This is a genomic window from Mycobacterium sp. E1214 (assembly GCF_001666755.1).
Classification (GTDB): Bacteria; Actinomycetota; Actinomycetes; order Mycobacteriales; family Mycobacteriaceae; genus Mycobacterium.
Window position 1 is genome coordinate 1 of sequence record NZ_LZJC01000088.1, and the last position, 56,655, is coordinate 56,655.

Below are 56,655 nucleotides of genomic sequence, written 5' to 3' on the forward strand. Positions count from 1 at the left end.
GCTGGCGTCTAGAACCAGGGCCCGGGGTAGTGACCGTCCTGGTCTTGCACCATGACGATCTCCTTGCAGTCCCCGTTGGCCGCCGGCGCCGTCTCGCCGCGGCACACCAACGTCCAGCCCGACAGCCGGGCGAAGGGGCGCACCGCCCAGTTGGGCGCGACGGGGTCGGGACCGGGCAGCGCGATCACCGAGAAGGTGCCGCCGGTGTTGGTGATGTACAGGTGGTCGTCGAAGAAGGCCACTTTCGCAATCGGCTGCTTCTTGACGTCGTCGCGGCTCTTCAGCAGGTCCCACTGCTGGGTGCGCAGGTTCCACACTCCGAACCCGAACTGGGAGTTGTCGGAATTGTGCGCGTCGACGAACAACTTTCCGCCGGACAGCGTTGCTGCCAGCCCGCTTCCCGAGATGCGGTCCGAATCACCCACGCGGATGACGGATTTGGCGTTCAAGTCGTAGAACATCGTCGAGAACGCCGGTGGGTTGACGGAATCCCATCGCGTCATTTTCACCAGTTTGTTGGGGCCGTCGGTCAATTCGGCGTCGACGGTTTGAATGTCGTTGTCCTGGAAGATCGTTTCGCCGTTGGGTCGGCGCAGCTCGGCGCCCGAGGTCTTGCCCGGGTCGGTGGTGCGCGCAAACGCGAGCACGTCCTGCCACGCCCGCGCCGGCTGCGCGTCGTTCCACGTCATCGCCAAGTCGGAACCGGACAGGACGACGGTGCGTGGCGGCGCCGTCGGAACGTGCCCGTCGGTGAAGGCGTTCACCCAGGCCACCCCGGACGCGGTCGACGCCAGCCCCCATCCGGCGGGCGCGGTCAGCTTGAGGTCCGGGCCGGGCGGTTGCAATTCCTTGGTCACCAGCGGCTGGCTCGATTTGAGGTCGAACGCATAGGCGGTCGTCTTGGTGGTCTCGGGTTGCGGCGGCTGCGCGGGCTTGACGGTGGTCACCAGGTAGACCGCCCGCATGTCGTCGTCGGTGCCCGTCAGCGCGCAGATGGCGCCGGTCAGGTTCTCGCCGGGCGCCACCGTCGGCAGGCCCGGCGTGACGTACTGCCCGGTCTTCGGGTCGAAAACCTTCGGGCGGATGTCGTCCAGCGCGGACTTGCCGGTGGAGTACTCCTCGGGGCAGCCGAAGTACGCCGTCCCGCCGTAGCTCTTCCAATCCTTCTCCAGCGGCCCCGTCACGGCGGCGGGCGGCGGGGCCGCGGCCGCGCTGCTCTTCGGGTGGGCCGTGGAGTTGGTGGGCGTCAGCGGCGGCGGGGAGGCGGTGTGCGAACACGCCGCGGCGGCAAGGCAGCTCAGCGAGACGGCGAGGGCGCGCCGCGGCGCGACCACGACGCGGCCGACCGCCGGCCAGCGAAGAGCGCGCATGCAAAGACCCCCGTTACGTTCGTGTAACCAAGGAGCGTAGAGCCGGGCGAATGCGCCCGCGACTCGGGCGCGGGGCCGCGGCGGCGCTCACCGCGGCGCGCGCAGCCGCACCATCCGCGTCGTCGAGGTCTCGTCGAGTTCGACGACGTCCGACCGCGACCGCAGGAAATCGCTGAAAGACCGGAAACCCAGGGACCTTTCGCTGAACGACGGGTCCATGCGTTTCATCTGCGCCTTGACCGCGGAGTTGTGCAGCCAGTCGACGTCGTCGCGCTCCAAGCCGATCTGCAGCGCGCGCGTCAGTAGCGCTGTGGCGTCCGCCTGGGGGTCCGCCGCGTCGTCGGGCTCGGCCTCCTTCGAACGCGCGCCGCGCGGCTTCGCGGCGCCGGGCTCGGCCGCGGGCTCGCCCTCCAGCGCGGGAACGCCGGGCAGCGCGTCGTAGACGACGAACTCGTCGCAGGCGGCCGCCAGCGCCCGGCTCGACGCGCCGGCCACCCCGATGCCCACCACGTAGCGGCCCAGCCGCTTGCAGCGCTGGGCGAGCGGGATGTAATCCGAGTCGCCGGCCACCACGACCACGTGCGTCAAATCGGGCAACCGGAACATGTCCTCCACCGCGTCGACGGCCAGCCGGATGTCGGCGCCGTTCTTGCCGTAGGCCGCCGCGGGAAACAGCTGCACCAGGTCGACGGCCCGCGCCACCAGCTGGTGCCGATAACCCGCGTTGACCTCGGCCGACCAGTCCGCGTACGCGCGGGTCAGCACCAGGGTCCCGAACGACGACGCGAAGTCCAGGATCGCCGCGACGTCGACCGTGGCGCGCCCTAGCCGTTCGGGGAACTGCTCGAGGCCCTTGGCCTTGTCCCGCTGGAACGAATTGCGGCCGTTGACCTGGTCGTATCGCGAAATGACGATGTTGTCGAAGTCGAGGTACACCGCCACGCGGGCGGCAACGGGCTCGGCCACGTTCTCATCATGGCCGAGGGTGTGCCCGCGGTCACCACGCCCCGCTGGACGAACGAAAGCCACAGGCCTGAGCCCGCCAATCCGGGGTATCCAAGACCCATGAGCGAGCTGAAGTTCCTCGAACTGCATGGTGACCGCGTCGCCTACCGCGACGAAGGGGCCGGTGACGCGGTGCTGCTGATCCACGGCATGGCCGGCAGCTCCGAGACGTGGCGATCCGTCATCCCGCGGCTGTCGAAGAAGTTCCGGGTGATCGCCCCGGACCTCCTCGGCCACGGCGAGTCCGCGAAGCCGCGTGGCGACTACTCGCTGGGCGCGTTCGCCGTCTGGTTGCGCGATTTCCTCGACGAACTCGGGGTCGGGCAGGCCACCCTGGTCGGCCAGTCGCTGGGTGGCGGCGTCGCGATGCAGTTCGTCTACCAGCATCCCGACTACGCCAAGCGGCTGGTGCTGATCAGCAGCGGCGGCCTGGGCCCCGACGTCGGCCTGGTGTTGCGGCTGTTGTCGGCGCCCGGCGCGGAGCTGGTGCTGCCGATCATCGCGCCCAAGCCGGTGCTCAGTGTCGGCAACACGTTGCGGTCGTGGCTGCGCAGCGCCGGCATCCACTCGCCGCGCGGGGCGGAGCTGTGGAGCGCCTACTCGTCGCTGTCGGACCGCGAGACCCGCCAGTCCTTCCTCAAGACCCTGCGGTCGGTGGTCGACTACCGCGGCCAGGCGGTCAGCGCGCTGAGCAGGCTGCGGCTGCGCGAAGAACTGCCGGTCATGGCGATCTGGGGCGACCGGGACGGCATCATCCCCGTCGAGCACGCCTACGCCGCCCGCGAGGTGCGCGAGGACAGCAGGCTCGAGGTGCTGCCGGGCGTCGGCCACTTCCCGCAGGTCGAAGCGCCCAACGAGGTCGTCGACCTGATCGAGGACTTCATCGAGACCTGCGAACGCCGCGACGCCGGCAGCCCGCAACCCGCTCCGTGACCGCCTGACTCAGCCCGCCGAGCGGCTGGGCTGACGAAGGCTCTCCCGCCCCCCGAGATGCGCGGACGCGGTGACGACGGCCCGTTCGATCTGCCGCAACGAATGCACGGCGGTGAGAAAGCGCCGGGTGTCGAGTTCGTCGCCGTCGAGCGCCTCGCGGTGCCGCGCCACGGCCTCCGCCGCATCCAGCGCGTCGGTCGCGGTGTCGACGGTCTGGCCGTGCGCGCCGTCGATGATGGCGATCAGGACCTCGATGTTGCGGCGGGTGTGCGCCGCGGCCGCCGCGAAGGAGTCGGCCAATTCCCGGGAACCGCCCGAATCGCCGAGTTGCTCGCTGCTCAATGCCAGCGTCCTGCCGTACCGGTCACAGGCGGTGAACAGACGCAGCCCGCGGCGGATGTTGCGTCGGCCCGCGAAGCCGGCGACCCCGGCGAGCAGCGGCTTGGCCGTGACCCGGAACTGCTGCAGGGCGCGGTCCAGCTCCCGCGCCTGCTCGGTGGGGTTGGTGCCGGCGCCGTGGCCGCAGATCCGCTCGGCCGCGACGTCGATCAGCGTGGACAACGCGGTCAGGTAGTCGCGGGTGTCGTGGCGGATGGCCGTCCTGGTGTTGGTCGGCAGCACCAGAATGGCGGCGGCCACCCCGATGACCGCCCCGAGCGCGGTCTCCTCGATGCGCAGCAGCAGCACGCCGAAGCTGAACTCCCCGAGCAGGCCGTAGAGCAGCGCCAGCATCGTGGTGATCCAGAACGTCATCAGGCTGTAGGTGACCGTCATGAAGTAGAAGGCGCAGAACAGGCAGACGAACACCATGGCGAGCGAGCCCAGCGTGTTCCCGGCGAACAGGGTGGCCACCAAGATGCCGCACGGCACCCCCAGCAGGGTGCCCAGCAGCCGCTGCCAGCCCTTGGTCAGGGTCTCGCCCCACGAGTTCGTCCCGGCGAAGATGACGAACGCCGCGATCACCGCCCAGTACCAGCGCGCGGGGGACACCAGCTCACCCGCGACGATGGCGAACGACGCGGCGACGGCGACCTGAATCGCCTGCCGCGTGGTCGGCAGAAGCCCCTGCCGGCCGGGCTCGGGGTCCTCGACGGGCGCGTCGGCGGGCGACGCCGCCGGCACCTCGTCGGCCGCCGCGGGAACGGGCAGCTCGCCGGTGGCGGCGCGTTCGACGATGGCCCGCACGTCGGCCGTCGCCCGGGCCGCGTTGATGATCGCCAGCGCGACCCGCCGCACGGCCGCCGCGGCGCGGTCGTCCGAGCCGGCGGGCAGCCGGTCGAGAATGCCCTGCGCCTGGTTGGCGGCCTGGCGCAGCCCCGGCGGCTGCGGGAGCCGAATCGCGCGGGCCAGCTGCGTCAGCGCCGCGACGATCGCCGCCCGGGTTTCCGCCGGGATCTCCCAGGCGACGGCGGCCACCTGTCGGCCCGACGTCGCAACCCACCCGACGGACAGCTCGGCGTCGAACAGCCAGGGCGTCAGCTGCTCGACGGTCACCCCCGGCCAGAGATCACCCGGGTCGGCCTTGTCCTCGATCTGACCGAGCACCATCAGCGCCGTCTCGTTGAGCTGGTTGGTGCGCCGCCCCAGCCGGCGACGGCGCCTGTCGTCGAGGCGGCCGGTGCGCACCGCCTCGGCGGCGGTGTCGACCACGATCGCCATCCGCGCCCGCAACGCGCGGATGGTCGCGCCCAGCACCCGCTCGGGCCGGTCGGGCAGCACGTAACTGCTCATCAGGAAGGTGCACACGGTGCCCACCGCGACCGCCCCGATCATCCACGGCAGCTCGGACAGGCGGGCCCGCAGGTACAGGGTGAAGAAGTACGCCATGAAGGCGACCATCCCCAGCGCCCGGCCGCGAGGGCCGTACCGGCGGATGTACACCGCCGCGAACACGACGACCACAAACGTGACATCGGCGGCCAGCGGATGCGCCGCGAGCAGCGCGGCGGCGGTGATCGACGCGGCGGCGGGCAGCGGCAGGAGTGCCATCGTGATCCGCTGCTGGCGGGGGTCCGGCTCGTTGACCGAGCGCGACGCGACCATGGTGATGACCACCCCCAGCAGCGCCACCGTGAGCGGCTGCCCCGTCGCCCGGGTCAGCACGAACAGCGCGGCCAGCGAACACCCCAGCGCGGCCGTCGTCCGGGTCGCCATCCGCAGGCGCAGCAACCCCGGGTCGGAACCCACCCACCGGTTGCGGGCTTTTTCGATGAACTCGGCTATCGGACGACCCCCCTCGTGATCGGACACCCCATGGTTACCCGAAGTGCTGTGCGGCGACCAAGCTAGTCTTCGACATCGTGACCCCGCCGACCCGGGCGAAGCTGGCCGATGGCCGTGACCTGCTCTTCTTCGCCCTGCCCGGCCGCCACCCGCAGCCGGTCGCGGACCGCAGGCCGCTGCCGCCGCGGCAGGCGCAGCGGTCCGAGTTGCGGTTCGACGCCAGCACCGGTCAATGGGTGATCATCGCGGCGCTGCGCCAGGACCGCACCTACAAGCCGCCGCGCGAGCAGTGCCCGCTGTGCCCCGACCCGACCGGCCTGATCGGCGAGGTGCCCGCGCCCGACTACGACGTCGCGGTCTTCGAGAACCGGTTCCCCAGCCTGTCCGGGACCGGGGTCGCGGCGCCGCCGCCGGGAGTCTTCGCCTGCGTCCCCGGCGCCGGCCGCACCGAAGTGATCTGCTTCTCCAGCCGACACACGGGTTCCTTCGCCGAGCTGGAGCCGCGGCACGCGCGGCTGGTGGTCGAGGCGTGGCGGCACCGCACCCGCGAGCTGATGGCCACCCCGGGCATCGAGCAGGTGTTCTGTTTCGAGAACCGCGGCGAGGACATCGGGGTGACGCTGACCCACCCGCACGGCCAGATCTACGGCTATCCGTTCCTGACGCCGCGCACCGCGGTCATGCTCGAGCAGGCGCGGCTGCACCGGGAGCGCCACGGCACCAACCTGTTCGCCGACCTGCTGGCGCGCGAGGTCGCCGACGGCGCCCGCATCGTCGCGCGCGACGCGACGGTGACCGCGTTCGTGCCGTTCGCGGCGCGCTGGCCGGTCGAGGTGCACATCTACCCCAACCGGTTCGTGCGCAATCTGTGCGACCTCGGCGAGGACGAGGTCGACGACTTCGTCGCCACCTACCTCGACGTGCTGCGACGGTTCGACCGGATGTACGCCGCGCCGCTGCCCTACATCGCGGCGCTACACCAATACGCGGACACCGAGGCGCAGGCCGACGGCTACTTCCACGTCGAGCTGATGTCGATCCGGCGCAGCGCCACCAAGCTCAAGTACCTGGCGGCGTCCGAGTCGGCGATGGACGCCTTCATCACCGACGTCACGCCCGAGGCGGTGGCCCAGCGGCTGCGCGAGCTGGCATGACGGTCCGGCACTCCGCACCCGGGCGCATCAATCTGATCGGGGAGCACACCGACTACAACCTGGGCTTCGCCCTGCCCATCGCGCTGCCCCAGCGCACCACGGCCGCCTTCACCCCCGACGCGAGCGGCGCGTTGACCGCTACCAGTGATCGCGCCGACGGCGCGGTGCGCATTCCCCTCGACACCGCCCCCGGCGCGGTGACCGGCTGGGCCGCCTACGTGGCCGGCGTGGTGTGGGCGCTGCGCGAGGCGGGCCACTCCGTCCCGGGCGGCGCCTTGGCGATCACCAGCGACGTGCCCATGGGTTCGGGGCTGTCCTCCTCGGCGGCGCTGGAATGCGCGGTGCTCGGCGCGCTGCTGTCCGCCGCCGGGCTGCGCCTCGACGCCACCGAACAGGCGCGGCTGGCCCAGCGCGCCGAGAACGAGTATGTGGGTGCGCCGACGGGCCTGCTCGACCAGCTCGCCGCGGTCTTCGGCGAGCCCGCGACCGCGCTGCTGATCGACTTCCGAGACCTCAGCGTCGCGCCGGTGCGCTTCGACCCGGACACCGCGGGCGTCGCGCTGCTGCTGATCGACTCCCGGGCGCCGCACGCGCATGCCGGCGGCGAGTACGCGGCGCGGCGCGCCTCGTGCGAGCGGGCGGCCGCCGACGTGGGAGTGTCGTCGCTGCGCGAGGCCCAGGACCGCGGGCCCGCCGCCCTCGCCGCGGTGCGCGACGCGCTCGACGCCCGTCGCGCCCGGCACGTGCTGAGCGAGAACGCCAGGGTGCTGGATTGCGTTGCCGCGCTGGAACGGTCCGACTTCGCCGAAGTGGGCCGGATCTTCTCCGCCTCACATGCATCGATGCGCGACGACTTCGGCATCACCACCGGGCAGATCGACCTGATCGCCGAGAGCGCGGTGCGTGCCGGTGCGCTGGGCGCCCGGATGACCGGCGGCGGCTTCGGCGGCTGCGTGATCGCCCTGGCGCCCGCCGACCGGGCGGACGCCGTCGCCGCGGGAGTGCGTCGGGCCGCCGAGGACGCCGGATTTGCGGGGCCGGTCATCGGGCGGACCCGCGCGTCCGCGGGCGCGGGGCCGTAGCCCGCCGTTTATCCAACGAAAGCTGTGATTTCGCCGGCCTTCAGTTGTAACGTTACGCATATGAGGGGGATTCTCTGCGCGGTGTGCGGCACCGGTTTCGCCGGGCGGTCCGACGCCGTGTACTGCTCATCGGCGTGCCGGCAGAAGGCGCACCGCGCCAGGACGGCGCGACGCGTCGACGCGCTGCGCGAGCGCGTCGGGCAAACACCCGGTGCCGCCCGGGAAAGGGCGGAGGCCACTCGCGAGTTGCAGCGCTCCGCCGCCCGCTCCATCGAGCGGGCGCGTCAGCAACTCGACCGGTCCCGCCAGCTGTTCCAGGTCTCCGAGCGGCGGCTGCAGGAAAGCGACGCGTTGCGGCGACGCACGCCGCCGCCCGAGCCGACGGTCGAACCTCCCAACGCCTCCGCGGAGCGTGCGCCATGGCGTGGCAACTAGACGGCCAGGCGGCCGCGATCGAAAAGGCGCTCGCCGGCGGCACGCCGCAGCGCGCCGGCTGGTTCCGGTTCTACTTCGCCGACCAGCGCTGGGAGTGGTCCGAGCAGGTGCAGCGCATGCACGGGTACGAACCCGGGACGGTGACGCCCACGACCGAGCTGGTGCTGGCCCACAAGCACCCCGCGGACCGGGCCCAGGTGGCGGCGAGCATCGACACCATGATCCGGCGCCGCCAACCGTTCAGCACGCGCCACCGCATCGTCGACACCCGCGGTAACACCCACCACGTCGTCGTGGTGGGTGACCAGTTCTGCGACGCGGACGACCAGGTGATCGGCACGCACGGCTTCTACATCGACGTCACGTCCACCAGCAGCCGCAAGCGTGAAGACGCGATCAGCACCAAGGTCGCCGAGATCGCCGAGCGGCGCGGCGCGATCGACCGGACCAAGGGGATGCTGATGCTGGTGTACGGCATCGACGAGGACGCCGCCTTCAATCTCCTCAAGTCGCTGTCGCAGGTGCGCAACCTGAAGCTGGGCGTGCTGGCCGAGCAGATCGGCCGGGATTTCGCCGAGCTGGGCAAGGACGCCGTCGGCGCCCGGTCCCTGTTCGATCAGCGGCTGCTCACCGCCCACTTGCGCGTCGCCGAGCAGCAGCCCGATCCCACCAGCGTCTGAGCTAGCCGATCGGGGTCAGCCGGACCGCGCCCAGGTGCAGCCGGTCGACCGCCTCGGCGAACTCCTCGCGGGACGGGATGCGCGGGTCGCGGAACGTCAGCCCGATCATCCGTTGGGCGCGCCGCAGGCCGTACGACTCGACGCAGCGCAGGTACAGGTCGGTGACCGCGGCGCGGTCGCCGACCAGCACGCCACGCATCGCGCGCGTGGCGCCGTCGTAGACCACCCGGGCCTCGGCGCCGTCGCGGAAATTCTGCTTCCACTGCGCGCCGGTCAGCGCGTAGAGGTGGCCGCCGATCAGGTGGGCGCTCACCGGAATCGAGAACGACCGGCCCGTCTTGCGCCCGGTGAAGCTCAGCACCATCAGCTGCCGGCGCGCCGGACCCGCCAGCGGGGTGCGCAGCAGGGCGCTCAACACCGGGTTGACCAGGCGCATCAGGGCCGACGGCGGGTGCCCGGGTTCGATCGCGTGGGACTGCTTCGCCATGCGCTCACCGTAGGACCATTCGCGCGGCGGGGCGCGCGATCAGACCATCTCGTTCTGGGTCAGCCAGCGCATCACCGGCCAGCCGACGAAGACGGGCAGCCAGCAGGTCAGCACCCGGTACAGCAGGACGGACGGCACCGCCGTCGCCGCGGGCACCCCGAAGGCGGCGAGCCCACCGATCAGCGCCGCCTCGACCGCCCCGACCCCACCCGGCGTCGGGGCGGCCGAGGCCAGTGTCCCGCCGACCATCGTGACCACGGTGACCGCGACGAACGTGGTGCCGCCGCCGAAGGCCTCGACACTGGCCCACAGGGCCAGCGCGGCCCCCAGCGTCGTTCCGGCGCAACCCAACAGGATCAGCGCCAGCCGCCGGGGTTCGCGGGCGAGCTTGAACAGGTCGCTCGTCACCTCGGTCAGCTTGGGGCGCACCTCGGTCGCCAGCCAGCGCCGCGACTTGGGCACGAACAGCAGCGTCCCGATGATGCCCAGCGCCACGCCGCCGATCAGGTAGAGCAGGGTGGCGCTGGGCACGAAGTGTTTGAGGTTCATCGAGGCGCCCGCGACGGCGCTGAACAAGATCAGCAGCCCGAGGTGCACGATCACCTGCACGGCCTGTTGCAGCGCCACCGCGGCGGTTGCCCGCATCGCGGTCAGGCCGCTCTTCTGCAGGTAGCGGGTGGACAGCGCGAGGCCGCCCACGCCGGCCGGCGTGGTGGTCGCGGCGAAGGTGTTGGCGACCTGGACGATCGAGAGCCGCCAGAACTTGACCGTCCCGTCGGTGCAGGCCCACAGCGCGGCGGCGGCCCCCACGTAGGTCAGCGCCGACACCGCCAGGCCCAGCAGCGCCCACCACCAGTTCGCCGTCTTGAGCTGGTTGAAGAACGTCGGCGCCGTGCTGATGAACGGGTACGCGACGTAGCCGAGCGCGCCGAAGAGCACCAGCTGGATGATCTGGCTGCGGGTGAACCGGGTGATGGTCTGGGTCTTGATCTGGTCGGCGCCGGTCTGCCGTTTCACCTCGGCCCGCGTCTCGGAGATGACGCTGCCCGCGTCGGCGATCGACTTCCGGATAGGCCGCGGCACAGCGACTTTGGTGAGACGGCGCGAGGCGGTCAGGACGGTGTCCTTGCCGAACACGTCGATCGCCGCGGCGACCGCCGACTTCGGGTCGTAGACGTCGGTCGTCGTCACCAGCAGGTGGGCGATGTCCGATTGCAGCTGGGCCTCGGTGGCGCCGTACTCGGCGCTGTGGAACCCGCCGAACAGCACGGTGTCGTCGTCGACGGTGATCTCGTTGCTGCGCAGGTCGCCGTGGGCCATCTGCTCGCAGTTCAGCGCGTGCAACGCCTCCCAGGTCCGTCGCACCGGTGGCGGTGTCGCGCAACGGTCCAACGGCACCCCCCGGGGCGGCTCGTGCGCGTAGAGGACCCAGCCGCGGGGCAGGGTCGCGACGGCGATGGTCGACGTGTTGGCCAGCCCGATGCCGCCGATGGCGATCGTCATCAGCGCGCGGTGCTCGACCGCGCGCTGCATGGACGCCAGCAGCGGCGCGGTCTCGGTGTCGCGCAGCCGCAGCTTGCCCCACAGCTGGCGCAGGGTGCCGCCGCTGCGCTGGTGCGGACCGTACAGCTCGACCACGGCGGCCCGCTCGGACCGCTCGCAGCCGGCGTCGAGCACCAGCGGGCCGCGGCCGGCCGGCCGGACCACCGTGAGCCCAGTGACGGCGAACCCGCGCCGACCCATCGCCCGCACCGCGGCGTCCAGCGGCACCTCGAGGGCCGGGGTGCCGACCACGAGGACCACGGACGCGCCGACCACCCACCCGACCGCCAGGCCCACCAACGAGCGGGCCGGCACGATGGCGCTGACCACCAGGTGGATCGGCACGAACGCCAGCAGCAGCGCCCACCACCAGCGCCGCCAGCGCGCCGGCTGCCAGGGCCCCGACACCGTCAGCACCGCCGCCAGCATGCCGATCCAGCGCGGGTCGTCGAGGAACTGCGCCGGCAGCGTGCTGAGCCGGTCCGGGACGTCGAAATGCCAGCGCGGCGCCGCGATGCGCGGGACGCTGATCGAGAGCAGCAGGATGGCGAGCAGCCCCGCGGTCGCGTACGCGCCGAGCAGCTTCCACTGCCGGGCGACGACGAGGCCGATCAAGATCATGAACGGCAGGGCGACGATGGCGAACCCGTAGACCAGGTAGACCAGGTCGCTTTGGGTGGGCGACAGCACCCCCACGATCTGGGACAGCGACCGCTCCAGCGCGATCCACTGCGGCCGGGTGATGACCGAACACGTGATGACCAGCGCCAAAAACAGCAGAGCCGAGAACAGCCGCAGGATGTCGTTGGTGCGCCGGGTGAGGGGTTGCAGCAGGTTGCCGGAAACGCTGACGTGGCGCCCGTCGACTCGCATCGTGTAACGATCCTTCGGATCCGCCGGCGCGGCCGGCCGACCCCGCTCACTGGCTCGCCAACAAGTTAACCGGATGCCCGATCGCGCGACAGCCCGCCCACACCCGCCGCGCGTAGGGTCGTATCGGTAGCCGAGCTAGCGAACAGGGAGGGTGGTCGGGTGGCCAGAACCGACAACGACAGCTGGGAAATCACCGAGAGCGTGGGCGCGACGGCGCTCGGCGTGGCCTCGGCCCGGGCCGCGGAGACCCGCAGCGACAACCCGTTGATCAGCGACCCGTTCGCCCAGGTCTTCCTCGACGCCGCCGGTGACGGCGTGTGGAATTGGCATTCGGCGCCCCAGCTGCCCCCGGAGCTGGTCGAGGCAGAGCCCGAGTTGCCGCTGCAAATGCAGTCGATGGTCGACTACATGGCGTCCCGCACGGCGTTTTTCGACCGGTTCTTCACCGACGCCACCGCGGCCGGCATCCAGCAGGCGGTCATCCTGGCGGCCGGCCTGGACGCCCGGTCCTGGCGGCTGCCCTGGCCCGCCGGGACGACCGTGTACGAACTCGACCAGACCCGGGTGCTGGATTTCAAGGCGTCGACGTTGGCGGCCCACGGGGCCGAGCCGGCGTGCCACCGGATCCCCGTGGCGGTGGACCTGCGCCAGGACTGGCCGGCGGCGTTGCGGAAGGCGGGCTTTGACCCGGCGGCGCCCAGCGTGTGGTCGGCCGAGGGTCTGATGCCCTACCTGCCGGCGGCCGCGCAGGACCTGCTGTTCGAGCGCATCAACGAGCTCGCCGCGCCGGGCAGCCGGGTCGCCGTCGAGGCGCTGGGACCGAGCTTTCTGGATCCGGAGAACCGCGCGAAGCGCCGGGCCCGGATGGACCGGGTGCGCGCCCTGCTGGCGAAGGTGGATCCCGACCGTGAGGTTCCGCGGACCGACGACCTGTGGTACTTCGAGGAGCGCGAGGACGTCGGCTCGTGGTTCGCCCGCCACGGCTGGACGGTGACGGTGACGCCGTCCGACGAGCTGATGGCCGGCTACGGGCGCCCCGCTCCCGAGGCCGTGCGCGACGCCGTGCCGGGCAACCTCTTCGTCGCGGCGCAGCGCTAGCGGCCTTCGATCTTAGGCTCCGGGGTTTCGCTGCGCTGCCGGCGGCGGCCCCGCCAATTGCGGTACCCGCGGTGCGCGGCGAACGCGCCGACGATGGCGGTCGCGCACCACACCGCGATGGCCGAATACGCCAGCGGCGAGGACAGGTGGCCGATCGATGCGCCCAGCGCGGTGTAGGCGAAGCCGCGGGGCACCGAGCCGATGAATGAGCCGATGACCATTTGCCACAACGGAACCCCGAAGGCGCCGAATGCGTAGGAGGCCAGCGCGTCGGAGATTCCGGGGATGAAGCGCTGCCCGACGACCGCCCACAGCCCGCGCCGCTCGATCAGCGCGTCGATCCGGTCGGCGCGCGCGGCGCCCAGCAGCGCCCGCGCGCTGTCCCGGCCGGCGCGGCGGCCGAGGAAGCTGGCGACGACCGCGGTGCCCATCGCCGCGCCCAGCGTCACGAAGACCCCCAGCACCGGCCCGAACAGCACCCCGCTGCCCGCGGCCAGCAGCGATCCGGGCACGAAGACCGCGGCGAGACCGGCTGACACCACGACGTAGACCACCGGCGCCAGCGGCCCGGCCGACCTGATCGTGCGCTGCACCTCCCCGAGGTCGATCACCCGCGCGATGGCCACCAGGTAGAACATCACCAGCAGAAACCCGGCGAACAGGCAGAGCCGCACGATGTGGCGGCGCCGCGACGCCGGGGGCGCGATGTCCGCGATGTCGTTGTCGTCCATGGTGCGGCCGATTCTTCCGCACCGCGGCTCAGGCGGTGGGTGCGGCGGCCCGCAGCCGCTGACGCAGCCCGGTGGCCCGCACCGCCCGGCGTTCGATCGCCGCGCGCACCGCCGGCTCGGGGCCCGCCACCCGAACCTTGGTCGTGGCCCGCGTCACCGCCGTGTAGAACAGCTCGCGGGTCAGCAGCCGCGACTCCTCCGACGGCAGCAGCACGGTCACCTCGTCGACCTGGCTGCCCTGGCTCTTGTGAATCGTCATGGCGTGCATGGTTTCCACGTCGCCCAGGCGGCTGGTCGCGAAGTCGAGCGGCCCGGCCGCCCCGGCGATCACGGCGCGCAGCCCCTGCGGCCCCGTCACCGTCACCCCGGTGTCGCCGTTGTAGACCCGCAATCCGTAGTCGTTCGCCGTCACCAGCAGCGGCCGGCCGGCGTACCACTGCGACCAGGCCGCCTGCCCGGTCTCCTCGGCGATCCACTTGTGCACCTGCGTGTTCCACTGGTTTGCGCCGTAGGGTCCCGTGCGGTGCGCGCAGAGCAGCCGGTGTTCGTCGAGCGTGGTCAGGGCCCGTTCTGAGGCACCCAGCAGCGCGGCCGCCCGCAGCCGCAGCGCGTGCGGCACCAGGACGTCGCGCAGCCGGGCGGCCGGGCGGTCGGAGTCGATCCATTCGACGTGCGCGCCGCCGGCGGCCAGCAACTCCAGCGCCCGGTCGGCGTCGCCGACGCGGATCGCGTCGGCCAGCGCGCCGATCGACGTGCCGAACCGGTGCGGCGTGCGCAGCGCGGCGACCCGCACGTCCGGACGCGCGTCCAGGCCGTCCACCAGGTCGGCCAGCACGGCGCCGGCCTCCACGGACGCCAGCTGGTCCGGATCGCCGACCAGGATCAGCCGGGCGTCAGACCGCACCGCCTCCAGCAGCCGGGCCATCATCGTCAGCGACACCATGGAGGTCTCGTCGACCACGATGACGTCGTGCGGCAACCGGTTGGTTCGGTTATGGCGGAAGCGCGCCGAGGTGTCGGGGCGCGGCCCCAGCAGCCGGTGCAATGTGGTCGCGCGCAGCCCGGTCAGCCGGGCGCGGTCCGCGGCGTCGAGCCGCCCGACACCGGCGGTCACGGCCTCGGCCAACCGCGCCGCCGCCTTGCCCGTCGGTGCGGCCAGCGCGATGCGTGGCCGCGGCCGCCCGGCCCGCTCCGCCCGCTCGGCCAGCAGGGCGATCAGCCGCGCGACGGTGGTGGTCTTGCCGGTCCCGGGCCCGCCCGTCAGCACCGTCACCGCCTGCGCCACCGCGATTTCGGCGGCCGCCCGCTGCTCCTCGTAACCCGGTGGGAAAAGCCGCTCATACGAGCCTGTGTCGCCGGCGGCCCCCGTCACGGACAGGGCGAGCAGGTCGGTGCAGACCTGGTCCTCCTCGAGCCAGTACCGGTCGAGGTAGCAGAAGTCGCCCAGCAGGCGCAGCACCGGGGGAGTGCCGAGCAGGGGGCTGGCGCGCACGGCGCCCAGCCAGCCATCGGGGTCGGGCCAGGGCAGGTCGGCCACGCCGAGCTGTTCTTCGGCCGCGCGCAGATCCACGCACACCGAACCGCCCCGCAGCGCCCGCACCACCAGCGCGACCGCCAGCGCCACCCGCTCGTCGTCCTCGCGCGCGAGGGCCGTAAGACGTTGCGCCACATGCAAATCCGCCGCCTCAAAGACCCCGGCGTCGTCGAAGGCCTGCAGCAGGCCCGCCGTCACCGGCCCGCCTCGCCGTCGAGCAGGTCCGACACCGCGGCCGTCAGCGCCGGCGGCGGCTGCCAGCTGAACACGCCGCACGGGTGGCCGTCGCGCACCGGCGTGCCGGCGCCGCACATGCCCCGCAGGAACAGGTAGAGCACGCCGCCCAGGTGGCGGGCCGGGTCGTAGTGCGGCACCCGCCAGCGCAGGAATCGGTGCAGCACGGCGCCGTAGAGGAGCGCCTGCAGCGGGTAGTCGGAGTGCAGCATCGCCTCGACTAGCCGGGGTCGGTCGTAATCGGCTGCGGTCAGCGGTGTTTCGGGGTCACCGAGCCAGTTGGTCTTATAGTCGACCACCACGTAGCGGTGGTCGGTGCCGTCGGGCACCCGCAATACGGCGTCGATCGACCCCGTCAGGTAGCCGCGCAGCGGTTGGGCGCCCAGCTCATCACCGGCCAGCCGGTCGGCGTACGACGCGAGCGGGTCGTCGCCGGGCAGCCGCTCGCGCAGCAGTGGCGCCAGGTCCGCAAGCCGGATCTCGGGCGCGTCCGCCCGCCGGTCGCCGCCGGCCAGCGGCAGCTCGAAGTCCAACTCACGCAACCGGTCCGGCAGTGCGATGTCGCGCAGCGTCAGCCCGGCGGCCAGCGGACCCAGCGGCGTGTCGTGCAGGGGCACCAGGGCCGCCGCCAGGTCGGCCGGCGCCACGGCCACCGGCCACCACACCGAGTGCAGGCGGATCTGCGCCTCCAGCTCGGCGGCCAGGTCCGGGGCGGTCGGGTCGGCCGTCTCCAGCACGGCGTGCACCAGCGAGCCGAACTTCGCCCCCGCCGGCAGCCCGGCCATCGGCGAGGGCACGTCCGGGACGGACGCGGCGGTGGCCACCGGGATGTCGCCGGCCTCGTCGTCGAGGTCGCCCACCTCCGGTTCGCTGCTGACCCCGCCGGGCTCGGCCTCCCTGATCAGCCCCGAATACGACGTGCGCCGCCAGGCGGTGTCGATGCCGCGATGAAAGTGCCTGCTGCGCAACCCCGTCGGCACCACGCGCGCCGGCAACGGCGGGGCGGCGGCGATCACCGACTCCTCGATCACCGGCCCACCCGCCGCTTCCCACGCGCGCAGCCGGGCCAGCGCGTCGTCGTCAGAAATCTTCGCGGGCTCGCAGCGGTCAGGCACCAGCGCCTCGCCGGGCCGGCGGCCACGCAGCAGCCGCGACAGCCCGCCGTTGGGCTCGGAGTACGCCGGCGACCACCACGCCACCACCTGGGACTGCGCGCGGGTCAACGCGACGTAGGTCAGCCGGCTGTCATCGCTGGCATCCTCCTTGCGGCCCAGGCGCTCGACGGTTCTGAAGTCCGGGCTGTCCGTGCCGCCGACGTGCAGGCAGCGGACGCCGTCGTCGTGAAACAGCACCACGTCGCGGTCCTGGGCGTTGCGATTAAACGCGAACGGCAGGTACACGACGGGGTATTGCAGGCCCTTGCTAACGAACACGGTCATGATCTGCACGGCCGCGGCGTCGCTGTCCAGGCGGCGGTTGCGTTCGGGCGCGCCGCTGCGCTCGTCGCGCTGCGCGCGCAGCCAGTCCCGCAGCGCGGGCAGGCTGTAGTGCTCGCGGTGCGCGACGTCTTGCAGCAGCTCGGTGAGATGGGCCAGGTCGGTCATGTGCCGTTCGCCACCGCGCCAGGACAGCACCCGGTTGCCCATGCCCCGCAGCTGCGCGGCCTCGAAGATGGCCGCCACCCCGCGGTCGCGGGCGTGACCGGCCCACTCGCGCAACGTTTCTGCGACCCGGTCCGTCAGGGCGTCCCCGCCCGCCGCCAGGGTTTCGGCGGTCTCACCGAAGAACATGGTGGCGGCGGCGGCGCGCACCATGCCGGGCCGGTGCGGCTGGTCGAACGCCTCAAGAAGGCACAGCCAGTCCTCCGCGGCCTCCGAGGCGAACACGTCGGTGTTGCCCGTATAGACGGCGGGCACCCCCGCGTCACACAACGCCTGGAAGCACGCGGCGGCGTCCCGGTGCTTCTCCACGATGACGGCGATGTCGCGCGCCTGCAGCGGTGCGCCGCCGAACCTCGCGCCGCTGGCCAGCAGCGCGCGGATGTCCGCGGCCAGGTCGGCGCCGATGTGTGCCCGCAACTCGTCGATCGGTAGGTTAGCGATACCCCTGCGGCCCAGCGTCTTTCGTGCCACCACACGTAACCGGAACGGGTCGTTGCTCGGGGCGCCGGCGAGCCGGTGCCCGCGGTGGTGCGCGGCGACGTCGTTGACGACGATCGCGGGGTCGCCGAGCTGGGCGCCGCGCAGCACCACCTGCAGCCGCTCGACGAGCGCGGAGTCGCTGCGCCAGTTGGTGTTCAGGGTTCGTTTCTCGCCCGCCGTCGCGGCCGCCCGCAGGTAGGTGACGATGTCCCCGCCGCGAAACGCATAGATCGCCTGCTTCGGGTCACCGATCAGCACGACGGTGGAGCGCCCGCTGAAGGCGCGGTCGATCACCTGCCATTGCACGGGGTCGGTGTCCTGGAACTCGTCGACCATGACGATCGGCCAACGCCGGTGCATGCGCACCCGCGCCGGTGCATCCTCGGTGGCCAGCGCGTCCGCCAACCGGATCAACAGGTCGTCGTAGCTCAGCACGCCGCGCTGGCGCTTACGCGAATCCAATTCGGCCAGAACGTCATTGGCGAACCCGACGCAGACCGCGGCGCGCGACCCCGGGGGTGGGTCGAGGGGACGCAGCTGCGTCGACGGGTTGCGGACGACCTCGCGCGCCAGCCGCAGCGCGTCGCGGTACAGCAGCACCGGATCGTTGCGCTCCTGCCCAAAGTGGGCCAGGTACAGATCGTCGACGATTTCGGACACCATCTCGTCAAGGCTCTCCAACAGGGTCATGTTCGCCGCGGTGTCCCCGGCCACCCCCAGCGATTTCAACACCAGCTGGCAGAACTGGTGCGTGGTGGCGATCGTGGCCGCGTCGAAGCCGGCCAGCGCGTCGCGCAGCCGTTGCTCGCGCAGGGCACGCTCGGCGGCGCTGCCCTCGATCAGCTGCGCCACCAACGCGTTGTCCCCGACGGCCGCCGGATCGCCGAACGCCCGTACCGCGTCCACCATTTGACACCGCACGCGTTCGCGCAGCTCCTGACTGGCGGCGCGGCCGAACGTGATCAGCAGCATCTGGTCCAGCGTCGCGGCGCCCTCGGCGACATAGCGGGTCACCAGCCCGGCGAGCGCGAACGTCTTGCCGGTGCCCGCGCTGGCCTCCAGCACGGTGGTCGACCGTTCGGCAGGCAACGCGCCGAGCAGGTTGAACGGTTCCATCTACGCCGGCTTCCGCTCGGCGCGCAGCATCGGCAGCCACACCCGGGCGGCGTATGCGCCCAACCGGGTGTCCTCGCCGTCACATTCCTCGCCCGGCCGCACCGGCTGCAGCAGGTCGTCCAGCGGGGCACGGTGCCCCCAGGCGCGCACGTGCGCCGGCGCCTCGTCCTCACCGGGGAACCGGTCGCTCGACTTCCAGCGATACCGCGCGTGCGCCGCCGGGTCCTCGCCCCCGTGCCGGGCGGCCGCCCAGGCGTACGACGTCTTGATGGGCAGCGGGATCGGCTCGCGACGCCCGGCGTCGTAGATCGCGACCAGTTCGCGCAGCACCGCGGCGGCGGCGGCGTCGAGTGGTGGCCCCAACCCCTCCACCCGCACGGCGCTGCCCCGTTTCATCCGGCCGATGCACACCGCCGACCAGTCCCGGCCGGGGTGGTGAGCGAGTAACGCCAGCAACGGGATCCACGATTCCAGCAGGTGCTTGCCGTCCAGCCGGCTATAGGTCACCGAGACCAACCGCTCGCCGTAGACCGCCGACACTGTGCCGGTCAGTCGCCGACCCGCGCCGAGCTCGACGTCGACGTCGTAGGCTCGCGCGTCCGCCCGGCGGTGCCGGCGCGCCTCCTGCGCCAGCAGGGCGGCCTGGTCGCGCAGCTCGGTCACCTTGCGCCAGCCCAGCTGGCCGGGCGGCAACGTCCCCCGGCGCCATTCGGCCTGCCGGGCGTCGTCGGGGGTCATCCCGCGCAGCATGTCGCCGAGCATCCGGTCGCCGACGGTCCACTCCTCGAGGCTGTTGATGTCGACGGGCATGGCGTCCTGCACGCCGTCGACGTCGCGGGGCAAGGTGTATTCCAGCGCGCGAAAGAAGCCCTTCACCGGGTCCCGGAAGAACGCGACGAGGTCGGCGAGGTTGACGTCCTCGTCGCGCGGGGTCGGCAGCGGCCCGGTGATGAAGGCGGGCCGCTCGGCCTGCTCGCCGGTGGTGGCGCGCGCCGCCCGCAGCACCGTGGGATCGAAACTGAACGGCACCCGCGGCACCAGCTCGCCGGGCATCACGTTGCGAATGTCGAAGGGCTGCAATGGGTGCACGACGACGATGCGGTCGCGCACCGCCCGCTGCGTGGTCGCGTCCAGGGCGTCGAGGAGCTCGGCCAGCGGCACCGCGGGCGGGCGTGCCTGGCCCGAGTACTCGTTGGCGCCGGTGTAGGTGATGACCAGCTTGTCGGTCGCCGCGCCGATCGCGTCGAGCAGCAGTTGCCGGTCCTCCGAACGGATGTCGCGTTCCCCGGTCACCGGATGGCGGACCAGCACGTCGTCGCCGTCGACGACACCCAGGCGGGGGAACAGGCCGTCGTCGAGGCCTACCAGGCACACGATGCGGTGTGGCACCGAGCGCATCGGCACCATGGTGCACACCGTCAGGGTGCCGGTGCGGAAGTTGGCTCGGGTGGGACGCCCCGCGAGGTGCCGGTTGAGCAGCGCGCGGACGTCGGGCAATCGCAGCGTGGTGCCCGCCCGCGTCCCGGCGTCGTCGAGCACCTTGGCGAACTCGCGCTGCATCTGGCTGGTCTGCCACTCGTCGGCGTCCGGCACCCGTGTCAGCGCGGTGACGCCGTCGGCGAGGGCGGTCAGCCAGTCGGTGAGCGGCTGTGCGCCGGACAGCGCGTCGGCCGTGCGGTGCAGCCGGGCGACGAAGTCGGCGAGTTGGCCGGCTAATTGGACGCGATTACTGCTGACGTCGTCGAGCGGCAGCGTCGCGTCCAGCCAGGCGTTCGAGTCGTCGGACATGGCGACCCCCGCCAGTATCCGGTCGAGCCCGAACCGCCACGTGTTGTGCACGAAGTCAACGTGGTAGGGGCGGCGGTGTTCGGTGTCGAAGCCCCAGCGGATGTTGGCCTGACGCACCCAGCGGGTGATCGCCTCCAAATCGTCGTCGGTGAACCCGAATTGGGCCCGCACCGCCGGCACCTGCGCGAGGTCGAGCACCTCGCTGGCGGTGGCCCGGCCGGCCGCCAGGGTCAGCAACTGCGCGGCCACCCCCAGCAGTGGGTTGGTTTGGATCAGCGAGCGGTCCGCGAGCCGGACCCGCAGCCGGTGGGCGGGGTGCGCGCCGTGGACCACGTCACCGAGACCGAAGTCGGCGACGATCAGCGGCGCGTAGGTCTCGATGTCGGGGCACATCACCAGGATGTCGCGCGGCTCCAGCGTGGGGTCGTCCTGCAGCAGGCCAAGCAGCACCTCGCGCAGCACGTCGACCTGGCGGGCGGGCCCGTGGCAGTTGTGGATCTGCACCGAGCGGTCGTCGTCGGGCAGCGTGCGGCCTTGGGGGCGAACGGCGTTCGCGGCGATGTCGGACTGCAGCCAGCCCAGCAGGGTGGCGGGGTGGGCGGCGCCGGCAAGGTGTTCGTCGGTCTGCGGATCGGCCGGCAGGGCGCGCTGCAGCTCGCGCAGGTCGCGGCCCAGCGTCGCCAGCAGCGGGTGACGCACCGCGCGGTGGCTGGTGTCGTCGCGCCGGGAAACCGCCCCGTGCGTCCCGGCCAGTGCCCGCCACAGGCGGTCGCTGGGGTGCGGTAACCACAGGTGTAGCTCGTGGTGGGCGGCCAACGCGTCGAGGAGCTCGACATCGGTGCACGCCAGCCGGGTGTGACCAAACAACGACAAGCGTTGCGGCAGTTGGCTTTTGGATGCCCTGAGTCGTTCGACGGTGTGCTGGTGCCGGACGTGGGGCGGGTCGGCGCGCACCCGCGCGGCCAGCGCCCGCCACAGCTCGGGCTGCCACCGCAGGTCGTCGTCGACGCCGCCGGTGCGCCCGTGCAACCAGTCGACCAGCAGCTGCGGGCGTTGCCGCGCGTAGGAGGCGAACAACCCGGCCAGCCGGCGCGCCACCTCGTAGCGCCGGCCCCGGCGCAGCTCGGCCTCCGCGCCGGCGTGGAAGTGCCCGACGTGCGCGGCCAGCGTGCGGCACCAGGGCTCGTCCAGCGAGCAGTCGATCGCCTCCAGCAGCGGCCACGCCAGCGCGTCCGGCGCCCACGGATCGTCCTCGGCGGTGCCGGTGATCTCGGCGATCAGCGAACCGGGACTGCGGAACAGCACCCCCGCGCACACCCCGTCGTCGCCGCGCGCCCGGCCCAGCCGGTGGGAGAGTCGCTGACTGAGCCAACGCTCGACGCCGCGGGCGGGCACCACCACCAGGTCCTCGGCGAACGGGTCGGCCGGTGGATTGGCCAGCAGGGCGGCCAGGCCGTCGGCAAGCAGATCGGTGCGCTCGGCACGGTGCAGGTGAAGCGCCATCGCGGTGTCACGATAAACCTTGACACCGACGTGTGCTGCCACAGTCTCGGAGATGCCGCCACCGGTGAAGGGGGGAGGGACGACCATGGCCGGCCGAACGCCGACGCCGCGCCTCACGGCGCGGTTCAGCGCCGCCCTGGACTATGCGGCGCGCAAGCACGCCATGCAGACCCGCAAGGGCGGCCAGACCCCCTACCTCGGCCACCTGCTGTCGGTGGCCGGGCTGGTCATCGAGGCCGACGGCACCGAAACGCAGGCCATCGCGGCGCTGCTGCACGACGCCGCCGAGGACCAGGGCGGTGAGCGCACGCTGGCGGAGATCCGCGAGCGGTTCGGCGCCGACGTGGCGTCGATCGTCGCCGAGTGCAGCGACACCTTCGAAACACCCAAGCCGCCGTGGCGGGAGCGCAAGGAGCGCTACCTCGCCCACTTGCGGGAGGCGTCCGACGGCGCCGTGCTGGTGTCGCTGGCCGACAAGCTCGACAACGCCCGGGCGATTTTGCGTGACGTGCGGGCGGAAGGGAATGCCGTCTGGGGGCGTTTCACCGTCCGGGACCCGCAGCAGCAGCTGTGGTACTACCGATCGGTGCTCGAGGTGCTGAGCCGGCGCACCGACAACTGGATGGTCGACGAGCTGCGCGCGGTGTTGCGCGCGCTCGAGCAAGAGGTCGACCGCGACGGCGACTAATCCGCAGGAGGAGACGAGATGGAAGCCTGGGACGCGATCCGAGCCCGCCGCAACGTGCGTGAGTACACGCCGGAGCCGGTGCCACAGGAAGACCTCGACCGCATCGCCGAGGCGGGGTGGCGCGCACCGTCGGCCAAGAACCGCCAACCCTGGGACTTCGTCATCGTCACCGACCGGGACCAGCTCCAAGAGCTCGCCACCGTGTGGGGCGGGGCCGGTCACATCGCCGGCGCCGCGGCGGCGATCGCCATCGTGGTGCCCGAGCCGCCCGACGAGCGCCGCGTCGTGACCGACAACTACGACGTGGGTCAGGCCACCATGGCGATGATGATCGCGGCCACCGACCTGGGTGTGGGGACCGGGCATTCGTCGGTGGGGGACCAGGACAAGGCGCGGGCGATCCTGGGCGTTCCCGACGGCTACCTGGTGGCCTTCCTGCTCGGACTCGGGTATCCGGCCGATCGGCCGCTCGCCCCGATCCGCAAGCCGAACCGGCGCCCCTTCGCCGAGGTGGTGCACCACGGCCGTTGGTGAGGTCTGCTCGCCCTAAGGTGATCCCGTGCATGAACATCGGGGCGAGTACGGAGTCGACGGTGACTTCGAGAGGATCTCGGCGCGCGGGCAGCTCGCCGCGATCGGGGCGGTCACGACCGGCTTGGCGGTGGTGGCCGTCGCGGGCCGGGCGCACGGTCGACATCTGACTGGGGCATTGGCCGGCGCGTCGGCCGCGGGGCTGGTCGCCTCGACGGCGTGGTACGCCTACGCGACTCGCGTCGGCAAGTTCGTGGTCTGGGACCAAATCCTCGACGGGCTGGCGCTCGACGGCGATGAGACCGTGCTCGACCTGGGCTGCGGGCGCGGCGCGGTGCTGTGTGCGGCGGCCAAGCGCCTGCCGCGCGGACGCGCCGTCGGGGTCGACCTGTGGCACGCCGACCAGACCGACAACTCCCGGCAGTCCACGCTAGCCAACGCGGCGGCCGAGGGCGTCTCCGACCGCATCGAGGTGCACACCGCCGACATGACGGCGGTGCCGCTGCCCGACGACAGCGTCGACGTGGTCGTGAGCAGCCTGGCGATCCACAACATTGCGGGAAACGCCGGGCGCCGCATGGCCCTTGACGAGGCGGTGCGGGTGCTGCGCCCGGGCGGTCGGCTCGCGATCGCGGACCTGTTCGGCACCGACCGGCACGCGGCGCGGCTGCGGGAATTGGGCTGGCGCGACGTGCGGCACCGCCGGCTCGGCTGGCGGATGTGCTACGGCGGTCCGTGGTTTTCCACCCGGCTGGTGACCGCCACCAAACCCGGGCCCTGACGGCATTGCAGTTTGCTGGATGCGCGCGCCACGGAAACGCGTTGCGCGACGGTTTTCCTGCCGGTCAACAACTTTCGCTTATATAGCGAGAATTCGGTTGAATTGAAAGGCATTTCGGCTACCGAATTGCGCCTGGTCGTGTGAATTCACGGCATTCTCACAGCCGCGAGCGGCACACTTGCAGGCAATTCGGGCCTACCGTCGTGACGGTCATTTCCTGGTCGACGGAAGTCGAGGCTGTCCATGTTTCGCGCGCAACGCATACGCGATTGGGATCCGGAGGATGTTGCGGGCTGGCAGGCCGGCAATGCGCGGATCGCCCGGCGCAATCTGATCTGGTCGTTATTCGCCATGCACGTGGGTTATTCGGTGTGGTCGATCTGGTCGGTGATGGTGCTGTTCATGCCGCGCACGGTGTACGGGTTGTCACCGGCGGACAAGCTGCTGCTGGGTGCCACCGCGACGCTCGTCGGTGGCTGCCTGCGGCTGCCCTACGCCGTCGCGGTGGAGAAGTTCGGCGGCCGCAACTGGCTGGTGTTCTCCTCGTTGGTTTTGTTGATCCCGACCGCGGGAACCATTGTGCTGCTGGCCAATCCGGGCCAACCGATGTGGGCGTACCTGTGTTGTGCGGCGTTGACCGGCATGGGGGGCGGGAATTTCTCCTCCGCAATCGCCCACGTCAACGTCTTCTACCCGCAGCGGCTCAAGGGTGCGGCGTTGGGTATCGCCGGCGGTGGCGGCAACATCGGTGTGCCTTTGATCCAGATCGTCGGTCTGGTGGTGCTGGCGACCGCCGGTGACCGCAAACCCTATTGGGTATGCGGGATCTATCTGGTGTTGCTGTCGTTGGTCGCGCTCGGCGGCGCGCTCTTCCTCGACAACGTGGAGCTGCCGCGCGCGCAGCACCGCCCGATGCGCGCCGCCCTGAAGCAGCGCGACACGTGGGCGCTGGCGGCGCTCTACGTGGCGACCTACGGCTCGTTCATCGGCTTCTCTTTCGCCTTCGCGCAGATCTTGCAGATCAACTATCTGGCCTCCGGCCAAGGGACCCTGACCGCGTCGTTGCACGCCGCCCAAATCGCTTTTCTGGGGCCGTTACTCGCGTCGCTGGGCCGGATGTACGGTGGCCGACTGGCCGATCGCCTGGGCGGCGGGACCGTCACCTTGGGGGTGCTGTGCGCGATGATCGTCGCCGTCAGCGGCATGATCGTGCTGAGCGCGCGGGCCGACAGCCGGGCGGGCCCGTTGGACGCGGCGGTCATGACCTGCTATGTGATCGGATTTTTGGTCTTGTTCATCCTCTGCGGGGTCGGCAACGGGGCGGTGTACAAGATGATCCCGGCCGTCTTCGAGACGCGCAGTCACCGCATGGCCATCGGTGACGCCGACCGGCGCCACTGGGCGCGCGCCATGTCCGGCGTCGTGATCGGCATCGTCGCCGCGATCGGAACGCTAGGCGGGTTCGGCATCAACATGGCGCTGCGCCAGTCCTACGTGAACACCGGATCCGAGACCGCGGCGTTCTGCATCTTCGCAGTGTGCTACCTGTTCGGGTCGGTGTTGACCTGGCGGGTGTACGTGCGCCCGTCGTCGGACGTCCGGCAGACGCGGGAGCGAGTCGACGCGCCCCGCCTCGAGCACTCGATCAGCGGCTGAGGAACTTATGCCGGTCGACGATCACGCGGTCAATCTCGCCTTCCGCCACCACTTTTCCGTCACCATCGACTGCTTTGACGTGGAAGGTGATGCGCCGACCGTCGGCCGGCGCATGGTCCGCGGTGACGTCGACGGTGCCACCCACGTCGGTCGCGCGCCGGTGTTCGATGCGCACCGCGGTGCCCACGGTCGTCTGGCCGGGACTGGTGAACGGCGCGGCCGCCTGCACGGTCGCCGCTTCCAACCACGCGATCAGCGTGGGAGTCGCGAGCACGGGCACATCGCCGCTGCCGACGTGCGCGGCGGTGTCGGTGTCGGTCACTTCGTAGCGCATCGCTTCAGCCTAGCGCGGCCGGGGCGCGAAACCCGGTGAGGTTGAGTGATATTCGATGAAAGTGATCAGGTGATGCAGCGCAGTTATGAAGGGTTCCTCAAGTGAGAGTCGTTTTGCTGGGGCCGCCCGGGGCGGGCAAGGGAACGCAGGCGTGCAAGCTTTCCGAGAAGTTGGGGATCCCGCATCTGTCCACCGGTGATCTGTTCCGCAGCAACATCGAGAACGGCACCAAGTTGGGGCTGGAGGCCAAGCGTTACCTGGATGCCGGTGATTTGGTGCCCTCGGAGTTGACCAATCAGCTCGTCGCGGACCGCCTCGATGATCCCGACGTCGCCAACGGGTTCATCCTGGACGGGTATCCGCGCTCGGTGGAGCAGGCCAAGGCGTTGCACGGCATGCTCGAGCGCCGGGGTGGGGACATCGACGCGGTGTTGGAGTTTCGGGTCTCTGAGGACGAGTTGTTGCAGCGGCTCAAGGGCCGCGGGCGTGCCGATGACACCGAGGAGATCATCATCAACCGGATGAAGGTCTACCGCGACGAGACCGCGCCGCTGCTGGACTACTACCGCGACGAGCTCAAGACCGTCGACGCCGTCGGAACCATGGACGAGGTCTTTGCCCGCGCGCTGCACGCGCTGCACGGGTGAAGTGACGGCGCATCGCGCAACTGTCAGACTGGCGGCGAGGAGGCGATGGGGACGCGGTGGCCGGGGGCTGTGCGGCCGCCGCGTTTCTCATTCCTAGCTCGTCAACACCTGCGGGGACAGCTCTTTGAGCATGGCGTTGGCCCAGCGCATCTGGCGCAGCGCCTCGGGATGGCAGCGCGTGGCCAGCCGCAACAGCTCGGCGTCCTTGGCGGCCTGGGCGCCCTGCGCCAGCAGCTCCCAGTCCAGCGATACGCCGGCCGCGATGCGGTGCACCCGCCGCAGGTCGGCCAGCAGCAGCAACCCCGGTTCGGGCCGGCGCCGCAGCTTGTCGCTGAGCCGCGCCGCGACGGCGCCGGTGAGCGGGCGGCGACGCGGCCGCGCGGGCAGGTGCAGGCCGTAATGGCGGCCGTGCCGCGCCAATTCATCGAGGTGGTGTCGCGACCACCCGGCCAGGTCCTGCGCCAGGTGGCAGACGTCCTGGTCGCTGTGGTGCCGCGCCGCCAACGCGGTGAGCTGGTGGGCGAGTTTGCGTTCCGAGCGGTGCAGCTCGCGCAGGGCCAGCCGCAGTTTCACGACCGGCCCCCGGCGGGCGCGGCCTCGGCCAGGGCGGCGCCGCCCGCGTCCGGTGCGCCCGGCCGTCGCGCCGGGCACTTCCGCAGGCGGGCGGCGGCCGTCTTGTAGACCGGCTGCTTGGACACGGGGTCCCAATCGGTGAGCGTGAGCTCGTTGCCGGCCCGGTGGTGTGCGCGGTCGGCACCGGCGGGCAGATCCCAGTACCCGTAGTGAAACGGCACGAACAGCACCCCGTCGCGGACGTCGCGAACCCGGGCGGTGCACCGGATGCACCCGCGAGAGGTGCTGACCTCGACCCAGTCGCCCTCGGCGATGCCGAGCCGGCCAGCGTCACCGAAAGACACCTCGACCCACACGTCGGGCGCGGCCGCGTCGAGTTGTGGTGCCCGCGCCGTCTTGGTGCGGGTGTGGAAGTGGTAGACGGTGCGGCCGGTGATCAGTGCGAAAGGGTAATCGGCACTGGGCTTTTCGTGTGGTGGAAGATATTCGGCCGCCTTGATGACGGCCTTGCCCGACGGGTTCATGGCTCGGTATTCGGTCGGCTCCAGCGGGGCGCCGGTGATCAGATCCTTGCCGTACGCCTCGCAATACTCGGGGTCGGCCCAAAACTTCCCGTCAGCGTAGAGCCGTTCGGTACCGTCGGGATGCTCGGCGTTGCAGGGCCATTGGATGCCGCTGCCGCCGCGCAGCTTCGCATAACTGAGGCCCGTGTAGTCGCACGGGCGGCCCGCGCTGCACTGCTGCCACGCCGCGAAGGCCGACTCCGCGTCGTGCCACGGCGGAAACGGGCGACCGTCCTTGTCGCGGAAGTCCATCCGCCGCGCATAGTCCAAAAAGATATCCAGGTCGGAGCGCGCGGAACCCGGTGGCTCCACGGCCTTTTCGGACAGGTGCACGGTGCGGTCGGCGTTGGTGAAGGTGCCCGTCTTCTCCGCCCACGCCGCCGCGGGCAGCACCACGTCGGCCAGCGCGGCCGTCTCGGTCAGGAAGATGTCCTGCACCACCAGGAACAGCCGGTCCTGGGACAGGATGTCGCGGATCCGCGGCAGCTCCGGCAGCGAAACGGCCGGGTTGGTGGCCGTCACCCACAGCATCCGCAGCGTGCCTTCCTCGGCGTAGCGAAACATCTGCATGGCGTGCGTCGGCGGCGCGTAGTGCGGGATCTGCAGCGGCTCGAGGTTCCACAAGGTGGCCAGCTCCGCGATGTGGGCGTCGTTGGCCCAGTTGCGGAACCCGGCCAGGTCACCGTCGGCGCCGCACTCGCGGGTGTTCTGCGCGGTCGGTTGCCCGTTCATCTGGAGCACACCACAGCCCGGCTTGCCCAGCATGCCGCGTACCAGGTGAATGTTGTTGACCTGCACGGCCGCCGCGGTGGCCTGATGCGATTGGTAGAAGCCCTGCAGCACGGTGGACAGCAACCGTTGGGCGGTGCCCAGCAGCCGGGCCGCGCGCCGGATGTCGTCGGCCGCCACCCCGCAGATGGCGGCCACCCGTTCGGGCGGGTATTTGCCCACCCGGCCCCGCAGCTCGTCGAAGCCGACGGTATGCGCGTCGACGTAGGCCTTGTCGACCCAGCCGTGGGCGATGATCTCGTGCAACAACCCGTTCATCAGCGCGACGTTGGTGCCCGGCAGCGGCGCCAGGTGTACGGTCGCGTGCCGGGCCACCGGCGTGCGCCGCGGGTCGACGCAGACGACCGCCGGGGGCGAGCCGCCGGCCAGCCGGTCCAGCATCCGCGCCCACAGCACGGTCTGCGTCTCGGCGACGTTGTGGCCGAACAGCGCGATGACGTCGGCGTGGTCGACGTCGGTGTACGAGCCGGGCTGGCCGTCGCAGCCGAAGGACTCCTTCAGCGCCTCGGCCGCCGTGGCCGTGCACAGCCGGGTATTGCCGTCCACGTGATTGGTGCCGATCGCCCCGTGGGCGATGGCGCCCTGGGTGTAGTACGCCTCGAGGAACAGTTGCCCGGAGGTGTAGAAGCCGACCGATCCGGGGCCGTGGCGATCCAGCAGCCGCCGGCTGTGCGCCACGATCCGGTCCATGGCGGTGTCCCAGTCGCACGGCCTGAGGCGGTCGCCGACCCGGATCAGCGGGGTGGTGAGCCGGTCCTTGGCTGCGTTGGCCTGCCAGCCGAAGAGGTCCTTCGGGTCCAGCCTGCCGTGATTGACGCGGTCGACGGCCCGCCCGCGCACCCCGACGATCCGCCCGTCCTTGACCGCGATGTCCAGGCCGTCACCGTTGGAGTGCAGCACCGCCGCGGACTGGACCCACCGGTCCACCGATTCGGGAGTGACCCCGTCGGCCAGGTAGGTGTCGACGCGCTCCGGCCAGGGCGTGCCGGGTTCGTACGGCGTCCGCGTCCCCCAGGGATCGGCGATGCGATCGGCGGCCACGCCCAAGGCGTACCCGGGCGCGGGGGCCCGAAACTCCCCTGGCTAGGCGAGCGCCGCAGGGCGTTACACCCCGAACTCGGCCTCGATACCGTCGATCCCCGCGCGAATAGCGGTGAGTGCGTCGGCGCGGGCTCGCAACTTGGTGGCGGCGTGGGCGCGTTGGTGCAGGTTCGCCAATTCCCGCGCGGCCTCTTCGGCGCGATCGACGACCATCTCGGGCAGCACGATCTCGTCGACGAAGCCCGCGGCCAGGGCCGTCTCGCCGAAGAACGTCTTGGCCAGGCCGGCGGCTTGCTGATACGCCGACGGCGTCAGCCGCAGCTTCATGATCTCGAGGGCTGCGTAGGGGATGGTCATGCCGATGGCCACCTCGTTGGCCTGAATGTTGTAGGCGTGCGCGGCCACCCGGTGATCGCCGGAGGACAGCAGGAACGCGCCCATCGCGATGGCGTGCCCGGTGCAGGCCATGACCACCGGCCTGGGGTGGGACAGCAGCCGGTAGGCGAGCTCGAAGCCGCCGCGCAGCATGTCGATCGCGGGCTGCACCTCGCCGGAGGTGAGGATCTTCAGGTCGAACCCGCCGCTGAAGACTCGGTCGTTGCCGCCGATCACCAGCGCGCCCGCGTTGTCGGCGTCGGCGCGGTCGATGGCCTCGCCGAGGGCCTGCTGCATGGTCGGGCCGAGCGCGTTGACCTTGCCGTCGTCCATCCGGACGATCGCCACGTTGTCCTTGAGGCTGTAGTGGACCGGGCCGCTCATGGGTTGCTCCTCGACGCGGGCTGGCCGCGGTGCTTGCCTAGTTCGTTCTCGGCGTTGCTCCAGCGCAGGCTGACGTCGGTGGGTTCGTCGACGTTGCTGCTGCGCCACCTGTCCTGGGTCTCGCGCACCGCGGCGTTGATCCGTTCGATCTCGCCGCGGAACACCTCGGGCCGGGTTTCCTTGCTGGCGTAATGGAAGTAGGTGAGCAGGCCGCGCAGCAGCTCCAGCTTCTGCTTCTCCCGTTTCGCGAGGTCATGGGTGGTCATCAGCTCGATGCGCTGCACCGGCGGCAGCGCGTCCCAGTCGAGGACCACCTGGGTCTCCAGCGGCGAGCGCTCCCGCTGAAAAAACGACCGGCCGCGCCGCCGCGCCGGCCGGTCGTAATAGGTGACGGTCCCGGTGAATCGCGACTCGATCCCGCTGCCGATCTCGGCCCGGTCGAGTGCCGAATCCCACACCATGCGGAACTCCTGGCCCGGGGCGAGCACCGGCAGCTCCCGGGGGAGTCGCAGCTCGGAGACGTCGGCGTAACCGTCGGACGCATTCTCGTATTCGGCGACGGTGGGCGGGTTCTCGAAGTGAAACCCGATGTCGTAGGCGGCCGTCTGGCCGAAGTTGCGCACCACCAGCTCGATGACGTGCCAGTCGGCGGGGTGCGGCTCCATGAACACCGCGACGTGGGGCCGGGTCTGCTCGGCGGCCAGCCGGCGGTTGCGGGCGATCTGGCTGTTGGTGAAGATCAGCGTCACGACCGCGAGCGCGATGGCGGCCCAGGCCGCCCACGCGATCCAGGTGCTGGATCCGACATGCGTGATCCCATGCCAGCTGTCCTGGATCCATCCCATGGAATCCACCCTCCGCTTATATCACAGGGCCGGTCGCCGGCCGGGCGCCCCGGAATGTTCCGTGCGCCGCTCAACCGCCCATCAGCATGCGCCATTGCGCCAGATCCGCGGCGCGGTAGACGTAGTTCGACCGCTTGACCTCCGACAGCGACGCGCTGGGCTCCGCGGAGTACCAGTGGCCCGGGAACACGGTGGGGTCGCCGGGCAGCGAGGCGAGCCGCTGCAGGCTGCGGTACATCTCGTCGGAGTCGCCGCCGGGGAAGTCGGTGCGCCCGCAGCCCTCCAGGAACAGCGTGTCACCGGCGACCAGGCGGCCGTCGAGCAGGAAGCACTGGCTGCCCGGGGTGTGGCCCGGGGTGTGCAGCAACTCGATCTCGATGTCGCCGATGCTGACTTTGTCGTGGTTATCGTGGCTGGTGAGGTCGCCCAGGCCGATCCCGGTGACCCGCGAAACCCATTGCGCCTCTTCGGCGTTGACGTGCACGGGCACCGCCGCGCGCTCGAGCAGCTCGGCCAGGCCTTTGAGCGTGAACCCCATCATCGAGCCACCGACGTGGTCGGGATGGTGGTGCGTCACCAGCACCCCGGACAGGTGCATGCCGTCGGCTTCCAGCGTGTCGAGCAGGTCGCCCGCGGCGTAAGCCGGGTCCACCACGACGCAGTCCCCGGTTTGCCGGTCGCCGATCAGATAGGCGAAGTTGCGCATCTGCGTCGCGATCATGTCGTCGACCGCGAAGTCGCGACCGGAGAGCAGTTGGCGGAAGTACAACCGGTCCTCTGACACGTGACCAGAGTAGGGGTTGCCGGCGACGCGTCGCGCGCGGATTGGCCCTGAGGGCACCGGGTATCGTTTGCCCATGCAGAAGAAGAAGATCGAGGTCGAGGTCGATATCGATCTGCTCGACGAGGCCGTCCGCCGGTTTCACCTGGGCGACGGGCGCGAGGCCATCAACCTCGCGCTGCGCAATCTGCTCAACGAGGGCGACGACTCGGACGTCGAGGGCGAGTACGACGAGTTCAGCGACCTCAGCGCGTGGGAGCCGCGCCGCGCCGGCGACGCCGGCTGACCCGCGGACCGCTTGCCCGCGGCGCCGTGGTTTGGTTTCGCTGCAAGCCAGGTTGTACCCTCTTTTAGGCCCGCGGCACGACTGGTCGCTTCGGGTGGACGGCCCCCTTAGCTCAGTCGGTAGAGCGTTTCCATGGTAAGGAAAAGGTCAACGGTTCGATTCCGTTAGGGGGCTCGGCAGACGCCGAGCAGGCGGCGGCCCCGACCCTGAACAGGTGGGCCAGAGGCGATGTAGCTCAGTCGGTTAGAGCGAACGACTCATAATCGTTAGGTCGCCGGTTCGAGTCCGGCCATCGCTACGCAGACGACACGCAGTAACACGAGATGTGAGAAGAGAACCGCCATGGCTTCCAGTACCGACGTACGGCCGAAGATCACTTTGGCCTGCGAGGTGTGCAAGCACCGCAACTACATCACCAAGAAGAACCGGCGCAACGACCCGGACCGGCTGGAGCTGAAGAAGTTCTGCCCGAACTGCGGGAAGCACCAGGCGCACCGAGAGACGCGCTGACGCCCGTCGGGACGCGTTTGGCCAGAGCGATTAGGTAATTTCAGAGCCGTGCCGTTAAGCACCAGGATCGTCGGGATGCACTACCGCCACCCCGACCATTACGAGGTCGAGCGGGAGAAGATCCGCGAATACGCGGTCGCCGTGCAAAACGACGACGCCTCGTTCTTCGAGGAGAAGGCCGCCGCCGAACTCGGATACGCCGGTGTGGTCGCGCCGCCGACGTTCATCTGTGTGTTCGGCTACAAGGCACAGACCGCGTTCTTTCAGCACGCCAACATTGCGATCGCCGACCAGCAGATCGTCCAGGTCGACCAGGTCCTGCGGATGCAGCGGCCGATCGTCGCCGGCGACAAGCTGTACTGCGACGTCTACGTGGATTCGGTGCGCGAATCGCACGGCACCCAGATCGTCGTGACGAAGAACATCGTCACCAATCAGGCCGGTGAAGTGGTGCAGGAGACCTACACGACCCTGGCGGGCCGTGCGGGCGAGGATGGGGAAGAAGGATTTAGCGATGGCGCTGCGTGAGTTCGAGTCGGTGAAGGTGGGTGATCAGCTTCCGGAGAAGACCTACCCGCTGACGAGGCAGGATCTGGTCAACTACGCCGGGGTGTCCGGCGACCTGAACCCGATCCACTGGGACGACGAGATGGCCAAGGTCGTCGGCCTCGACACCGCCATCGCGCACGGCATGCTGACCATGGGCATCGGCGGCGGCTACGTCACCGCCTGGATCGGGGACCCCGGCGCGGTCACCGAGTACAACGTGCGTTTCACCGCGGTGGTGCCGGTGCCCAACGACGGCAAGGGCGCGGAGCTGGTCTTCAACGGCCGGGTCAAGTCGGTCGATCCGGATACGAAGTCGGTGACCATCGCCCTGACCGCCACCACCGGCGGGAAGAAGATCTTCGGCAGGGCCATCGCGTCCGCCAAACTCGCGTAGGCCATGGCGCTCAAGACCGACATCCGAGGCATGATCTGGCGGTACCCGGACTACTTCGTGGTGGGCCGCGAACAGCTCCGCCAGTTCGCGTTGGCCGTCAAGAACCGGCACCCGGCGCACTTCCAGGAGGACGCCGCCGCCGCCCTCGGCCACGAGGCGATCCTCGCGCCGCTGACCTTCGCGACCATCTTCGCCAAGCTGGTGCAGGTGGACTTCTTCCGGCACGTCGACATCGGCATGGAGACGCTGGTGATCGTGCAGGTCGACCAGCGGTTCGTGTTCTCCAAGCCCATCAAGGCCGGCGACAAGCTGTGGGCGCGGATGGACGTCGTCTCGGTGGACGAGCGGTTCGGCGCCGACATCGTGGTCACCAAGAACATCTGCACCAACGACGACGGTGAGCTGGTCATGGAGGCCTACACGACGCTGATGAGCCAGTACGCCGACCAGTCGGCGAACCTGCGTTGGGACGCCGATACAGGGCAGGTCGTCAGAACGGCGTAATTGGTATTCGGCTCACGCGCCGATGTACACTCGGACCTCGGGGTTTTCCCAGCATCAGCGCGCTTTCCGTACGTCGAGCAATCGGAAGGCGCGCGTGTCATGTAAGCCCCGGTAGGTAAGCGCAGGTTGGCCTACCAACCGCGAAGGGGCGTAGCTCAACTGGCAGAGCAGCGGTCTCCAAAACCGCAGGTTGCAGGTTCAAGTCCTGTCGCCCCTGCTGATGGCGGATGTCCTGGCATGGTGGACACTGGAATAACAGCGCCCACCCGAGGCGGGACGGAGCGCGAAACACTGGCAGAACAAAGGAGCATGCGGTGAGCGACGAGGGCGACGCAGCCAACGACGCCGCAAGCGATGGCGGCGGCACGGAGGACACCCGCGACAGCGGTGGTCGGACGGCCGTGGTGACCAAGCCGGTGGCCCGACCGCAGCGCCCCACCGGCAAGCGGACCCGGCAGCGCGTGGCCGACGCCGAGGAGGACGTCGACGCCGCGTCGTCGGCGGAGGCGGAGGCGTCCGCCCCGGACAAGGGCAAGAAGGACGCCAAGGCCAAGAAGGCCAAAAAACCGAAGAAGCCGGGCGATCGCACCGCGAATCCCTTCCTCTTCGTCTTCAACTACCTCAAGCAGGTCGTTGCGGAGATGCGGAAGGTGATTTGGCCCAACCGCAAGCAGATGGTGTCCTACACCACGGTCGTGCTGGTGTTCCTGGCCTTCATGGTGGCGCTGGTCGGCCTGGCGGATTTCGGCCTCACCAAGCTGGTGCTGCTGGTGTTCGGCTGAGCTTGTGAATGCAATAGGAAGGACTGACAACCGTGACTACCTTCGACGGTGACTCGTCCGCGGGTGACGCGGTCGACGTAGCCGAGGGTGCCGAGGTCTTCGAGCCCGAGGACACGGCCGACGACGCGACCCCCGAGACGGCCCCGGCCGCGGCTCCCGAGGAGCCGGCCGAGGACGCCGACCCGGCGGTCACCCTGAAGGCGGAGCTGCGCAGCAAGCCCGGCGACTGGTACGTCATCCACTCCTACGCCGGCTACGAGAACAAGGTGAAAGCCAACCTCGAGACCCGCGTGCAGAACCTGGACGTCGGCGACTACATCTTCCAGGTCGAGGTGCCCACCGAAGAGGTCACCGAGATCAAGAACGGTCAGCGCAAGCAGGTCAACCGCAAGGTGCTGCCCGGCTACATCCTGGTCCGCATGGACCTGACCGACGACTCGTGGGCCGCGGTGCGTAACACCCCTGGTGTGACCGGGTTCGTCGGCGCGACGTCGCGCCCGTCGGCGCTGACGCTCGACGACGTGGTGAAGTTCCTGCTGCCACGGGGCGCGCAGAAGAAGGCCGCCAAGGGCGCGGCCAGCACCGCTGCCGCCGCCGAGGTCGGCGGCCTGGAACGGCCGACCGTCGAGGTGGACTACGAGGTCGGCGAGTCGGTGACGGTCATGGACGGCCCGTTCGCCACGCTGCCGGCCACCATCAACGAGGTCAACGCCGAACAACAGAAGCTCAAGGTGCTGGTGTCGATCTTCGGCCGCGAGACGCCCGTCGAGTTGACCTTCAGCCAGGTTTCCAAGATTTAGCTCGGGCGGTCACGCCCACCCCCAGGAAGGAACACCCAATCTCATGGCCCCGAAGAAGAAAGTCGTTGGGCTGATCAAGCTGCAGATCGTGGCGGGTCAGGCCAACCCCGCGCCGCCGGTGGGACCCGCGCTCGGTCAGCACGGCGTCAACATCATGGAGTTCTGCAAGGCGTACAACGCCGCGACCGAGGCGCAGCGCGGCCAGGTCATCCCGGTGGAGATCACGGTCTACGAGGACCGCAGCTTCACCTTCGCGCTGAAGACGCCGCCCGCCGCCAAGCTGCTGCTCAAGGCCGCCGGCGTGGGCAAGGGCTCGGCCGAGCCGCACAAGACCAAGGTCGCCAAGGTCACCTGGGACCAGGTCCGCGAGATCGCCGAGACCAAGAAGACCGACCTCAACGCCAACGACGTCGAGGCGGCCGCCAAGATCATCGCCGGCACCGCCCGGTCGATGGGCATCACCGTCGAATAGCCGACGGCCCCCGAACGCGTGGGAGGGCCAGCTTCGGCCCGCCTCAACCACGACCCAACACCAGATTGGATGCACGAATGAGCAAGAACAGCAAGGCCTACCGCGCCGCGGCCGAGAAGGTGGACCGCGACAGCCTGTACACCCCGCTCGAGGCGGCCAAGCTCGCCAAGGAGACGTCGTCGAGCAAGCAGGACGCGACCGTCGAGGTGGCGATCCGGCTCGGCGTCGACCCGCGCAAGGCCGACCAGATGGTCCGCGGCACCGTGAACCTTCCGCACGGCACCGGTAAGACCGCCCGCGTCGCGGTGTTCGCGGTCGGCGACAAGGCGGAGCAGGCGCAGGCCGCCGGCGCCGACATCGTCGGCAGCGACGACCTGATCGAGAAGATCCAGGGCGGGTTCCTCGACTTCGACGCCGCCATCGCCACGCCGGACCAGATGGCCAAGGTCGGCCGCATCGCCCGCGTCCTCGGGCCGCGCGGCCTGATGCCGAACCCCAAGACCGGCACCGTCACCCCCGACGTCGCGAAGGCCGTGGCCGACATCAAGGGCGGCAAGATCAACTTCCGGGTGGACAAGCAGGCCAACCTGCACTTCGTCATCGGCAAGGCCTCGTTTGACGAGAAGGACCTGGCCGAGAACTACGGCGCCGCGCTCGACGAGGTGCTGCGGCTCAAGCCGTCGGCGTCCAAGGGCCGCTACCTGAAGAAGATCACCGTGTCGACGACCACGGGACCGGGCATCCCGGTGGACCCGGCCGTCACGCGTAACTTCGCGGAGGCCTAAGCCGCGGGGCGGCGCCCTCGGGCGCTACCCGCCGCATTGCGCGATGCGCCGCCGCAGGAAGCGGTGACTCGCCTCAGAACCGTCGCACGCCAACGCGATCCGATACCACGGGAGCGCGTCGGCGGGTCGCCCCGCGCGTCGCAGCAGGTCGGCTCGTAGCGTCGCGACGAGACTCGAGCGGCTCAGCCGCGGATCGCCCGCCACCTCGTCGAGCGCGCGCAGGCCGGCGTCGGGTCCGTCGCGAAAGCCGATCGCCAGCGCGCGGTTGGCGCGCGCGACGGGCGACGCCGTCAGTTCCACCAGCCGGTCGTAGGCCGCGCAGATGGTGACCCAGTCGGTCCCTTCCCATGACGGCGCCGTCGCATGCAGCGCGGCGATCACCGCCTGCGGTAGATACGGGCCGGCGGAGCCCGCGGCCTGCCGCAGCCGCCGCAGGCCGCGGGCGATGCGGTCGCGGTCCCAACGCCGCCGGTCCTGGTCTTCGAGCGCAACGAGCATCCCATCGACGTCCACCCGGGTGGCCCGTCGCGAATCATGCAGCAGCACAAGCGCGGCCAGCGCGTGCGCCTCTAACTCGTCCGGCATCAGGCCGCACAGTTCCCCGGCGAGTCGGACGCCTTCGTCGCAGAGTTCGTCGCGGATCGCCGCGGCGCCCGCGGTGGACCAGTACCCCTCGGTGAACACCGAGTAGATGCAGCCCAGCACGTGTGGCGTCCGCTCCGCCAGCAGCTCCGCCGGCGGCACCCGCAGCGGGATGTTGGCGTGGCGGATCTTGTTCTTGGCGCGCGTGATGCGCTGCCCGACGGCCGCCTCGGTCTGCAGCAGCGCCCGGGCGATCTCGGCGACCGTGAGTCCGGACACCAGGCGCAGTGTCAGCGCCAGCTGTGACTGGCGGTCCAGCGCCGGGTGCGCGCACGTGAACATCATCCGCAGCTCGTCGTCGCGGACCGGGTGCGGCTCGGTGCGGTCGGTGCGTTCCCTGATCTCGTCCACGGAGCTTCTCCAAGCCGCCAATTCCTTGGTGGGGCGCTGAGCTTCACGCCGCAGCCGATCCCGTGCCCGGTTGCGGGCCACCGTCAGCAACCAGCCGCCCGGATTGTCGGGCACGCCGGCCGACGCCCAGCTGCGCAGGGCCTCGGCGCAGGCCTCCTGGACGGCGTCTTCGGCGACGGCGAGGTCACCGGACCAGCGCGCCAGCGCGGCGACGACCGGACCCCATTCGCGGCGGAAGACGCCGTCCAGGTTGGCCATTCGGGCGGGTCAGAGACCGGACACGCCGGCCAGTTGCCGCAGCTGCACCACCGAGGCCGGGATCATCGAGGCGATCTTGACGGCCTCGTCGCGGTCCGCGGCGCCGATCAGGTAGATGCCGGTGGCGATCTCGGCCCCCTCCACGTAGGGCCCGTCGGTGATCAGCACCTCCCCGTCACGCACGCGCACGGTGGTCGCCGTCGACCGGTCGTGCAACGCGGCGCCGCCGATCACGTGGTCACCGGCGGCCGCGTGCAGATCCGCGTGCTTGGCCGCGACGGCCTCCCACTCCGGGGTGCCGGGCGTGTGTGCGGTTTCGGGCGGCTCGAGCAGCAGGGCGAGCCAATCGTCGCCGGTGACCGCGCGGGACGGCTCGATTGAGTGCACCTCCGGCCACAGTTCGACGGCCCCGAACGCGGCGAGCGGAATGTCGCGGGCGAGGGCGAGCGCCTCGTCGAGGTTTTCCGCGTCGAACACGTAGTAGCCGCAGGCGACCTCGGCCGATTCGGGGAAGGGGCCGTCGGTGATCACGGGTGCGTCGGGGCCGCCGGTGATCACCACCGCGGCGGCAGCCGGCGTCAGCGCGTCACCGGCTTTGATGGCCGGTCCGGCCTTGGCGTGGAAACGCTGCCAGGCCGCCATCGCCTCGGCGGCGTCCTCAGGCGTGCGGTCCTGCTCCTTGCCGATCAATAGGGCGAAGTACTGCATGCTCGTCACCTCCGGTAGTGAGCAAAGCCTTGTGCTTCACTCTCTACCTACTCGACGAACGGCGCAGGGCCAATCCGACAACTCAGGCGGCGGCGCCGGGCTTGAGGTAGGTGACCAGGCTGACGTCGAGCATCTCCTCGGTGAAGTAGTGCTCGCAGCCGCGCAGGTACTTCATGTAGCGCTCGTAGACCTCTTCGGAGGTGACCTCGATGGCCTTGTCCTTGTTGGACTCCAGCGTGTCACCCCAGATGCGCAGCGTCTTGATGTAGTGGGGTCGCAGCGAAAGGGGTTCGGGCACAACGAAACCCGCCTTCTCCCCGTGGTCCACCATCATCTGGGTGGACGGCAGCCGGCCACCCGGGAAGATCTCGGTGACGATGAACTTGATGAAGCGCGCCGTCTCGAAGGTCAGCTTCTTGCCGCGGGCGGCCAGGTCGAACGGGTGGTAGCTGACGCTGCTCTGCACCGTCATGCGGCCGTCGTCGGGCATGATGTCGAAGCACCGCTTGAAGAAGTCGTCGTAGTTCTCGTGGCCGAAGTGCTCGAAGGCCTCGATCGACACGATGCGGTCGACGGGCTCGTTGAAGTCCTCCCAGCCGTGCAGCCGCACCTGGCGCGACCGGGTGGTGTCGACCTTGGAGAGCACCTGCTCGCAGCGGGCGTGCTGGTTGTTCGACAGCGTCAGGCCGATGACGTTGACGTCGAACCGCTCGACGGCGCGTTTCATGGTGCTGCCCCAGCCGCAGCCGATGTCCAGCAGCGTCATCCCGGGCTTGAGGTCGAGCTGGTCGAGGTTGAGATCAATCTTGGCGTACTGCGCCTGCTCGAGCGTCAGGTCGTCGGGCTCGAAGTACGCGCAGCTGTACATCCGGGTGGCGTCCTGAAAGAGGCCGAAGAATTCGTCGGAGACGTCGTAGTGCGCCTGGATGTCTTCGAACCGCGTGCGTGTCTTCGTGGGCTCAGTCGATTGCTCAGCCATGTTCGTCCTGTTCTCCTCGAAGAGGTCACTGCCACCAACGTCCGCGCTGGCCCGAATGGCGCGGCGCGACCTGCAACGATACCCAATGTAGAGGTGTAGTTAACTCCGGTGGGGCGCGCGTCGCGCCCGACCGCCGGTGCATCAGTCTACTTTTCCAGCGTGAACTGGTTGACGTCGACCCAGCCCGACCGGAACGCCTTCGCGCAGCCGGTCAGGTACTTCTCGTAGCGCTCGTAGACCTCGGGGGACTGCAACTCGATCGCCTGATCCTTATGCGCTTGCAGCGCGTTGGCCCACAGCGTCAGGGTCCGGGCGTAGTGCGGCTGCAACGACTGGCGCCGGGTCAGGGTGAATCCCGCCTTGGCGGAGTGTTCTTCGACCATCGGTATGGTCGGGGCGCCGCCGCCCGGGAAGATCTCGGTGAGGATAAACTTGAGGAAGCGGATCATCTCCAGCGACGTGCGCAGGCCCTGCTCGCTGAGCTGGTCGCGGGTCAGGGCGGTGATCGTGTGCAGCATCATGACGCCGTCGTTGGGCAGCACCCGGTGGGCCATGGCAAAGAAGTCGTCGTAGCGGTCGCGGCCGAAGTGCTCGAACGCCCCGATCGACACGATGCGGTCGACGGGTTCGTCGAATTCCTCCCAGCCGCACAGCAGCACCCGCTTGCTGCGCGAGCCGCCCATCTCCTCGAACGACTGCTGCACGTGGGCGGCCTGGTTTTTCGACAGGGTTAGTCCGACGACGTTGACGTCGTAGCGTTCGATCGCCCGGCGCAGGGTCGCCCCCCACCCGCAGCCGACGTCGAGCAGCGTCATGCCCGGCCGCAGCCCCAGCTTGCCCAGCGACAAATCGATCTTGGCGAGCTGCGCCTCTTCGAGCGTCATGTCGTCGCGCTCGAAGTATGCGCAACTGTAGGTCTGCGACGGATCGAGGAACAGGCGGAAGAAGTCGTCGGAGAGGTCGTAGTGCGCTTGCACGTCCTCGAAATGGGGCGTCAGATTTGTTGCCATGCCGTGTCTGCCTTTCCGGGCTCGAGCTGCACTCGAGGCTCGGAAGAACGCCCCCGAAAGAATTCCCCGCGCCTGTGCTCGGCAAATATCCGGTTCGGCGGCGCGTCAAACCAAGCGGCGTTACGGCTAAAGCGCCTACTTGGTCAGGGTGAACTGCGCGACGTTCGAGATGCCCTTGCGGAACAGCTCCGCACAGCCGGTCAGGTAGCGCATGAAGCGGTTGTAGACCTCTTCGGATTGGATGGCGATAGCGCGGTCGCGATTGGCTTCCAGGTTGGCCGCCCACATGTCGAGGGTGCGCGCATAATGCGGTCGCAGGTATTGGATCTGCTCGACCGCAAAACCGCTGTCTTGAGCCAAGTCGACGATGTCCGGCTCACCACACATCTGACCGCCGGGAAAGATTTCCTTGCCCAGGAAGTGGAAGAAACGCAGATCCGTCATCGTGATCGGAATGCCACGCTCTTTCCATTCCGACTGCGGGTAGGTGAAAATGCTGTGCATCATCATGCGGCTGCCGGCCGGGAGCGTCTTATAGGCCCAATCCCAAAACGCCGGCCACCGTTCCTTCTTGAACGCGTCGAAGGCCTCGAAGCTGATGATCCGGTCGACGTGCTCGTCGAACTCTTCCCACCCCTGCAGCCGGGCCTCGGCGCGCCGCGTCGTCGGGAGCGCGGCGAGCCGCGCCTTGGTGCGCGCGTAGTGGTTGCGGCTGAGCGTGATGCCGATGACGTTGACGTCGTATTTCTCGACGGCACGCACCACCGCGCCGCCCCAGCCGCAGCCCACGTCCAGCAACGTCATGCCGGGCTCGAGGTTGAGCTTGTCCAAGCCCAAGTCGAGCTTGGCCAGCTGAGCCTCTTCCAACGTCATGTCGTCGTCTTTGAAGTAGGCGCACGTGTAGACCATGTTGGGGTCGAGGAACAGCGCGAAGAAGTCGTCTGAGATGTCGTAGGTCGCCTGCGACTCTTCGTAATACGGCTTCAGCTTAGCCATTGGTACACCCACCCTCCTTCGACAACCGTACAACCCGGCGACGCAGACTGAGTTCGCGGGGAAGTGTTTCTCTCGAGTGTTTTTGGCTCAGCTCTCCTTGGCGAAGTTGCTCGTCAGCACGCCGATGACCTGATCCCACAACTGCTGTGGCAGATCATGGCCCATTCCGTCGAATAACACCAATCGGGCGCCGGGTATTGCGCGGGCAATTGACCGGCCGCCGGAGGGCCTCATCAGCTTGTCCGCCTTGCCGTGGATCACCACGGTCGGCGCGGTCGTTCGGCGGTTGTAGCGAAGCAGGCTGCCGCTGCCCAGGACGGCGCTGAAATGCCGCGCGACGCCCTGCGGGTAGTAGGCGCGGTCGTATCCCTCCGCCGCCTCGGCACGGGCCTGCTCGTCGGGCACCCGGTAGCGCGGGCTACCGATGATGGTGCCAACGCGCACGGTGTTGTCGATGATCACCTCACGCGGCGAATCGGGGGACGGACCCCGCAGCAGCGCCAGCAACTGACGAGGGCCGGGCGGCGGCAGGAACGGCGCGTTGTTGCTGGAGAAGATGATGCCCAGGCTCCTGGTGCGCTCCGGGAACCGTCCCGCGACGATCTGGGCGATCATGCCGCCCATCGAGGCACCCACGATGTGCGCGCGCTCTATGCCCAGATGATCCAGCACGGCCACCGCGTCGTCGGCCATGTCCTCCAGCTTGTAGGCGGACTTGCTCGGCAAACCGACATAGGAGCGGGCCAGCCGCTCCACCAAGGGCTGCCCCGAGCTGCGGTGCTGCGTCCGGCCGGACAGGCCGACGTCGCGGTTGTCGTAGCGGATGACGCGCAGACCGTGGTTGACCAGCTTCTCGCAGAACCCGGTTCGCCACAGCAGCAGCTGGGCGCCGAGCCCCATGATCAGCAGGACGGGCGGATCGTCGACGTCGCCCATGTCCTCGTAGTACAGCTTCACCTCGCCCTGCGGGTCCGAGGCGATGGCGGTTCCGGTGCGGACCTGCACGCCCTCAGACCTCGACGTCGGAGGAGTGCTCACGGCTGACCTCGACCATGAAGTTGGCGAAGTACCCGGTGAGCTGCGGATCGGACATCATCTGCCAGCGCGGGGCGAGCAGCTTCATGTAGCGCTCGACGTAGAGGAACTGCTTGCCGATGAGCACCAGCTCGCGGGGCAGCTTGACGTCGTAGGCGTCGGCCAGCGCCGAGAGCTGGCGCCCGATGTCGGCGTAGGACATGTCGCCCAGCGTCTGCATGGTCAGCGGGGTGGCGAATTTCTCGAGGTCCTTGGCGGCCTGGGCCTCGGGCTTGACGGTGCCCACGGCGCCCATCAGCACCACGATCTTGCCGGCCGCGGCGTGGTCCTTCTTGACCAGTAGCGCGTAGACCAGTTCGCGCAGCAGCCAGCGGGTCCGCGGGTCGATGCGCCCCATGATTCCGAAGTCGAAGAACACGATGCGGCCCTGGTCGTCGACCGACAGGTTGCCGGCGTGCAGGTCGCCGTGGAACAGGCCGTGTCGCAACCCGCCCTCGAACAGGCTGAACAGCAGCGCCTTGACCAGCTCGACCCCGTCGAAGCCGGCCTTGCGGATGGCGGCGACGTCGTCGATGCGGATGCCGTGCACCCGCTCCATCGTCAGGACCCGCTCGGTGGTGAAGTTCCAGTGCACCTGCGGTACCCGGATGTTCTTCCCGAGCGGCGACGCGTGCAGGTGCGAGATCCACGCGTCCATGGATTGCGCCTCGAGGCGAAAGTCCAGCTCTTCGGCGAGGTTGTCGGAGAAGTCCGCGACCACGTCCTGCGCGGACAGCCGGCGGCCCAGCTTGGCCAGTTCGACCGCCTGCGCGAAGCGCTTCAGGATCTGCAGGTCGGCCGCGACGCGGCGCCGGATGCCCGGGCGCTGGATCTTGACGACGACGTCCTCGCCGGTGTGCAGGGTCGCGTAGTGCACCTGCGCGATGGACGCCGACGCGAACGGCGTCTCCTCCCAGGTGGCGAACAGCTCCGACGGGTCGCCGCCGAGCTCCTCGACGAACAGCTTGTGCACCTCGTCGGCGTCGGCGGGCGGCACCCGGTCGAGCAGGCCGCGGAATTCGCGGGACAGCGATTCGCCGAACGCGCCGGGGCTGGAGGCGATGATCTGCCCGAACTTGACGTACGTGGGACCCAGGTCGGCGAAGGTCTGCGGAAGCTGCTTGATCACCTTCTGCTGCCACGGGCCCTTGCCGGGCAGCTTGGTGACGACGCGGGCCGCGGTGCGGGTGACCTGCCAACCGGTGACCGCCACCCGAGCCGCCTCGACCGGAAGCGGCACGCGATCGAGCTTGGCCCCCTCGCGATGCTTGGTAGAGCTCATCAATGCAGTGTGCCAAATCGGCGGGAGCAAATCCCAATTCGCCGGCCGGCCGTCAGCCTTTCTGCCAGGGCTGCACCCAGCCCCGGACCGACCAGCCCTCCAGCCCGGCGATCAGCTCGTACATGGTGGCGCCGTCGATGGTCTCCCGGATGATGTCGGCGTGCCCCGCGTGACGGGCGAGCTCGTTGATCACGTGCAGGATCACCCAGCGCACCGACCACGCCTGCTGGTTCTTGGGGAACCAGGGGATGTCCTGCGGCACCGGGACGGGGGTGTCCAGGTCGGCCGTCTCCACCAGCCGCAGCGACTCGGCGTTGCGCGCCGCGAAGGCTTCCAGGAGGCCGGCCAGGGTCTCGTCGGGCCCCATCACGTGCTGGTCGGCGAACTCGCGGGCGATCTCGTCGAACGGGCGCGGATCGTGCGGCGGCAGGTCGGGCGCGGCGGCCACCCGCGCCATCCAGCTGCGCTGCATGGCGGTGACGTGCTTGACCAGCCCGCCGATCGACAGCGGGCTGACCGACGGCGTGGACCGGGCCTGTTCGTCGGTGAGGCCGTAGCTGACCGCGAAGTACGCGCTTTGGTGGAAAGCCAGGTAGTCACGCAGGGCGCTGCGTTCGTCGGCGACGGGCGGGGCCAGGGCGGGCATCGCTCGATCGTAGGTCGATCTTCGGTCGCCCGCGCCGTAAAGTGCGGGGATGCAGCTGGTTTCGGCCCGGGCGGAGAAGCTGTTCGTCGGGCCGGCGGATGCGCCGCTGCAGCTGGTGCGGGTCGGCGTCGCCGAGGTGACCGAGCCGACGCCGGTGCACATCGACGGTGACGGCCTGCGCGGCGACGCGGTCGCGGCCGTGGGGGACGACGCCGTCGAGGTTCCCGTGACCGTCGACTCGGCCGTCGTCGGCGAGCGGCGGGCCGCGACGGTGCACGCCGGCGATCGGCGGTTGCCGTTCGAGTTCGCCGTCGCCGAGCCCGGCTGGACCATGTTCATGGTCAGCCACTTCCACTACGACCCGGTGTGGTGGAACACCCAGGGCGCCTACACCAGCGAATGGACCGAGGACCCGCCCGGGCGGGCCCGCCAGACCAACGCCTTCGAGCTGGTGCACGCGCACCTGGAGATGGCCCGCCGCGAACCCGAGTACAAGTTCGTACTGGCCGAGGTCGACTACCTCAAGCCGTACTGGGACACCCGGCCCGAGGACCGGGCCGACCTGCGCCGCTTCATCGCCGAGGGCCGCGTGGAGGTCATGGGCGGCACCTACAACGAACCCAACACGAACCTGACCAGCCCGGAGACCACCATCCGGAACCTGGTGCACGGCATGGGTTTTCAGCGCGACGTGCTCGGGGCCGACCCGGCCACGGCGTGGCAGCTCGACGTGTTCGGCCACGACCCGCAGTTCCCCGGGATGGCCGCCGACGCCGGCCTGACGTCGAGTTCCTGGGCGCGCGGCCCGCACCATCAGTGGGGTCCTGGTCCCGGGCGGCCCGGCGAGCCCGGGTTCGAGCGCATGCAGTTCAGCAGCGAGTTCGAGTGGATCGCACCCTCGGGCCGCGGCCTGCTGACCCATTACATGCCCGCGCACTACTCCGCGGGCTGGTGGATGGACTCGGCGACCTCGCTGGCCGACGCCGAGGCCGCCACGTTCGAGCTGTTCGATCAGCTCGCCGCCGTCGCGCTGACCCGCAACGTGCTGCTGCCCGTCGGCACCGACTACACGCCGCCCAACAAGTGGGTGACCGCGATCCACCGCGACTGGGCGGCGCGGTACACGTGGCCACGTTTTGTGTGCGCGACGCCGCGCGAGTTCTTCGCCGCCGTGCGCGCCGAGCTGGCGCAGCGCGGCGCGCAACCGTCGCCGCAGACCCGCGACATGAACCCGATCTACACCGGTAAGGACGTGTCGTACATCGACACCAAGCAGGCCAACCGGTCCGCCGAGAACGCCGTGCTCCAGGCCGAGCGGTTCGCGGTGTTCGCGGCGGGGCTGACCGGCGCGGAGTACCCGCAGGCGGCGCTGGCCAAGGCGTGGGTGCAGCTGGCGTACGGCGCGCACCACGACGCGATCACCGGGTCGGAATCCGACCAGGTCTACCTCGACCTGCTGACCGGCTGGCGCGACGCCTGGGACCTCGGCCGCGGCGCCCGCGACGCCTCGCTGGCCCGGTTGACCGGCGCGGTCGCGGCCGCCCCGGGCGACGTCGTGGTGTGGAACCCGCTGGCCCAGCCGCGCACCGACATCGTCACGGCGCGGCTCGACGCGCCGGTCGGCGCCGGGGTGCGGGTGTTCGACGCCGCCGGCGCCGAGCTCCCCGCCCACGTCGAGGACGGCGGCCGGACGGTGCGGTGGCTGGCGAGCGACGTGCCGTCGCTGGGCTGGCGGGCCTACCGGCTGGCGCCGGCCGCCGCCGCGGACGGGTGGGCGCCGACGTCCGGCGCCGCGATCGCGAACCAGCACTACCGGCTGGAAGTCGATCCGGCCCGCGGCGGCGGAGTCGCGTCGCTGCGGCACGGCGGCCGCGAACTGCTGGCCGCCGGAAAGGTGGGCAACGAGCTCGCCGTCTACGAGGAATACCCCGCGCACCCGACGCAGGGCGAGGGGCCGTGGCACCTGCTGCCCAAGGGGCCGGTGGTGTGCTCGTCGGAGCGGCCGGCCCAGGTGCGGGCCTACCGCGGCCCGCTCGGCGAGCGGCTGGTGGTGCAGGGCCGCATCGAGGGCGCGCTGCGCTACACCCAGACCCTCACGCTGTGGCGGGGCGTGCCGCGGGTCGACTGCCGCACCACGGTCGACGAGTTCACCGGTGCGGACCGGCTGGTGCGGCTGCGCTGGCCCTGCCCGGTGCCCGGCGCCACGCCGGTCAGCGAGGTCGGCGACGCCGTCATCGGGCGGGGATTCGCGCTGCTGCACGCCGACGAGACGCGCTCGGTGGACACCGCCGAGCACCTGTGGACGCTGGACAACCCGGCCTTCGGCTGGTTCGGGCTGTCCTCGGCGGTGCGGGTGCGCGTCGGGCAGCGGGTGGTGCGGGCGGTGTCGGTCGCCGAGGTGGTGTCCCCGGCCGAGGAGCTGTCCGGCCCGTTGGCGCGCGACCTCATGGTCGCGCTGGTCCGCGCGGGCGTCACCGCCACCTGCGGCGCGGCCGGCAAGGCGCGCTACGGCGACCTCGACGTCGACTCCAACCTGCCCGACCTGCGGATCGCCCTGGGCGGGCCGGACCGCAACGCGTTCACCCGGGAGCTGTTGACCCTGGCCGGCCGCGGCTACGCCGACGAGCTCGACCGGCAACTGGCCGCCACCGGGCAGGCCCGCGTCTGGGTGCCCGCCGAGGCGCCGCTGCCGGCCGTGTGGGTGCCCGGCGCCGACCTGCGCGGTCCGCGGACGCTGCCGGTGCTGGTGATCGACGGCCGCGACCTGTCCGCGGCGGTCGCGGCGCTGGTGGCCGACCTGACCGACGCCGAGATCGACGTGACCCAGCGGCACGCAGCACCGCCCGGCGAGGCCTTCGAAGACCGCACCGTCGCGCTGCTCAACCGCGGCGTGCCCAGCTTCGCCGTCAACACCCAAGGCACGCTGCACGCCGCCCTGCTGCGCTCGTGCACCGGCTGGCCGTCGGGCATCTGGATCGACGAGCCGCGCCGCACCGCCCCGGACGGCTCCAACTTCCAGCTCCAGCACTGGACCCACGACTTCGACTACGCCCTGGTCTGCGGCGACGGCGACTGGCGGCGCGCGCAGCTGCCGGCCCGCAGCGCCCAGTTCTCGCACCCGCTGCTAGCCGTCCGCGCAGGCGGCGGCGGCGCGGCGCTGCCGCCGACCGGGTCGCTGCTGCGCGTCGAGCCGGCCGCGTCGGTGCACCTGGCGGCGCTCAAGGCGGCCGGCAACCCGTTGCCCGCCGGCAGCGCCCGCGCGCCGCGGCCCGACGCGGTCGCGGTCCGGTTGGTCGAGACCACCGGCGCCGACGCCCGCGTCACCCTCGAGTCCCCGCTGGCGCCGCTGACCGACCTGCGGAGCGCCGACCTGCTCGAAACCGCCGGCGAGCCCGTCGACGCGCTCGACCTGCACGGCTACCAGGTGGCGACGCTGCTCGCCCGGCTGCCGCTGCCGCGGGCCGCCGGGGACCCCGCGCCGCTCGCACCGCAGGCGGAAGCCGCCCAGCCCCTGTACGCCCGCTACTGGCTGCACAACCGGGGGCCCGCGCCGCTCGGCGGGCTGCCCGCCGTCGCGCACTTACACCCGACGCTGGTCGCCGCCGAACCCGGCGACGAGGTGGCGCTGCGCCTCACCGCGGCCAGCGACTGCAGCGACGCCACGCTCGACGGCGCCGTGCGCCTGCTGTGCCCGGACGGCTGGTCCGCGACGCCCGCGGCGCTGCCCCTCACCCTGCCCAGCGGTGAGCACCGCGACGCCGACGTGCTGGTGTCCGTCCCGCCCGGCGCGCCCGCCGGGCTCTACCCCGTCCGGGCGCAGCTCGCCCTCACCGGGGCCGAGACGCCGGCCGCCTGGCGGCAGGTGGTCGAGGACGTGTGCCTGGTCACGGTCGGGCAGTGCCGGGACGCCGACCCGATCCACCTCGTCGCCGGTCCCGCCGACGTCACGCTCGCCGCCGGTGAAAGCGCGACCCTGACCGTCACCGTCGGCACCGCGGCGCGGGCCGCCCTGGCGGTGGAGGCGCACCTGATCAGCCCGTGGGGCACCTGGGAGTGGATGGGACCGGCCGCGCTGGGCGCCGTGCTCCCCGCCGCCGGCGCGGTCGACCTGCGCTTCCGGGTGGCCCCGCCGCCGCGGGTGCGGCCGGGCCAATGGTGGGCCCTGGTCCGGGTGGCGTGCGCCGGGCGGTTGCTCTACACCCCGGCGGCGCGGGTGACCGTCGCATGAGCGCCACCCACCCGGTCGCCGCCGTCGGCGGCGAACCCGTCTTCGCCGCCGAGGTCGACGCCGCCGAGGCCCGGCTGCGCGCCGCGCCGGGCGCGGCGGCGCTGCCCGTCGCCGGCACCAGCGAGGGCCGACAGCTGCGCCGCTGGTTGACCCAGCTGATCGTCGCGCAGCGGCTGGTCGCCGCGGAAGCCGCCGCGCGCGGTCAGGCCGCGCGCGGCGCGCCGGGCGAGGCCGAGCTGTTGCCCGACGCGACGGCCCGGCTCGAGATCGGCAGCGTCGCCGCGGCCGTGCTGGCCGCGGCGCCCGCGCGGGCGCTGTTCGCCGACCTGACCGGCGGCCTCGACGTCTCCGACGACGAGGTCGCCGGCTACCACGCCCGCAACCCGCTGCGGTTCGCCGCGCCGCGCGGCGAACCGCACGGCTGGCGGGCGCCCGCGGTGGCCGCCCCGCCGCTGGCCGAGGTGCGGGCCGCGATCGCCGCTCAGCTGCGCGGCGCCGCCCGGCGCCGCGCCTTCCGGCTGTGGCTGGACGCGCGGCTGGCCGAGCGGGTGCGGTTCGCGCCCGGCTACGAGCACCCCGGCGACCCTCGTCAGCCCGACAACACCCACCGGCACTGACGCCGTGCCGACCCTCTGCCTGGACATCGGCGGCACCAAGATCGCCGCCGGGCTGGTCGACGCCGCCGGCGCACTGGTGTACACGGCGGTGCGGCCCACCCCGGCCGCGGCGCCCTCGGCCGAGGAGGTGTGGGCCGCGGTCGCCGCGGCCATCGCCGACGCGGCCGGCGCCGCCGACGGCCCGATCGGGGCGGTGGGCGTCGCGTCGGCGGGCCCCGTCGACCTGCCCACCGGGACGGTCAGCCCGATCAACATCGACTCCTGGGACCGCTTTCCGCTGCGCGACCGGGTCGCGGCGGCGGTGCCGGGGGTGCCGGTCGCGCTGGGCGGCGACGGCCTGTGCATGGCGCTCGGCGAGCAGTGGCGCGGGGCGGGGCGGGCCGCCGACGCGGGCTTCCTGCTGGGCATGGTGGTGTCCACCGGTGTCGGCGGCGGCCTGGTGCTCGACGGGCGCCCCTACGGCGGTCGCACCGGCAACGCCGGACACGTCGGCCACGTCGTGGTGGAACAGGACGGCCGGCCCTGCACCTGCGGCGGCCACGGTTGCGTCGAGACCGTCGCCTCCGGACCGTCGCTGGTGCGCTGGGCGCGGGAGCACGGCTGGTCCGCTCCGCGGGCCGCGGGCGCGCGGGAGCTGGCGGCCGCCGCGGCGGCCGGTGACCCGGTCGCCGCCGGAGCGTTCGGCCGGGGTGCCGGCGCCCTCGCCGCGACCATCGCCTCGGTCGCGGCGGTCTGCGACCTGGACGTGGTGGTCGTCGGCGGCGGCGTGGCCCAGGCCGGCGGGGTGCTCTTCGACCCGCTGCGCGCGCAGCTCGCCCGGTATGCCGGCCTGGACTTCCTGGCCGGTCTGCGGGTGCTGCCGGCCGAGCTCGGCGCCACGGCCGGCCTGCTCGGCGCGGCCCGGCTCGCGGGCCTGCGCTGACCGCCGTTTTGGTCGACCGCCGAGGTGAGGCTATTCTGGTGGCCGATCCACCGAAGACCGTCGGTCACCGAGCAATCGGTTGAAGGTCCGGGAGCATCCCGGCGGCCCACGCAGGAGGACGAGGCAGCAACAGCGCCGGCTCGCGCCGGCGATATTCACGCCCCGGCCGCATCCTGCGCCGGGGCGTTCGTCGTTTCGCGGGGGATTCCAGACGCGTTCACATCAGGAGGTAGGCATGGCCCGGGCTGACAAGGCCACCGCCGTTGCGGATATCACCGAGCAGTTCAAGGAATCGTCGGCGACGCTGATCACGGAGTACCGGGGTCTGACCGTCGCCAACCTGGCGGAGCTGCGCCGCTCGCTGAGCGGGTCCGCCACCTACGCCGTCGCCAAGAACACGCTGATCAAGCGGGCAGCGTCGGAGGCCGGCGTGGAGGGCCTCGACGAGCTGTTCGCCGGCCCCACCGCCATCGCGTTCGTCACCGGCGAGCCGGTCGACGCCGCCAAGGCGATCAAGACCTTCGCCAAGGACCACAAGGCGCTGGTCATCAAGGGCGGCTACATGGACGGCCGGGCGCTGTCGGTCGCCGAGGTCGAGCGGATCGCCGACCTGGAGTCGCGCGAGGTGCTGCTGGCCAAGCTGGCCGGTGCCATGAAGGGCAACCTCGCCAAGGCGGCGGGCCTGTTCGCCGCCCCGGCCTCCCAGGTGGCCCGGCTGGCGGCCGCGCTGCAGGAGAAGAAGGCCTCTCAACCAGGCTCAGAGGGCGCGGCGGCCGCCGCCGAGCCCGCCGCAGAACCCGCTTCGGAAGCACCCGCCGAGGCCCCGGAAACCCCGGCCGAAGCCGAATAACCCCAACCCAATTCAGGAAGGACCCACACCATGCCCAAGCTGTCCAGCGACGAACTGCTCGACGCCTTCAAGGAAATGACCCTGCTGGAGCTCTCGGACTTCGTCAAGAAGTTCGAGGAGACCTTCGAGGTCACCGCGGCCGCCCCGGTCGCCGTGGCCGCGGCCGGCCCCGCCGGTGGCGGCGCGCCCGCCGAGGCCGCCGAGGAGCAGTCGGAATTCGACGTCATCCTCGAGGCCGCCGGCGACAAGAAGATCGGCGTCATCAAGGTGGTCCGCGAGATCGTCTCCGGCCTGGGCCTCAAGGAGGCCAAGGACCTGGTCGACGGCGCTCCCAAGCCGCTGCTGGAGAAGGTCGCCAAGGAGGCCGCCGACGAGGCCAAGGCCAAGTTGGAGGCCGCCGGCGCCACCGTCACCGTCAAGTAAGCCCGTACGCGACAACCCCCGCGGCCGTCACCGGCTCGCGGGGGTTTGTCGCGTTTCCGGGAGATCTCGCGTCGCCGTCGCGAGGGACCGGGCCACCCGCTCCGGCGAATCACCCAGCGCGATCAGCAGATTCGTCGTCATCGAGCTGAGCACCGGCACGACGGCCGAGCCGTCGGCGCCGTAGTAGCCCGCCAGCTCGAGCATCACGAAACCGTGGATGAGCGCCCAGAACTGGGCCGCGGTGGCCACCACCGCCGCGTCGTCGGTGGCCGGTCCCGCCGCGCCGATCCGCCCGGCCAGCACGCACCGGTGCACCCCGCGCACCACGTGCGCGAAGCTCGGGTGGTGCCGCTCGATCTCGGCGACGGCGAGGGTCAAGACGTTGTGGGTCGGGGCGTTGATGCCGTGCGCGCTGGTGCTGCCGAACATCAGGCGGTACATGTGCGGGCGCTCGATGGCGTACCGCCGGTAGGCGGCCCCGGTCGCGAGCAGGTCGGCGACCGGGTCATCGGTCGCCGGCACCGTCAGGGCGGCGTCGAACTGGCGCAGCCCCTCCTCGGCGACCTCGGCGATGAGCCCGCGCATCCCCCCGAAGTGGGTGTAGAGCGCCATCGTCGAGGTGCCGGCCGCGCCGGCGACCTTACGGGCCTGCAGCGCGTCGGGCCCGTGCTCGTCGAGCAGGCCGACCGCGGCGTGCAGCATGTCGTCGCGGACGGTGCCCGCCATTTCCGAAGTCATCCTTGTCATCTTCTCATCGGTGGCGTACCGTCCCAATAACGTTGAAATAACGATGTTATAGGAGCTCGGCGATGACGACCGTGGAAACCCGCAAACCGCCCAACCCGTATCTCGAAGGCTTCCTGGCGCCCGTCGCCGCGGAAGTCACCGCCCACGACCTGCCGGTCACCGGCCACATCCCGCAACACCTCGACGGGCGGTACCTGCGCAACGGCCCCAACCCGGCCGCCGAGGTCGACCCGGCGATCTACCACTGGTTCAGCGGCGACGGGATGGTGCACGGCGTGGCGCTGCGCGACGGGCAGGCCCGCTGGTACCGCAACCGGTGGGTGCGCAGCCCGCGGGTCAGCGACGCGCTGGGCAAGCGGCCGCCGGGCCGGCTGGACGGCCGCGCGGGGATGCTGAGCCTGGGCGCCAACACCAACGCGCTCAGCCACGCCGGGCGCACCCTGGCCCTGGTCGAGGGCGGCGTCGCCAACTACGAACTCACCGAGGACCTGGACACCGTCGGAACTTGCGACTTCGACGGCACCCTGGCCGGGGGTTACACCGCGCACCCGCACCGCGACCCCCGGACCGGCGAATTGCACGCCGTCTCTTACTCGTTCGCGCGCGGCCGGACCGTGCAGTACTCGGTGATCGACACCCAGGGTCGGGCCCGCCGCACGGTCGACATCGAGGTCGGCGGCTCGCCGATGATGCACGACTTCTCGCTCACCGAGAAGTACGTGGTGATCTACGACCTGCCGGTGACCTTCGACCCGGTGCAGGTGCTCCCGCAGCGCATGCCGCCCTGGCTGACGCTGCCCGCCCGGCTGGTGCTGCAGTCGCTGATCGGGCGCGTGCGGGTGCCGGGCCCGATCAACGCGCGGATGAACCGCGACGCCCGGCACTCCGACCGGATGCCGTATGCCTGGAATCCGCGCTACCCGGCGCGCATCGGGGTCATGCCGCGCGAGGGCGGCAACGACGACGTGCGCTGGTTCGACATCGAACCGTGCTACGTCTACCACCCGCTGAACGCCTACTCCGAGATGCGCGGCGACGCCGAGGTTTTGGTGCTCGACGTGGTGCGCTACGACCGGATGTTCGACCGGGACCGGCGCGGCCCGGGGGAGAGCACCCCGGTCCTGGACCGTTGGACCGTCAACCTCACCACCGGCGCGGTGCGCACCGAATGCCGCGACGAACAGTCCCAGGAATTCCCCCGCATCAACGAGGAGTTGCTGGGCGCGCGGCACCGCTTCGGCTACACCGTCGGCGCCCAGTTCGCCGGCGGCGGCCCGGGCCTGTTCAAGTACGACTACGCGACCGGATCGCGCCGGGTGGCGCCGCTGGATGCGGGCCTTTTACTCGGCGAGATGTCGTTTGTGCCCAACCCCGGCGCGGCCGCGGAGGACGACGGCATCCTGATGGGTTTCGGCTACCACCGCGACCGCGACGAGGGGCAGTTGCTGCTGCTGGACGCGCAGACGCTCGAGCCGGTAGCCACCGTCCACCTGCCGCAGCGGGTGCCGATGGGCTTCCACGGCAACTGGGTGCCGTCCGCTTGACGCCTGGCTAACACGCGCGTCAAATAAGTTGAGCCGCCGGGGCTTCCACGCGATCTCGGGACGGCCACTTTTTCCCGGCTGTGCCGTGCAACGCTGATCTTGCGCGTGAAGCGTGCGCTACAGTGACTCAAGCCACACAAAAGGGCAGGTGGCGGGCGTGAGCGTGAACGGAAGGAATCCCCATGGGCGTCGCTATCGAGGTGAACGGACTCACGAAGTCCTTCGGGTCCTCGAGAATTTGGGAAGACGTGACGCTGGAGATCCCCGCCGGGGAGGTCAGCGTGTTGCTGGGCCCCTCGGGTACCGGCAAATCGGTGTTCCTGAAGTCGCTGATCGGTCTGCTGCGCCCGGAGCGCGGCTCGGTCGTCATCGACGGCACCGACATCCTGCAGTGCTCGGCCAAGGAGCTCTACGAGATCCGCACGCTGTTCGGCGTGATGTTCCAGGACGGCGCGCTGTTCGGTTCGATGAACCTCTACGACAACGCCGCCTTCCCGTTGCGCGAGCACACCAAGAAGAAGGAAAGCGAAATCCGTGACATCGTCATGGAGAAGCTGGAACTGGTGGGTCTGGGCGGCGACGACAAGAAGTTCCCCGGTGAGATCTCCGGTGGTATGCGCAAGCGCGCCAGCCTGGCCCGCGCCCTGGTGATGGACCCGCAGATCATCCTCTGCGACGAGCCCGACTCGGGTCTGGACCCGGTCCGCACCGCCTACCTGAGCCAGCTGATCCTCGACATCAACGCCCAGATCGACGCCACCGTCCTGATCGTCACGCACAACATCAACATCGCCCGCACCGTGCCGGACAACATGGGCATGCTGTTCCGCCGCAAACTGGTCATGTTCGGCCCCCGCGAGGTCCTGTTGACCAGCGACGAGCCGGTGGTGCGGCAGTTCCTCAACGGCCGCCGCATCGGTCCGATCGGCATGTCGGAGGAGAAGGACGAGGCCACCATGGCCGAGGAGCAGGCCGCGCTGGAAGCCGGCCAGCACGCCGGCGGTGTGGAGGAGATCGAGGGCGTGCCCCCGCAGATCGTCGCCTCGCCCGGCATGCCGGAGCGCAAGGCCGTCGCCCGGCGCCAGGCCCGGGTGCGCGAGATCCTGCACACCCTGCCCAAGGAGGCCCAGGCCGCGATCATCGACGACATGGAGGGGACCCACAAGTACCGGGCGCACGAAGTCGGCGACTAGGACGCCGGCCCGGCCCGCCGCCGACCAGCCGGAAAACTTGGGGTAACTCGGCGGCCCGCCCTCTTGACGACGAGCGGTAAACGGGTCAATCTGTTGGGCAGCATGTATCGAGCGGAAAGTCGAGTCGCCAGCCAGCGCCGATGTCTCTGGGCTAGTCATGCTGGGCAGTTGAGGAATGCGCGGTCCTGCGCTATTGTTGGACGTTGCGCTGGCTACCTCCTGCCCACCTCACCCGCCACATGACACTGTGGACTAAGCCTGAGCCTCGTTGAGCGGCTTAGCTCTCTAGTTGCGCGCGTGAGATCCGGGCAGATCGTCCGCCGGCCTAACCGACACAATTCGCGGCGAGCTGGCCGGGCCTACCGGTCTTCGTGAGTCGCACGAGGTGCTGGAAGGATGCATCTTGGCTGATTTCCGCCAGAGCAAAACGGATCGCCCACAAGGTTCCTCTAACGGAAGTTCTTTAAACGGTAGTTCCTCAAACGGCTCCGTGCCCGGAGCCCCCAATCGAGTCTCTTTCGCCAAGCTCCGCGAACCGCTGGAGGTTCCCGGCCTGCTCGACGTGCAGATCGACTCCTTCGAGTGGCTGATCGGCTCGCCCCGCTGGCGCGAGATCGCCGCCAGCCGCGGCGAGACCTCCCCGGTGGGCGGCCTCGAAGAGGTGCTCTACGAGCTCTCGCCCATCGAGGACTTCTCCGGCTCGATGTCGCTGTCGTTCTCCGACCCCCGCTTCGACGAGGTCAAGGCGCCGGTCGAGGAGTGCAAAGACAAGGACATGACGTACGCGGCCCCGCTGTTCGTCACGGCCGAATTCATCAACAACAACACCGGTGAGATCAAGAGCCAGACGGTGTTCATGGGTGACTTCCCGATGATGACGGAGAAGGGCACCTTCATCATCAACGGCACCGAGCGCGTGGTCGTCAGCCAGCTGGTGCGCTCGCCCGGCGTCTACTTCGACGAGACCATCGACAAGTCGACCGAGAAGCTGCTGCACAGCGTCAAGGTGATCCCCAGCCGCGGTGCGTGGCTGGAGTTCGACGTCGACAAGCGCGACACCGTCGGCGTCCGCATCGACCGCAAGCGCCGCCAGCCGGTCACCGTGCTGCTCAAGGCGCTCGGCTGGACCAACGAGCAGATCCACGAGCGGTTCGGCTTCTCCGAGATCATGATGAGCACGCTGGAG

Annotated in this window: 52 protein-coding genes and 3 tRNA genes (1 of these 55 only partly in view); 31 read left to right on the forward strand and 24 right to left on the reverse strand. The window is 70.5% G+C overall.

The genetic code is table 11. The features are described from left to right. Positions 1-8: 8 nt before the first annotated feature. Together A5700_RS11090 and A5700_RS11095 are read right to left on the reverse strand one after the other, a co-directional pair. The gene (locus tag A5700_RS11090; RefSeq protein WP_068064916.1) at positions 9-1,370 is read right to left on the reverse strand and encodes a hypothetical protein; all 1,362 of its coding nucleotides are present in this window, start codon (positions 1,368-1,370) and stop codon (positions 9-11) included. Positions 1,371-1,457: 87 nt separating this feature from the next. After that, on the reverse strand, positions 1,458-2,336 hold the full coding sequence (locus tag A5700_RS11095) for an NYN domain-containing protein (RefSeq protein ID WP_068064913.1): 879 nt from the start codon (positions 2,334-2,336) through the stop codon (positions 1,458-1,460). A 99-nt stretch (positions 2,337-2,435) separates the two neighbouring features. Between A5700_RS11095 and A5700_RS11100 the strand changes: the two genes are divergently transcribed. After that, the gene (locus tag A5700_RS11100) at positions 2,436-3,308 is read left to right on the forward strand and encodes an alpha/beta fold hydrolase (protein ID WP_068064910.1); all 873 of its coding nucleotides are present in this window, start codon (positions 2,436-2,438) and stop codon (positions 3,306-3,308) included. Positions 3,309-3,317: 9 nt separating this feature from the next. On the opposite strand, the gene A5700_RS11105 is transcribed toward A5700_RS11100, so the two are convergent. Continuing rightward, on the reverse strand, positions 3,318-5,462 hold the full coding sequence (locus A5700_RS11105) for an FUSC family protein (protein WP_082960320.1): 2,145 nt from the start codon (positions 5,460-5,462) through the stop codon (positions 3,318-3,320). Between the two features lie 146 nt (positions 5,463-5,608). Between A5700_RS11105 and galT the strand changes: the two genes are divergently transcribed. Genes galT through A5700_RS11125 form a run of 4 tightly spaced genes read left to right on the forward strand, consistent with a single transcriptional unit; the run spans position 5,609 to position 8,882 of the window. Further along, positions 5,609-6,685: a galactose-1-phosphate uridylyltransferase gene (gene galT, locus A5700_RS11110; RefSeq protein WP_068064900.1), complete on the forward strand. Its 1,077-nt coding sequence runs from the start codon at positions 5,609-5,611 to the stop codon at positions 6,683-6,685. Next, a complete protein-coding gene (locus A5700_RS11115; protein WP_068064895.1) occupies positions 6,682-7,767 on the forward strand; it encodes a galactokinase in 1,086 nt (361 codons plus the stop codon). The genes galT and A5700_RS11115 overlap by 4 nt, the downstream gene beginning before the upstream one ends. A gap of 60 nt (positions 7,768-7,827) precedes the next feature. Beyond that, entirely contained in the window at positions 7,828-8,202 is a 375-nt protein-coding gene (locus A5700_RS11120) for a hypothetical protein (RefSeq protein WP_156671195.1), read from the forward strand. Next, on the forward strand, positions 8,187-8,882 hold the full coding sequence (locus A5700_RS11125; RefSeq protein ID WP_068064893.1) for a PAS and ANTAR domain-containing protein: 696 nt from the start codon (positions 8,187-8,189) through the stop codon (positions 8,880-8,882). Before A5700_RS11120 ends, A5700_RS11125 begins: the two co-directional genes overlap by 16 nt. Position 8,883: 1 nt before the next feature. Here A5700_RS11125 and A5700_RS11130 read toward each other — a convergent pair whose 3' ends face one another. Then, entirely contained in the window at positions 8,884-9,369 is a 486-nt protein-coding gene (locus A5700_RS11130; protein WP_068064890.1) for a hypothetical protein, read from the reverse strand. Between the two features lie 39 nt (positions 9,370-9,408). Beyond that, a complete protein-coding gene (locus tag A5700_RS11135; protein ID WP_068204735.1) occupies positions 9,409-11,784 on the reverse strand; it encodes a lysylphosphatidylglycerol synthase transmembrane domain-containing protein in 2,376 nt (791 codons plus the stop codon). A gap of 159 nt (positions 11,785-11,943) precedes the next feature. On the opposite strand from A5700_RS11135, the gene A5700_RS11140 reads away from it, so the two are divergent. Then, positions 11,944-12,882 carry a class I SAM-dependent methyltransferase gene (locus A5700_RS11140; RefSeq protein ID WP_068067407.1) on the forward strand — a complete coding sequence of 313 codons (939 nt, stop codon included), beginning with the start codon at positions 11,944-11,946 and terminating at the stop codon, positions 12,880-12,882. Here A5700_RS11140 and A5700_RS11145 read toward each other — a convergent pair. The 4 genes from A5700_RS11145 to recC are packed head-to-tail and all read right to left on the reverse strand — an operon-like array spanning position 12,879 to position 21,929. Next, complete coding sequence (locus A5700_RS11145) at positions 12,879-13,613, reverse strand: TVP38/TMEM64 family protein (RefSeq protein WP_068067409.1); 735 nt, start codon at positions 13,611-13,613, stop codon at positions 12,879-12,881. The two genes, A5700_RS11140 and A5700_RS11145, sit on opposite strands and share 4 nt — an antisense overlap. A 28-nt stretch (positions 13,614-13,641) precedes the next feature. Then, positions 13,642-15,345, reverse strand: a complete 1,704-nt coding sequence (gene recD, locus A5700_RS11150) for an exodeoxyribonuclease V subunit alpha (protein ID WP_068204738.1) — start codon at positions 15,343-15,345, stop codon at positions 13,642-13,644. Continuing rightward, positions 15,342-18,638 carry an exodeoxyribonuclease V subunit beta gene (recB, locus tag A5700_RS11155; RefSeq protein WP_068067413.1) on the reverse strand — a complete coding sequence of 1,099 codons (3,297 nt, stop codon included), beginning with the start codon at positions 18,636-18,638 and terminating at the stop codon, positions 15,342-15,344. Before recB ends, recD begins: the two co-directional genes overlap by 4 nt. Beyond that, positions 18,639-21,929 (reverse strand): exodeoxyribonuclease V subunit gamma, encoded by a 3,291-nt coding sequence (recC, locus tag A5700_RS11160; protein ID WP_068067430.1) that lies wholly within the window; start codon positions 21,927-21,929, stop codon positions 18,639-18,641. 85 nt (positions 21,930-22,014) lie between these two features. On the opposite strand from recC, the gene A5700_RS11165 reads away from it, so the two are divergent. The 4 genes from A5700_RS11165 to A5700_RS11180 all read left to right on the forward strand — a co-directional run bounded on the left by A5700_RS11165 (position 22,015) and on the right by A5700_RS11180 (position 25,585). Further along, complete coding sequence (locus A5700_RS11165) at positions 22,015-22,617, forward strand: HD domain-containing protein (protein ID WP_068067416.1); 603 nt, start codon at positions 22,015-22,017, stop codon at positions 22,615-22,617. A gap of 18 nt (positions 22,618-22,635) precedes the next feature. After that, positions 22,636-23,151, forward strand: coding sequence for a nitroreductase family protein (locus A5700_RS11170; protein WP_068067419.1), 516 nt, complete (start codon positions 22,636-22,638; stop codon positions 23,149-23,151). 25 nt (positions 23,152-23,176) lie between these two features. Next, on the forward strand, positions 23,177-23,929 hold the full coding sequence (locus tag A5700_RS11175) for a class I SAM-dependent methyltransferase (RefSeq protein WP_068067420.1): 753 nt from the start codon (positions 23,177-23,179) through the stop codon (positions 23,927-23,929). Between the two features lie 243 nt (positions 23,930-24,172). Then, positions 24,173-25,585 (forward strand): MFS transporter, encoded by a 1,413-nt coding sequence (locus tag A5700_RS11180; protein ID WP_068067422.1) that lies wholly within the window; start codon positions 24,173-24,175, stop codon positions 25,583-25,585. On the opposite strand, the gene A5700_RS11185 is transcribed toward A5700_RS11180, so the two are convergent. Then, entirely contained in the window at positions 25,575-25,919 is a 345-nt protein-coding gene (locus A5700_RS11185) for a thioesterase family protein (RefSeq protein ID WP_068067425.1), read from the reverse strand. The genes A5700_RS11180 and A5700_RS11185 overlap by 11 nt on opposite strands. Before the next feature lie 101 nt (positions 25,920-26,020). Between A5700_RS11185 and A5700_RS11190 the strand changes: the two genes are divergently transcribed. Beyond that, positions 26,021-26,566 (forward strand): adenylate kinase, encoded by a 546-nt coding sequence (locus A5700_RS11190; protein WP_068204743.1) that lies wholly within the window; start codon positions 26,021-26,023, stop codon positions 26,564-26,566. 93 nt (positions 26,567-26,659) lie between these two features. On the opposite strand, the gene A5700_RS11195 is transcribed toward A5700_RS11190, so the two are convergent. The 5 genes from A5700_RS11195 to A5700_RS11215 all read right to left on the reverse strand — a co-directional run bounded on the left by A5700_RS11195 (position 26,660) and on the right by A5700_RS11215 (position 31,920). Beyond that, positions 26,660-27,139 (reverse strand): hypothetical protein, encoded by a 480-nt coding sequence (locus A5700_RS11195; protein ID WP_068073493.1) that lies wholly within the window; start codon positions 27,137-27,139, stop codon positions 26,660-26,662. Further along, positions 27,136-29,532, reverse strand: coding sequence for a molybdopterin oxidoreductase family protein (locus A5700_RS11200; protein WP_068073361.1), 2,397 nt, complete (start codon positions 29,530-29,532; stop codon positions 27,136-27,138). Before A5700_RS11200 ends, A5700_RS11195 begins: the two co-directional genes overlap by 4 nt. Positions 29,533-29,595: 63 nt before the next feature. Beyond that, the gene (locus A5700_RS11205) at positions 29,596-30,291 is read right to left on the reverse strand and encodes a crotonase/enoyl-CoA hydratase family protein (RefSeq protein ID WP_068073359.1); all 696 of its coding nucleotides are present in this window, start codon (positions 30,289-30,291) and stop codon (positions 29,596-29,598) included. After that, complete coding sequence (locus A5700_RS11210) at positions 30,288-31,136, reverse strand: hypothetical protein (RefSeq protein ID WP_068073357.1); 849 nt, start codon at positions 31,134-31,136, stop codon at positions 30,288-30,290. The genes A5700_RS11205 and A5700_RS11210 overlap by 4 nt, the downstream gene beginning before the upstream one ends. 70 nt (positions 31,137-31,206) lie before the next feature. Beyond that, a complete protein-coding gene (locus A5700_RS11215) occupies positions 31,207-31,920 on the reverse strand; it encodes an MBL fold metallo-hydrolase (RefSeq protein ID WP_068073355.1) in 714 nt (237 codons plus the stop codon). Between the two features lie 73 nt (positions 31,921-31,993). Here A5700_RS11215 and A5700_RS11220 point away from each other — a divergent pair, with 73 nt between their 5' ends. The 12 genes from A5700_RS11220 (at position 31,994) to rplA (ending at position 36,999) form a co-directional block, all read left to right on the forward strand. Further along, entirely contained in the window at positions 31,994-32,203 is a 210-nt protein-coding gene (locus tag A5700_RS11220; protein WP_068073353.1) for a type II toxin-antitoxin system VapB family antitoxin, read from the forward strand. A gap of 101 nt (positions 32,204-32,304) precedes the next feature. Further along, positions 32,305-32,377 (forward strand) — tRNA-Thr (locus A5700_RS11225). A 50-nt stretch (positions 32,378-32,427) separates the two neighbouring features. Next, a tRNA-Met gene (locus tag A5700_RS11230) sits at positions 32,428-32,501 on the forward strand. Between the two features lie 44 nt (positions 32,502-32,545). Then, a complete protein-coding gene (gene rpmG / locus A5700_RS11235) occupies positions 32,546-32,713 on the forward strand; it encodes a 50S ribosomal protein L33 (protein ID WP_003898538.1) in 168 nt (55 codons plus the stop codon). A gap of 48 nt (positions 32,714-32,761) precedes the next feature. Next, positions 32,762-33,241: a (3R)-hydroxyacyl-ACP dehydratase subunit HadA gene (hadA, locus tag A5700_RS11240; RefSeq protein WP_068073351.1), complete on the forward strand. Its 480-nt coding sequence runs from the start codon at positions 32,762-32,764 to the stop codon at positions 33,239-33,241. Then, positions 33,228-33,656 carry a (3R)-hydroxyacyl-ACP dehydratase subunit HadB gene (gene hadB / locus A5700_RS11245; RefSeq protein WP_068073349.1) on the forward strand — a complete coding sequence of 143 codons (429 nt, stop codon included), beginning with the start codon at positions 33,228-33,230 and terminating at the stop codon, positions 33,654-33,656. Before hadA ends, hadB begins: the two co-directional genes overlap by 14 nt. Positions 33,657-33,659: 3 nt before the next feature. Continuing rightward, on the forward strand, positions 33,660-34,160 hold the full coding sequence (hadC, locus tag A5700_RS11250) for a (3R)-hydroxyacyl-ACP dehydratase subunit HadC (RefSeq protein ID WP_068073347.1): 501 nt from the start codon (positions 33,660-33,662) through the stop codon (positions 34,158-34,160). Between the two features lie 144 nt (positions 34,161-34,304). Next, positions 34,305-34,377: transfer RNA gene (locus tag A5700_RS11255), tRNA-Trp, on the forward strand. Positions 34,378-34,474: 97 nt separating this feature from the next. Then, the gene (secE, locus tag A5700_RS11260) at positions 34,475-34,942 is read left to right on the forward strand and encodes a preprotein translocase subunit SecE (protein ID WP_068073345.1); all 468 of its coding nucleotides are present in this window, start codon (positions 34,475-34,477) and stop codon (positions 34,940-34,942) included. A gap of 32 nt (positions 34,943-34,974) precedes the next feature. Beyond that, positions 34,975-35,742 (forward strand): transcription termination/antitermination protein NusG, encoded by a 768-nt coding sequence (nusG, locus tag A5700_RS11265; protein ID WP_068073343.1) that lies wholly within the window; start codon positions 34,975-34,977, stop codon positions 35,740-35,742. Positions 35,743-35,785: 43 nt separating this feature from the next. Next, positions 35,786-36,214, forward strand: a complete 429-nt coding sequence (gene rplK / locus A5700_RS11270; RefSeq protein WP_068073341.1) for a 50S ribosomal protein L11 — start codon at positions 35,786-35,788, stop codon at positions 36,212-36,214. Positions 36,215-36,291: 77 nt separating this feature from the next. Beyond that, the gene (gene rplA / locus A5700_RS11275) at positions 36,292-36,999 is read left to right on the forward strand and encodes a 50S ribosomal protein L1 (RefSeq protein WP_068073339.1); all 708 of its coding nucleotides are present in this window, start codon (positions 36,292-36,294) and stop codon (positions 36,997-36,999) included. 24 nt (positions 37,000-37,023) lie between these two features. On the opposite strand, the gene A5700_RS11280 is transcribed toward rplA, so the two are convergent. The 8 genes from A5700_RS11280 to A5700_RS11315 all read right to left on the reverse strand — a co-directional run bounded on the left by A5700_RS11280 (position 37,024) and on the right by A5700_RS11315 (position 44,945). Next, the gene (locus tag A5700_RS11280; protein WP_068073337.1) at positions 37,024-38,250 is read right to left on the reverse strand and encodes an RNA polymerase sigma factor; all 1,227 of its coding nucleotides are present in this window, start codon (positions 38,248-38,250) and stop codon (positions 37,024-37,026) included. A 9-nt stretch (positions 38,251-38,259) separates the two neighbouring features. Then, positions 38,260-38,958 (reverse strand): YciI family protein, encoded by a 699-nt coding sequence (locus tag A5700_RS11285; RefSeq protein WP_068073491.1) that lies wholly within the window; start codon positions 38,956-38,958, stop codon positions 38,260-38,262. Between the two features lie 82 nt (positions 38,959-39,040). Further along, positions 39,041-39,937, reverse strand: a complete 897-nt coding sequence (gene mmaA4 / locus A5700_RS11290; protein WP_068073335.1) for a hydroxymycolate synthase MmaA4 — start codon at positions 39,935-39,937, stop codon at positions 39,041-39,043. Positions 39,938-40,083: 146 nt separating this feature from the next. After that, positions 40,084-40,947, reverse strand: coding sequence for a cyclopropane mycolic acid synthase family methyltransferase (locus A5700_RS11295; RefSeq protein ID WP_068073333.1), 864 nt, complete (start codon positions 40,945-40,947; stop codon positions 40,084-40,086). Between the two features lie 135 nt (positions 40,948-41,082). Continuing rightward, complete coding sequence (locus A5700_RS11300) at positions 41,083-41,943, reverse strand: cyclopropane mycolic acid synthase family methyltransferase (protein WP_068073331.1); 861 nt, start codon at positions 41,941-41,943, stop codon at positions 41,083-41,085. A gap of 87 nt (positions 41,944-42,030) precedes the next feature. After that, complete coding sequence (locus A5700_RS11305; protein ID WP_068073329.1) at positions 42,031-42,948, reverse strand: alpha/beta fold hydrolase; 918 nt, start codon at positions 42,946-42,948, stop codon at positions 42,031-42,033. 4 nt (positions 42,949-42,952) lie between these two features. Further along, complete coding sequence (locus A5700_RS11310; RefSeq protein WP_068073327.1) at positions 42,953-44,299, reverse strand: AarF/ABC1/UbiB kinase family protein; 1,347 nt, start codon at positions 44,297-44,299, stop codon at positions 42,953-42,955. 52 nt (positions 44,300-44,351) lie between these two features. After that, positions 44,352-44,945 (reverse strand): DinB family protein, encoded by a 594-nt coding sequence (locus tag A5700_RS11315; protein ID WP_068073324.1) that lies wholly within the window; start codon positions 44,943-44,945, stop codon positions 44,352-44,354. Between the two features lie 49 nt (positions 44,946-44,994). Between A5700_RS11315 and A5700_RS11320 the strand changes: the two genes are divergently transcribed. The 5 genes from A5700_RS11320 to rplL all read left to right on the forward strand — a co-directional run bounded on the left by A5700_RS11320 (position 44,995) and on the right by rplL (position 51,985). Further along, a complete protein-coding gene (locus A5700_RS11320; RefSeq protein WP_068204747.1) occupies positions 44,995-49,173 on the forward strand; it encodes an NEW3 domain-containing protein in 4,179 nt (1,392 codons plus the stop codon). Then, positions 49,170-49,790 (forward strand): malonyl CoA-ACP transacylase, encoded by a 621-nt coding sequence (locus tag A5700_RS11325; protein WP_068204750.1) that lies wholly within the window; start codon positions 49,170-49,172, stop codon positions 49,788-49,790. Before A5700_RS11320 ends, A5700_RS11325 begins: the two co-directional genes overlap by 4 nt. A gap of 4 nt (positions 49,791-49,794) precedes the next feature. Continuing rightward, positions 49,795-50,712 carry an ROK family protein gene (locus A5700_RS11330; RefSeq protein ID WP_068073486.1) on the forward strand — a complete coding sequence of 306 codons (918 nt, stop codon included), beginning with the start codon at positions 49,795-49,797 and terminating at the stop codon, positions 50,710-50,712. A 235-nt stretch (positions 50,713-50,947) separates the two neighbouring features. Further along, positions 50,948-51,562: a 50S ribosomal protein L10 gene (gene rplJ / locus A5700_RS11335; protein ID WP_068073484.1), complete on the forward strand. Its 615-nt coding sequence runs from the start codon at positions 50,948-50,950 to the stop codon at positions 51,560-51,562. 30 nt (positions 51,563-51,592) lie between these two features. Further along, entirely contained in the window at positions 51,593-51,985 is a 393-nt protein-coding gene (rplL, locus tag A5700_RS11340) for a 50S ribosomal protein L7/L12 (protein WP_068073482.1), read from the forward strand. Positions 51,986-52,012: 27 nt separating this feature from the next. On the opposite strand, the gene A5700_RS11345 is transcribed toward rplL, so the two are convergent. After that, a complete protein-coding gene (locus A5700_RS11345; RefSeq protein ID WP_068073480.1) occupies positions 52,013-52,723 on the reverse strand; it encodes a TetR/AcrR family transcriptional regulator in 711 nt (236 codons plus the stop codon). 71 nt (positions 52,724-52,794) lie between these two features. Between A5700_RS11345 and A5700_RS11350 the strand changes: the two genes are divergently transcribed. The 3 genes from A5700_RS11350 to A5700_RS11360 form a co-directional block, all read left to right on the forward strand. After that, complete coding sequence (locus A5700_RS11350) at positions 52,795-54,276, forward strand: carotenoid oxygenase family protein (RefSeq protein WP_068073478.1); 1,482 nt, start codon at positions 52,795-52,797, stop codon at positions 54,274-54,276. Positions 54,277-54,458: 182 nt separating this feature from the next. Beyond that, positions 54,459-55,469, forward strand: a complete 1,011-nt coding sequence (locus tag A5700_RS11355) for an ABC transporter ATP-binding protein (protein WP_068073476.1) — start codon at positions 54,459-54,461, stop codon at positions 55,467-55,469. A 403-nt stretch (positions 55,470-55,872) separates the two neighbouring features. Beyond that, positions 55,873-56,655, forward strand: the 5' end (the start) of a protein-coding gene (locus A5700_RS11360; RefSeq protein ID WP_369828265.1) for a DNA-directed RNA polymerase subunit beta. It continues 2,763 nt past the right edge of the window; the window shows 783 of its 3,546 coding nt (coding positions 1-783); its start codon is at positions 55,873-55,875; its stop codon lies off the right edge, out of view.

What these genes read in the sequence shown, in the direction of transcription:
- rplL (WP_068073482.1), top strand. Translation starts at nt 51,593, where the DNA reads ATGCCCAAGCTGTCCAGCGACGAACTGCTCGACGCCTTCAAGGAAATG.
- A5700_RS11315 (WP_068073324.1), bottom strand. Translation starts at nt 44,945, where the DNA reads ATGCCCGCCCTGGCCCCGCCCGTCGCCGACGAACGCAGCGCCCTGCGT.
- hadC (WP_068073347.1), top strand. Translation starts at nt 33,660, where the DNA reads ATGGCGCTCAAGACCGACATCCGAGGCATGATCTGGCGGTACCCGGAC.
- recC (WP_068067430.1), bottom strand. Translation starts at nt 21,929, where the DNA reads ATGGCGCTTCACCTGCACCGTGCCGAGCGCACCGATCTGCTTGCCGAC.
- hadB (WP_068073349.1), top strand. Translation starts at nt 33,228, where the DNA reads ATGGCGCTGCGTGAGTTCGAGTCGGTGAAGGTGGGTGATCAGCTTCCG.
- A5700_RS11300 (WP_068073331.1), bottom strand. Translation starts at nt 41,943, where the DNA reads ATGGCTAAGCTGAAGCCGTATTACGAAGAGTCGCAGGCGACCTACGAC.
- mmaA4 (WP_068073335.1), bottom strand. Translation starts at nt 39,937, where the DNA reads ATGGCTGAGCAATCGACTGAGCCCACGAAGACACGCACGCGGTTCGAA.
- A5700_RS11125 (WP_068064893.1), top strand. Translation starts at nt 8,187, where the DNA reads ATGGCGTGGCAACTAGACGGCCAGGCGGCCGCGATCGAAAAGGCGCTC.
- recB (WP_068067413.1), bottom strand. Translation starts at nt 18,638, where the DNA reads ATGGAACCGTTCAACCTGCTCGGCGCGTTGCCTGCCGAACGGTCGACC.
- A5700_RS11285 (WP_068073491.1), bottom strand. Translation starts at nt 38,958, where the DNA reads ATGCAGTACTTCGCCCTATTGATCGGCAAGGAGCAGGACCGCACGCCT.
- A5700_RS11210 (WP_068073357.1), bottom strand. Translation starts at nt 31,136, where the DNA reads ATGGGATGGATCCAGGACAGCTGGCATGGGATCACGCATGTCGGATCC.
- A5700_RS11165 (WP_068067416.1), top strand. Translation starts at nt 22,015, where the DNA reads ATGGCCGGCCGAACGCCGACGCCGCGCCTCACGGCGCGGTTCAGCGCC.
- A5700_RS11100 (WP_068064910.1), top strand. Translation starts at nt 2,436, where the DNA reads ATGAGCGAGCTGAAGTTCCTCGAACTGCATGGTGACCGCGTCGCCTAC.
- rpmG (WP_003898538.1), top strand. Translation starts at nt 32,546, where the DNA reads ATGGCTTCCAGTACCGACGTACGGCCGAAGATCACTTTGGCCTGCGAG.
- A5700_RS11115 (WP_068064895.1), top strand. Translation starts at nt 6,682, where the DNA reads ATGACGGTCCGGCACTCCGCACCCGGGCGCATCAATCTGATCGGGGAG.
- A5700_RS11170 (WP_068067419.1), top strand. Translation starts at nt 22,636, where the DNA reads ATGGAAGCCTGGGACGCGATCCGAGCCCGCCGCAACGTGCGTGAGTAC.
- A5700_RS11120 (WP_156671195.1), top strand. Translation starts at nt 7,828, where the DNA reads ATGAGGGGGATTCTCTGCGCGGTGTGCGGCACCGGTTTCGCCGGGCGG.
- A5700_RS11130 (WP_068064890.1), bottom strand. Translation starts at nt 9,369, where the DNA reads ATGGCGAAGCAGTCCCACGCGATCGAACCCGGGCACCCGCCGTCGGCC.
- A5700_RS11345 (WP_068073480.1), bottom strand. Translation starts at nt 52,723, where the DNA reads ATGACTTCGGAAATGGCGGGCACCGTCCGCGACGACATGCTGCACGCC.
- rplK (WP_068073341.1), top strand. Translation starts at nt 35,786, where the DNA reads ATGGCCCCGAAGAAGAAAGTCGTTGGGCTGATCAAGCTGCAGATCGTG.
- A5700_RS11310 (WP_068073327.1), bottom strand. Translation starts at nt 44,299, where the DNA reads ATGAGCTCTACCAAGCATCGCGAGGGGGCCAAGCTCGATCGCGTGCCG.
- A5700_RS11355 (WP_068073476.1), top strand. Translation starts at nt 54,459, where the DNA reads ATGGGCGTCGCTATCGAGGTGAACGGACTCACGAAGTCCTTCGGGTCC.
- A5700_RS11350 (WP_068073478.1), top strand. Translation starts at nt 52,795, where the DNA reads ATGACGACCGTGGAAACCCGCAAACCGCCCAACCCGTATCTCGAAGGC.
- A5700_RS11325 (WP_068204750.1), top strand. Translation starts at nt 49,170, where the DNA reads ATGAGCGCCACCCACCCGGTCGCCGCCGTCGGCGGCGAACCCGTCTTC.
- A5700_RS11320 (WP_068204747.1), top strand. Translation starts at nt 44,995, where the DNA reads ATGCAGCTGGTTTCGGCCCGGGCGGAGAAGCTGTTCGTCGGGCCGGCG.
- rplJ (WP_068073484.1), top strand. Translation starts at nt 50,948, where the DNA reads ATGGCCCGGGCTGACAAGGCCACCGCCGTTGCGGATATCACCGAGCAG.
- A5700_RS11135 (WP_068204735.1), bottom strand. Translation starts at nt 11,784, where the DNA reads ATGCGAGTCGACGGGCGCCACGTCAGCGTTTCCGGCAACCTGCTGCAA.
- A5700_RS11145 (WP_068067409.1), bottom strand. Translation starts at nt 13,613, where the DNA reads ATGGACGACAACGACATCGCGGACATCGCGCCCCCGGCGTCGCGGCGC.
- A5700_RS11295 (WP_068073333.1), bottom strand. Translation starts at nt 40,947, where the DNA reads ATGGCAACAAATCTGACGCCCCATTTCGAGGACGTGCAAGCGCACTAC.
- A5700_RS11105 (WP_082960320.1), bottom strand. Translation starts at nt 5,462, where the DNA reads ATGGCGACCCGGACGACGGCCGCGCTGGGGTGTTCGCTGGCCGCGCTG.
- A5700_RS11180 (WP_068067422.1), top strand. Translation starts at nt 24,173, where the DNA reads ATGTTTCGCGCGCAACGCATACGCGATTGGGATCCGGAGGATGTTGCG.
- rplA (WP_068073339.1), top strand. Translation starts at nt 36,292, where the DNA reads ATGAGCAAGAACAGCAAGGCCTACCGCGCCGCGGCCGAGAAGGTGGAC.
- A5700_RS11185 (WP_068067425.1), bottom strand. Translation starts at nt 25,919, where the DNA reads ATGCGCTACGAAGTGACCGACACCGACACCGCCGCGCACGTCGGCAGC.
- A5700_RS11205 (WP_068073359.1), bottom strand. Translation starts at nt 30,291, where the DNA reads ATGAGCGGCCCGGTCCACTACAGCCTCAAGGACAACGTGGCGATCGTC.
- A5700_RS11280 (WP_068073337.1), bottom strand. Translation starts at nt 38,250, where the DNA reads ATGGCCAACCTGGACGGCGTCTTCCGCCGCGAATGGGGTCCGGTCGTC.
- A5700_RS11090 (WP_068064916.1), bottom strand. Translation starts at nt 1,370, where the DNA reads ATGCGCGCTCTTCGCTGGCCGGCGGTCGGCCGCGTCGTGGTCGCGCCG.
- A5700_RS11220 (WP_068073353.1), top strand. Translation starts at nt 31,994, where the DNA reads ATGCAGAAGAAGAAGATCGAGGTCGAGGTCGATATCGATCTGCTCGAC.